51 protein-coding genes, 1 tRNA gene and 1 pseudogene (1 of these 53 running past the window's edge) are annotated in these 57,671 nt (G+C 43.2%); 24 read left to right on the top strand and 29 right to left on the bottom strand.

Annotated features, from left to right (window positions below; genetic code table 11):
• From F6K64_RS25660 to F6K64_RS25650, 3 genes are all read left to right on the top strand, one after another.
• On the top strand, positions 1-686 hold the end of the coding sequence (locus F6K64_RS25660) for a mechanosensitive ion channel domain-containing protein (protein ID WP_008187572.1). The gene continues 790 nt to the left of window position 1, outside the view; only the last 686 of its 1,476 coding nucleotides appear in the window; the start codon falls outside the window, past its left edge; its stop codon occupies positions 684-686.
• Positions 687-700: 14 nt separating this feature from the next.
• Positions 701-1,711, top strand: coding sequence for a hypothetical protein (locus F6K64_RS25655; RefSeq protein WP_008187569.1), 1,011 nt, complete (start codon positions 701-703; stop codon positions 1,709-1,711).
• Positions 1,712-1,888: 177 nt separating this feature from the next.
• Entirely contained in the window at positions 1,889-2,095 is a 207-nt protein-coding gene (locus F6K64_RS25650; RefSeq protein WP_008187567.1) for a hypothetical protein, read from the top strand.
• Between the two features lie 69 nt (positions 2,096-2,164).
• Here F6K64_RS25650 and F6K64_RS25645 read toward each other — a convergent pair whose 3' ends face one another.
• The 12 genes and pseudogenes from F6K64_RS25645 to F6K64_RS25590 all read right to left on the bottom strand — a co-directional run bounded on the left by F6K64_RS25645 (position 2,165) and on the right by F6K64_RS25590 (position 18,480).
• On the bottom strand, positions 2,165-3,682 hold the full coding sequence (locus tag F6K64_RS25645) for a response regulator (protein WP_008187565.1): 1,518 nt from the start codon (positions 3,680-3,682) through the stop codon (positions 2,165-2,167).
• Positions 3,683-3,828: 146 nt separating this feature from the next.
• The gene (locus tag F6K64_RS25640) at positions 3,829-5,301 is read right to left on the bottom strand and encodes an IS200/IS605 family element transposase accessory protein TnpB (RefSeq protein ID WP_044494133.1); all 1,473 of its coding nucleotides are present in this window, start codon (positions 5,299-5,301) and stop codon (positions 3,829-3,831) included.
• Between the two features lie 28 nt (positions 5,302-5,329).
• Positions 5,330-5,926, bottom strand: coding sequence for an IS607 family transposase (locus F6K64_RS25635; protein ID WP_008187560.1), 597 nt, complete (start codon positions 5,924-5,926; stop codon positions 5,330-5,332).
• Positions 5,927-6,199: 273 nt separating this feature from the next.
• Complete coding sequence (locus tag F6K64_RS25630) at positions 6,200-7,210, bottom strand: chemotaxis response regulator protein-glutamate methylesterase (RefSeq protein ID WP_008187558.1); 1,011 nt, start codon at positions 7,208-7,210, stop codon at positions 6,200-6,202.
• 83 nt (positions 7,211-7,293) lie between these two features.
• On the bottom strand, positions 7,294-9,879 hold the full coding sequence (locus F6K64_RS25625; RefSeq protein WP_287266734.1) for a hybrid sensor histidine kinase/response regulator: 2,586 nt from the start codon (positions 9,877-9,879) through the stop codon (positions 7,294-7,296).
• A gap of 74 nt (positions 9,880-9,953) precedes the next feature.
• Positions 9,954-10,094, bottom strand: a complete 141-nt coding sequence (locus F6K64_RS25620) for a hypothetical protein (RefSeq protein WP_008187554.1) — start codon at positions 10,092-10,094, stop codon at positions 9,954-9,956.
• Positions 10,095-10,156: 62 nt separating this feature from the next.
• Entirely contained in the window at positions 10,157-10,909 is a 753-nt protein-coding gene (locus F6K64_RS25615; protein ID WP_008187552.1) for a chemotaxis protein CheW, read from the bottom strand.
• 473 nt (positions 10,910-11,382) lie between these two features.
• A complete protein-coding gene (locus F6K64_RS25610) occupies positions 11,383-12,999 on the bottom strand; it encodes a methyl-accepting chemotaxis protein (protein WP_287266731.1) in 1,617 nt (538 codons plus the stop codon).
• Between the two features lie 252 nt (positions 13,000-13,251).
• Positions 13,252-14,925: a methyl-accepting chemotaxis protein gene (locus tag F6K64_RS25605; RefSeq protein WP_287266730.1), complete on the bottom strand. Its 1,674-nt coding sequence runs from the start codon at positions 14,923-14,925 to the stop codon at positions 13,252-13,254.
• Positions 14,926-14,951: 26 nt separating this feature from the next.
• A complete protein-coding gene (locus tag F6K64_RS25600; protein ID WP_287266728.1) occupies positions 14,952-16,295 on the bottom strand; it encodes a CheR family methyltransferase in 1,344 nt (447 codons plus the stop codon).
• A gap of 246 nt (positions 16,296-16,541) precedes the next feature.
• Positions 16,542-17,811, bottom strand: a pseudogene (gene iscB, locus F6K64_RS25595) (RNA-guided endonuclease IscB).
• Positions 17,812-18,006: 195 nt separating this feature from the next.
• Positions 18,007-18,480 carry a chemotaxis protein CheW gene (locus F6K64_RS25590; protein ID WP_044494127.1) on the bottom strand — a complete coding sequence of 158 codons (474 nt, stop codon included), beginning with the start codon at positions 18,478-18,480 and terminating at the stop codon, positions 18,007-18,009.
• An 836-nt stretch (positions 18,481-19,316) separates the two neighbouring features.
• Between F6K64_RS25590 and F6K64_RS25585 the strand changes: the two genes are divergently transcribed.
• Positions 19,317-20,807, top strand: a complete 1,491-nt coding sequence (locus tag F6K64_RS25585) for a mechanosensitive ion channel domain-containing protein (protein WP_287266723.1) — start codon at positions 19,317-19,319, stop codon at positions 20,805-20,807.
• A gap of 188 nt (positions 20,808-20,995) precedes the next feature.
• On the opposite strand, the gene F6K64_RS25580 is transcribed toward F6K64_RS25585, so the two are convergent.
• Complete coding sequence (locus F6K64_RS25580) at positions 20,996-21,295, bottom strand: adenylate cyclase (protein ID WP_008187535.1); 300 nt, start codon at positions 21,293-21,295, stop codon at positions 20,996-20,998.
• A 95-nt stretch (positions 21,296-21,390) separates the two neighbouring features.
• Between F6K64_RS25580 and F6K64_RS25575 the strand changes: the two genes are divergently transcribed.
• On the top strand, positions 21,391-21,603 hold the full coding sequence (locus tag F6K64_RS25575; protein WP_008187534.1) for a hypothetical protein: 213 nt from the start codon (positions 21,391-21,393) through the stop codon (positions 21,601-21,603).
• A gap of 214 nt (positions 21,604-21,817) precedes the next feature.
• Positions 21,818-22,630, top strand: coding sequence for a hypothetical protein (locus F6K64_RS25570; protein WP_287266722.1), 813 nt, complete (start codon positions 21,818-21,820; stop codon positions 22,628-22,630).
• Here F6K64_RS25570 and F6K64_RS25565 read toward each other — a convergent pair.
• From F6K64_RS25565 to F6K64_RS25555, 3 genes are all read right to left on the bottom strand, one after another.
• Positions 22,609-22,731, bottom strand: a complete 123-nt coding sequence (locus F6K64_RS25565) for a hypothetical protein (protein WP_287266721.1) — start codon at positions 22,729-22,731, stop codon at positions 22,609-22,611. The genes F6K64_RS25570 and F6K64_RS25565 overlap by 22 nt on opposite strands.
• Positions 22,732-22,843: 112 nt before the next feature.
• On the bottom strand, positions 22,844-23,812 hold the full coding sequence (locus tag F6K64_RS25560) for a carbohydrate kinase family protein (RefSeq protein ID WP_287266720.1): 969 nt from the start codon (positions 23,810-23,812) through the stop codon (positions 22,844-22,846).
• A 521-nt stretch (positions 23,813-24,333) separates the two neighbouring features.
• Positions 24,334-26,055: a calcium-binding protein gene (locus F6K64_RS25555; protein WP_287266718.1), complete on the bottom strand. Its 1,722-nt coding sequence runs from the start codon at positions 26,053-26,055 to the stop codon at positions 24,334-24,336.
• 1,131 nt (positions 26,056-27,186) lie between these two features.
• Here F6K64_RS25555 and F6K64_RS25550 point away from each other — a divergent pair.
• A complete protein-coding gene (locus F6K64_RS25550) occupies positions 27,187-27,423 on the top strand; it encodes a hypothetical protein (protein WP_287266716.1) in 237 nt (78 codons plus the stop codon).
• Between the two features lie 82 nt (positions 27,424-27,505).
• Here F6K64_RS25550 and F6K64_RS25545 read toward each other — a convergent pair whose 3' ends face one another.
• Positions 27,506-27,775, bottom strand: a complete 270-nt coding sequence (locus tag F6K64_RS25545) for a hypothetical protein (RefSeq protein WP_287266714.1) — start codon at positions 27,773-27,775, stop codon at positions 27,506-27,508.
• A gap of 584 nt (positions 27,776-28,359) precedes the next feature.
• Between F6K64_RS25545 and F6K64_RS25540 the strand changes: the two genes are divergently transcribed.
• From F6K64_RS25540 to F6K64_RS25530, 3 genes are all read left to right on the top strand, one after another.
• On the top strand, positions 28,360-28,527 hold the full coding sequence (locus F6K64_RS25540) for a tetratricopeptide repeat protein (protein WP_083374122.1): 168 nt from the start codon (positions 28,360-28,362) through the stop codon (positions 28,525-28,527).
• A gap of 424 nt (positions 28,528-28,951) precedes the next feature.
• The gene (locus tag F6K64_RS25535) at positions 28,952-29,551 is read left to right on the top strand and encodes a hypothetical protein (protein ID WP_008187516.1); all 600 of its coding nucleotides are present in this window, start codon (positions 28,952-28,954) and stop codon (positions 29,549-29,551) included.
• 206 nt (positions 29,552-29,757) lie between these two features.
• Complete coding sequence (locus F6K64_RS25530; protein ID WP_287253438.1) at positions 29,758-30,216, top strand: tyrosine-type recombinase/integrase; 459 nt, start codon at positions 29,758-29,760, stop codon at positions 30,214-30,216.
• Positions 30,217-30,345: 129 nt separating this feature from the next.
• On the opposite strand, the gene F6K64_RS25525 is transcribed toward F6K64_RS25530, so the two are convergent.
• Positions 30,346-31,257, bottom strand: a complete 912-nt coding sequence (locus F6K64_RS25525) for an Rpn family recombination-promoting nuclease/putative transposase (RefSeq protein WP_008187514.1) — start codon at positions 31,255-31,257, stop codon at positions 30,346-30,348.
• Positions 31,258-31,912: 655 nt separating this feature from the next.
• On the opposite strand from F6K64_RS25525, the gene F6K64_RS25520 reads away from it, so the two are divergent.
• Together F6K64_RS25520 and F6K64_RS25515 are read left to right on the top strand one after the other, a co-directional pair.
• Positions 31,913-32,209, top strand: a complete 297-nt coding sequence (locus tag F6K64_RS25520; protein ID WP_008187512.1) for a hypothetical protein — start codon at positions 31,913-31,915, stop codon at positions 32,207-32,209.
• A 390-nt stretch (positions 32,210-32,599) separates the two neighbouring features.
• A complete protein-coding gene (locus F6K64_RS25515; RefSeq protein WP_267872068.1) occupies positions 32,600-32,734 on the top strand; it encodes a hypothetical protein in 135 nt (44 codons plus the stop codon).
• 2 nt (positions 32,735-32,736) lie between these two features.
• Here the strand turns inward: F6K64_RS25515 and F6K64_RS25510 are convergent, their stop codons facing one another.
• The 3 genes from F6K64_RS25510 to sufC are packed head-to-tail and all read right to left on the bottom strand — an operon-like array spanning position 32,737 to position 36,135.
• Entirely contained in the window at positions 32,737-33,999 is a 1,263-nt protein-coding gene (locus F6K64_RS25510) for a SufS family cysteine desulfurase (RefSeq protein WP_287266713.1), read from the bottom strand.
• A 1-nt stretch (position 34,000) separates the two neighbouring features.
• A complete protein-coding gene (gene sufD, locus F6K64_RS25505) occupies positions 34,001-35,347 on the bottom strand; it encodes a Fe-S cluster assembly protein SufD (protein WP_287266712.1) in 1,347 nt (448 codons plus the stop codon).
• Positions 35,347-36,135: a Fe-S cluster assembly ATPase SufC gene (gene sufC / locus F6K64_RS25500; protein ID WP_070392943.1), complete on the bottom strand. Its 789-nt coding sequence runs from the start codon at positions 36,133-36,135 to the stop codon at positions 35,347-35,349. Before sufC ends, sufD begins: the two co-directional genes overlap by 1 nt.
• Positions 36,136-36,541: 406 nt before the next feature.
• Here sufC and F6K64_RS25495 point away from each other — a divergent pair, with 406 nt between their 5' ends.
• Complete coding sequence (locus F6K64_RS25495; RefSeq protein ID WP_154659865.1) at positions 36,542-36,703, top strand: hypothetical protein; 162 nt, start codon at positions 36,542-36,544, stop codon at positions 36,701-36,703.
• A gap of 39 nt (positions 36,704-36,742) precedes the next feature.
• Here the strand turns inward: F6K64_RS25495 and sufB are convergent, their stop codons facing one another.
• Complete coding sequence (gene sufB / locus F6K64_RS25490) at positions 36,743-38,182, bottom strand: Fe-S cluster assembly protein SufB (protein WP_008187504.1); 1,440 nt, start codon at positions 38,180-38,182, stop codon at positions 36,743-36,745.
• 391 nt (positions 38,183-38,573) lie between these two features.
• Between sufB and sufR the strand changes: the two genes are divergently transcribed.
• Positions 38,574-39,239 carry an iron-sulfur cluster biosynthesis transcriptional regulator SufR gene (sufR, locus tag F6K64_RS25485; protein WP_287263317.1) on the top strand — a complete coding sequence of 222 codons (666 nt, stop codon included), beginning with the start codon at positions 38,574-38,576 and terminating at the stop codon, positions 39,237-39,239.
• Positions 39,240-39,360: 121 nt separating this feature from the next.
• Here the strand turns inward: sufR and F6K64_RS25480 are convergent, their stop codons facing one another.
• The gene (locus F6K64_RS25480) at positions 39,361-39,705 is read right to left on the bottom strand and encodes a hypothetical protein (protein ID WP_287266710.1); all 345 of its coding nucleotides are present in this window, start codon (positions 39,703-39,705) and stop codon (positions 39,361-39,363) included.
• On the opposite strand from F6K64_RS25480, the gene F6K64_RS39090 reads away from it, so the two are divergent.
• Positions 39,614-39,802, top strand: a complete 189-nt coding sequence (locus F6K64_RS39090; RefSeq protein ID WP_502708071.1) for an NDH complex assembly factor CRR9 — start codon at positions 39,614-39,616, stop codon at positions 39,800-39,802. The genes F6K64_RS25480 and F6K64_RS39090 overlap by 92 nt on opposite strands.
• Positions 39,803-41,014: 1,212 nt before the next feature.
• Positions 41,015-41,944: a hypothetical protein gene (locus tag F6K64_RS25475; RefSeq protein WP_008187481.1), complete on the top strand. Its 930-nt coding sequence runs from the start codon at positions 41,015-41,017 to the stop codon at positions 41,942-41,944.
• A 318-nt stretch (positions 41,945-42,262) separates the two neighbouring features.
• Here F6K64_RS25475 and F6K64_RS25470 read toward each other — a convergent pair whose 3' ends face one another.
• On the bottom strand, positions 42,263-44,836 hold the full coding sequence (locus F6K64_RS25470; protein ID WP_287266709.1) for a HEAT repeat domain-containing protein: 2,574 nt from the start codon (positions 44,834-44,836) through the stop codon (positions 42,263-42,265).
• Positions 44,837-46,078: 1,242 nt separating this feature from the next.
• On the opposite strand from F6K64_RS25470, the gene F6K64_RS25465 reads away from it, so the two are divergent.
• The 6 genes from F6K64_RS25465 (at position 46,079) to F6K64_RS25440 (ending at position 51,771) form a co-directional block, all read left to right on the top strand.
• Entirely contained in the window at positions 46,079-46,261 is a 183-nt protein-coding gene (locus F6K64_RS25465; RefSeq protein WP_008187474.1) for a DUF4278 domain-containing protein, read from the top strand.
• A gap of 325 nt (positions 46,262-46,586) precedes the next feature.
• Positions 46,587-47,012 (top strand): arginine synthesis PII-interacting regulator PirA, encoded by a 426-nt coding sequence (pirA, locus tag F6K64_RS25460; RefSeq protein WP_008187470.1) that lies wholly within the window; start codon positions 46,587-46,589, stop codon positions 47,010-47,012.
• 314 nt (positions 47,013-47,326) lie between these two features.
• Entirely contained in the window at positions 47,327-49,936 is a 2,610-nt protein-coding gene (gene acnB, locus F6K64_RS25455) for a bifunctional aconitate hydratase 2/2-methylisocitrate dehydratase (protein WP_008187468.1), read from the top strand.
• Between the two features lie 522 nt (positions 49,937-50,458).
• Positions 50,459-50,971 carry a hypothetical protein gene (locus tag F6K64_RS25450; RefSeq protein WP_008187463.1) on the top strand — a complete coding sequence of 171 codons (513 nt, stop codon included), beginning with the start codon at positions 50,459-50,461 and terminating at the stop codon, positions 50,969-50,971.
• 128 nt (positions 50,972-51,099) lie between these two features.
• A complete protein-coding gene (locus F6K64_RS25445; protein WP_008187462.1) occupies positions 51,100-51,426 on the top strand; it encodes a DUF433 domain-containing protein in 327 nt (108 codons plus the stop codon).
• 3 nt (positions 51,427-51,429) lie between these two features.
• Entirely contained in the window at positions 51,430-51,771 is a 342-nt protein-coding gene (locus F6K64_RS25440; RefSeq protein WP_008187460.1) for a DUF5615 family PIN-like protein, read from the top strand.
• Between the two features lie 113 nt (positions 51,772-51,884).
• Here the strand turns inward: F6K64_RS25440 and F6K64_RS25435 are convergent.
• A tRNA-Phe gene (locus tag F6K64_RS25435) sits at positions 51,885-51,957 on the bottom strand.
• Positions 51,958-52,003: 46 nt separating this feature from the next.
• Between F6K64_RS25435 and F6K64_RS25430 the strand changes: the two genes are divergently transcribed.
• Complete coding sequence (locus tag F6K64_RS25430; RefSeq protein WP_287254236.1) at positions 52,004-52,147, top strand: hypothetical protein; 144 nt, start codon at positions 52,004-52,006, stop codon at positions 52,145-52,147.
• Positions 52,148-52,173: 26 nt separating this feature from the next.
• Positions 52,174-53,826, top strand: coding sequence for an ABC1 kinase family protein (locus tag F6K64_RS25425; protein WP_287254234.1), 1,653 nt, complete (start codon positions 52,174-52,176; stop codon positions 53,824-53,826).
• 462 nt (positions 53,827-54,288) lie between these two features.
• Here the strand turns inward: F6K64_RS25425 and F6K64_RS25420 are convergent, their stop codons facing one another.
• From F6K64_RS25420 to F6K64_RS25405, 4 genes are all read right to left on the bottom strand, one after another.
• Positions 54,289-54,492, bottom strand: coding sequence for a hypothetical protein (locus F6K64_RS25420; RefSeq protein ID WP_229414381.1), 204 nt, complete (start codon positions 54,490-54,492; stop codon positions 54,289-54,291).
• Between the two features lie 442 nt (positions 54,493-54,934).
• Positions 54,935-55,087: a hypothetical protein gene (locus tag F6K64_RS25415; RefSeq protein WP_008181513.1), complete on the bottom strand. Its 153-nt coding sequence runs from the start codon at positions 55,085-55,087 to the stop codon at positions 54,935-54,937.
• Between the two features lie 39 nt (positions 55,088-55,126).
• Positions 55,127-56,389 (bottom strand): RNA-guided endonuclease InsQ/TnpB family protein, encoded by a 1,263-nt coding sequence (locus F6K64_RS25410; RefSeq protein ID WP_008181511.1) that lies wholly within the window; start codon positions 56,387-56,389, stop codon positions 55,127-55,129.
• Positions 56,390-56,467: 78 nt separating this feature from the next.
• Entirely contained in the window at positions 56,468-56,944 is a 477-nt protein-coding gene (locus F6K64_RS25405) for an esterase/lipase family protein (protein WP_287254230.1), read from the bottom strand.
• Between the last annotated feature and the right edge of the window lie 727 nt (positions 56,945-57,671).

Here is a 57,671-nt window from a genome sequence, read left to right as displayed (position 1 = left end):
TGATTGATACGGAATTGCGATCGCGCCAAATCGAACCCGGCCGCCCTGAGCTAAGCTTGCGTATGCACAATCCAGAAACCTTAGTGTCCCTGTTTCGACAATTACAAACCCCCGGGGTGACTAATGGCTCCTCCTCAATCCACAACCAATCAGCTCCAGACAAACCCAAACCCAAGTCTGAATCCCCTTATACCTGGAAGCTGGCGGATCTATTGCGGCAAGTAAGTTATTTTAAAAACTGTAGCGATATGGAACTGCGACATATCATTGAGGAGGGCTATCGGAAAACTCTCCCAGCTGACCAAACCATCTGTCGGGAAAACGATCCAGGGGACTCATTTTATATTATCCTATCTGGAACAGTGGAAGTGTTCGTGGAATCCATTGGAAAACGAGTCGCTACCCGTAAGTCTGGGGAGTTTATCGGGGAGATGTCTCTGCTGATGGGTACTCCCCGTACTGCTACTCTTCGTACCCTAGAAGAGACAATGCTGTTTGTGGTGGATCGAGACAATTTACAAAGTCTATTGGCTAAGCACGAAGCATTAGCTGACCGAATTTCTGAAGAATTATCCAAACGTCAAGAGACATTGGAACGCTTAGGAATAACCGTCAGTTCCACAGAGCAAGACGAAACTCCTTTCGCCGCAGTTCGCAAACGTATTAAATCAATTTTTGGTATTTAAAACCGATAGTTATCATGAATCAACGTAATCAGGATAATCAGTATCTATCACACCCCTCAATTGATGAGTCAGATCAGCTTCCTAGCTCCTTTGTGGAAGCAGTCACTAGGGTGAAAACCTTTGCTCTGTTGGAAATGGAAAAAGAAACGGAGCGAAAACAGCTTTACTATCATACTTGTGACCATGTTAATGGAGTTCAGCGTAGAGCTGATCGGATTTTCCAAGCCATCAGACCCGATTGGGAAGCCGGTCTGGACAATGATATAGCACCAGACTATCTGAGCAGAATCAAACAGTTAATCGATCTGTGCGCCATTGCTCACGATATGGTGCAAGAGTTTCTCCCTCAAATCCAACCCTATACCTCTAGACGGCGAGAAAGTGGTGTGAGCGAAGCCGCTACAATTACTAAGCTTTTGGATTACATCAAAAATCAGAATGAATGGATAAGTAAGCAAACTCCTAACCATCTGGCCTTGTTTACCGATTCAGATTTACAAATCATTACAGAAGCGATTAACGCTACCATTTGTTGGTATGATACTTCAGACAATACAATTTACCAACCTGACCTCTACTCTTATGATAAAAACCTATCTCTGGTAGCTCGGATTATTGCTTTGGCTGATTTAGGCACTTTGGGAATGGAAGGGATTGAAGCATTTAACGAGGAAGGCAGTCTGCTATTTCTAGAAGAAAATCCTGATATTATCCCCATAATTTTGAATCAAGATATTCCTGATTCCGAAGCTATCGATAAACAAACTATTTATGAAAATCTTAGACAACGGCTGCTGAAAAGGACTCGCTTTCAAGTCAATTTTGCTAAGGGACGAATGGCTAGATTGGCTCGTGAACTTAAAGGGTTTACCGCCGAAGCAATTGCAGTTTTAACCCATGATGTTTTTAAGTATTTGAATCCAGCCATAATTAAAGCTATTGAATTCTCAACTCCTACCGCTAATGACACCAATTTTGAGGAATTGATTGAGTTTTTCCAGCTCGATAAGTATCTGAAAAATTAGGTGATATCAGCTTAAAATCAAGAGCAAAAATGCAATCAATGATAGTGTTGCCGAATCACCTAAAAACTCCTAAAATCGATTAAACATGATGGGAGCAGGTCAAATTTCCCGAACAAATGAACTACTTGACAAAACAACAAAAATCCTGTTAGGGAGCCGGTCTTAGTTGCCGAACAGATGAACTATGTACCATTAGAGCAAGCAATTACCCATGAGGGGGCTATAGATAATGTACAAATATTAGGCATAAGTGACATGCTCCCCCTATTACCCATTACCTATTACCCATTACCTATTACCCATCACCCATTACCCATTACCCATTACCCATTACCCATTACCTATTACCTATTACCTATTACCTATTACCTATCTCCAAACTAAAAAACCTACCCTTGTCAGCTACTCCCTACTCCCTACTCCCTACTCCCTACTCCCATTAATCCAGATAGCTTACTTCTTGGTAAACCGCCAAACTCCATCCCAATCCTGTGGCACCCCTTGGGCCATCAACTGATTAATTCGCTCCATATATAAGGCAGCGGTCTTATCCAAAGGATTCACCATTAACACGTGATTAAAATATTCTAAAGCCTTGTCAAATCCTTGAGTGCGATAACACTCTAAACCTTGTTCAAATTCCAGTTGCGTTTTTAACTTCAATTCCCTAACTGCCTCCGTCTCACCATCCAGCACTTCATAGATGGCAAGGGGTTCATTTCTACCTTTAACAATTGCTCGATCTAGAAACCGAATTTGATAGTGATTTGGATTGCTCAATTTCTCTAAGGTTTGCTGGGAAATTAAGAAAGAAACCCCATAGAACTTGGTCAAGCCTTCCAAACGAGCGGTCAAGTTAACATTATCAGAAAAAGCATCCCCCTGCATTCGGAATGTCTCTCCAACCATCCCCACCATCATGTGACCATAGTGGATACCAATCCCTACTTGAATCGGTAAATAACCGTTGGCTTCACGCTTTTGATTGTATTGGTGGACTTTTTTGAGCTTGGCAATTCCAGCACAGACAGCATTATCAGCGCCATCAGGGAAAATTGCCATCATGCCATCCCCAAGAAATTTGACAATAAAGCCATCGTGATTGCGAATTTCAGGACTAACACGCTTAAGATAGGCATTGACGAAGTCAAAGTTTTCCTTTGGTGTCATACTCTCAGAAATGGTAGTAAAGGAGCGAATATCACTGAACATCACCGCCATTTCTTTACTAACGTGGTCGCCTAATTGGACATGAATCACATTGTCTTTGTGCAGAAAATTCAGATATTCAAATGGGAAAAACCGAGCAAAGGAATTTTTTAGGGTTTCCAGAGTTTCATTGGCTTGAGTCAATTCTTGCTCACGGGCTTTTACCGTTTGAACCATTTGCCGGAAAACCCGTGCTAGTCGTCCTAACTCGTCGCTCCGAGCAGCTACTTCCTCCAGATTTTCAGGCTCAAAGGTATCATTTTCCACAGCGGCGGCTGCTACTGTTACCTTTTCTACCTGTTTTATATACTTTGACTGGCGCAGATTTTCAGCTTTAAGCTGCTCTTCAGCTTCGGTTCGTTTCAGGAAGTTAAGATAGGCTTTGGAATGGTAACGAATCCGAGCAATTAGTTCTACCCGATCTGGCAGTTTTACTAAGTAATCATTTGCTCCAAATCCAAAGGCTTTGGCTTTAATTACTGGTTCTTCTTTACTTGAGAGTACAATCAGGGGAATAGGTCTAGTCGGCGAATCCTTAGAGCGCAGAAAACGCACTAACAACAAGCCATCCATCTCCGGCATGACCAAGTCTTGTAGAATGACCGTTGGTTGGTACTCCTTAGCTACTTTTAAGGTTTGAGTTGGATCCTGACAATAGCGGAAGATAATATCCTTTTCCGGAGCCAACATGCGGCGGATGGCTTCGCCGATCATGGGCTGATCATCGATAAGTAGGACTTTAATCGGCTCTTGGGTCACCATTTTATTTGTAATGTCCTTGTCCAGCTTTGGGATACTCTTAAACCGGGATTATTAGGACAAGTCCCTACAAATCGGTTAAGGTAAATTTTATTGTTGCCCAAGTGAGGAGTGGTCAAGCAGCAATCGGAGTTAAGCCTCCCACTCATCTATTTGGGCGCTCCTGAAATCCCGTTCAGGAGTTCCTTAAAAGCCCGAGTCTTACTATGCTTAGAGTCAAGCCATCCAAGCTCAACTGCATCAGCAAGACTCAGTCCCATACCTTTTAAGAAACGCGCGGTACGGCGCAACAATACTGCCTGAACCTCGGCTCTAGAAGAGTACCGAGAAATTTCGAAGTCTATACCCCGATCCAAGATGTTCTTAGCAGCATTGCAGTCAGCCGGCAACACGACCCCATTAAATATGGGTTCGCTGTCCCCACTCCTTTTCCCTAATAGGGTTCCAGTTATGGAGTCAACTGGCGACGTGTAGCTCGGCTGGACTTCTGTTACAAAGGAGCCAGTCCAATCAGCCCATTTTTGTAAAGAGTCTCGCATTTGACCTTTCATCCAGCTATTAAGCTTGCGAGACATGGCCTTGGACTGGCGCTTATTTTTAATTGGTTGTGTTAAATCTTCTGCAAAAACCTTTAATGCCTTTCCTCCAAATAAAGACTTAGAGGCTTGACCAATAACTGATAATATTTCAGTTTGGTCTTTTCTATAACGGCGGTTCTCTGTTTTCCTAGAAAGGTTGTTTTTTAAAATCCTAGCTGACTTAGCCGGGTCTATCTTTTCTAGTTTCCTGTGAATTGCCCAAAGTTTTCCTCTGTTCCGATTCTTAGCGCATATCCGATCTGACTTCTTGGACGCTAACTTACCCAACCCTTTGCCATGAGCTTTCCCTTCTGAATCAAAGAAAGCTTCTGTGTATCCCTTATCTACGCCAACAGAGCGGCGGTCAACTGGGATACACACTTTCCCATGGTCAACTAGGAAGTGAACTTCAAAGCGCTGCACTAATTGGTTGTATATCAGTCTGATTTGCCCTTTTATTTTTCGGTTAGACCTAACTAATATCCTGTTTCTTTTTCCTCTCCTGAGTCCAGCTATTTCTAATTGGTAGGTGTTTCGCGATATACGCTTACACTTATAGCCTCCTTGCTGATAAACTATCTGATTTTTGACCCAAGAATGTCCTCGCTGAAACTCAATCCTTACAAGCCTGTGGAGTAGTGGACTATCTAAAAGAGCTAAGGTCTTCAGCTGCGTGGCATACTCTTTTCTTGTCTTTTGGTTATCTTTTCCAGGAAACTTTTTGTAAATTTTTTTGATTACTGCATCAGCACAAGCTGCCTGTTGAGCCCTAACAGCTTTCGCTACATCACTAACAGTCCATTCCATTAGTTTTGAAGGTAATCCCAGAGACTCAGGAGTTCTGAAAGTTCTAACTTCTGGGTAAGCTTTTTTCCAGTCTAAGCCCCAGTGCTTTATGCTGCCTAGTTTGTGGTAAGACTCAGACCTGACGATTCCTAGCTTTTTCATCGTAGACAACAGCTCAATCTCAACCGACTTTGCCATCCCGACAACCGGGACGACTTGAGTTGAGATCTTTTTGTTGATACCTACTTTTGCTGTCATTGCTTGATCTTTGCTATTTGTGTCTATCTTATAGCTTTTTGTCTGTATTGTCCAGTTTGGTGACAGTAGATTTAATTTCTTTTTCATAGCGACGAAGAAAGTAAAGCTTAGAACTAAAGCAGTGCATTATCGACATAAAATCATCCATCAACTCTTGCTGGGGGGTCTTGTAAGTGTTATTGAGCACCACTATTTGACAGTTATGTAAATGGCAAAACCACTCGACAAAATCGAACCCAAATCTGCACAGTCTGTCTTTGTGAGCCACGACAATAGTTTTGATTTCAGAGTTCGCTACTTTTTCCATTAGCCCAATAAATTTCCGGCGTTTGAAGTTCAATCCGGATCCATATTCTGAATAGCATCGGCAATTTGGGTAGTTCCTGCCCAAATACTCAATCTGGGAATTTAGATCCTCCGATTGAGACTTGGTTGAAACCCTGGCATAAAGGACTACAGGGCGAGTGTCAACGCAAACTATTAGTCGATCTATGGAACTAGCTAGATAGCGGCGGTGACCTCCAGGAGACCTAATGCATTGGATTTTTCCTGCATCTGCCCATCTAGCTAGGGTTTTGGGATTATAACCATATCGTTTTTGAGCTTCGGTTGGAGTAAGATACATATTTGTCCGTATTGTACCGTTACATCCTAATATATCCCGATCTGATTGGGCTTGGTTAAGCGGCTATCAATCAGATCAGGTACAGCATCGATAAATAACTTGGGGTTAGCTAATTTGTTTAGCAGTTTATCAAATTTTGTTCAATACTCTGGGCAAACTGGGAAAACTATGTCATGCCAATTGTGATTAATAGTCAGTTATTGTTAAGAATTATTATAAGAGATCAATGTTGTGCAATAAAAATGATATTGGAATTGAGCTATAGGAATTTACCTAAGGCTTAAAAGCGAATCCTTTGATTAGGGCAGGTGCGATCGCGTCTAGGGGCAAAATTTCCACCGCCGCCTTCAACTCTGCTGCTGCTTTCGGCATCCCATAAACCACGCAACTGCTTTTATCTTGGGCAATAGTATGCCAACCTTTAGAGCGCAACAGTTTTAGCCCTTCAGCTCCATCTCTACCCATGCCAGTTAACAACACAGCCGTGCCCTTGCGCTTCCAGTACTCGGCTAAACTTTTGAAAAAAACATCCACGGAGGGGCGGTAGGGATAATTACTGGGTTTGCTGGTGTAGGTTAACCTCAAATTCGATGTTAAACACAGGTGGTCTTTGGTTCCAGCAATCAATACTTTCCCTACTTCTGGACGGCTACGGTCAGACGCTAGCTGGACTACCAAGGGTGTCTGATTATTCAACCACTGCACTAATCCTGAAGCAAACTGCAGATCCACATGCTGGACAATCACAATTGCTGCACTGAAACTTGCTGGTATGCTGGAGAGAATCGTTGCTAGAGCCTTTGGTCCTCCAGTCGAAGCACCAATTGCGATTAACGGCGGAAGATGGAGTTGGGAATTTCGGGCTGGGGATTTTGAATTTGGGGTGGATTTTCCGATCAGTTTACCAATGGTAGCAATTTTAGTAAGTAGTTCCTGGGCAGCATCTGGGTTACCGCGAGTGCCCAAAACTGGCAGACTGACAGCATCTAAGGCTCCATATCCAAGGGCTTCAAATACTTTCGATGAATTCTGCTGGATGCTAGCGGTTACCACTAAAATCGCACAGGGACAATGTTTCATGATCTGGCGAGTTGCCTCAACCCCATCTATTACTGGCATGGTCAAATTCATCAAAATTAAGTCTGGGAGGTCTTTGGTACATTTGGCAATAGCTTCGGCACCATCACTAGCCACCCAAGCTACTTGATAGTCTTGAACCCCCATCAAGACACGCCGCAGGGTTTCTACTGCCATCATTGAATCATTAACAATTGCTATTTTCATGTCATAAAAATGCTGATTACTTTTTTATAAGGGAGTCGGGAGTCGGGAGTCGGGAGTAATCACTAATCACTAATCACTAATCACTAATCTCCAATTAAGTCAATCACCGCATTCAACAACGAATCATCATGGAAACTACTCTTGGTTAGATAATAATCTGCGCCAGCTTCCAAACCTTGAATACGGTCTTGTTCCCGGTCTTTATAGGAAATAATAATCACAGGGATTGATTTTAATTTATCATGGCTTTTAATATGGCTGACTAGCTCAATGCCGTTCATGCGGGGCATATCAATATCACTAATAACTAAATCATAAGGGTTGGTACGAACAGCGTTCCAACCATCCATGCCATTAACAGCTATTTCCACCTCATAACCTTGGTTTTCCAGTAACTTACGTTCCATTTGCCGCACGGTAATGGAATCATCAACTACTAGAATTCGTTTCCGCTGTTGGATATCAGTATCATCAGTATCAGCACTGACTTGGTTCAACTGGCGGCTATTGAGTAGATTATCAATGGAGCGCACTAAATCTGACACATCCACAATTAGAATCGGCGAACCGTCTCCCATCAAAGCAGCAGCATTGATATCCTGAACTTTGCCCAGCCTCGGATCTAATGGTCGAACCACCAAATCCCGTTCACCTAAAAATTTATCAACTACTAATCCAAAACGATTCGATTGGTCACTGATGATCACGACTGGTAGGGTTTCAGATTTGATATAAGAGTCATCTAACTCCAAGACTTGGTGGGCAGCTACCAGTCCAATGTTTTCATCATTAAGGGTAAAATATTGCCGGTTTTCTACTACAGAAATTTCTTTTTTATCTACCATGAAAATTTGGTCAATTCGTGCTAGCGGAAACGCATAAGGTTCACCATATATATCCACTAATAGGGTACGAATAACTGATAGAGTCAGAGGCAATTGGAAGTGGAAACTCGTTCCTTGTCCTAGCTTAGAGGTAGCTCGCAGGGTGCCACCTACCTCTTGTGCCATACTCTTGGCAATATCTAAACCAACCCCACGACCAGAAATTTCGGTTACCTGCTTAGCAGTAGAAAATCCCGGCAAAAATAGAAACTCCATCAGCTCATGTTCAGCTAGCTGGCTTGCCATCTCTGGGGTGATCATTTTTTTGCGGACAATTTTTTCCCGCAATTTCTCTGGATCTATGCCTTTGCCATCGTCAGCAACAGTAATCGATAACATCCCACCACGATGAACAGCTTCCAGTCGCACTGTGCCTTGGGCTGGTTTCCCCATTGCTACACGCTCTTGGGGAGGTTCAATACCATGGTCTACAGAGTTACGCAAAATATGAGTCAGTGGTGCTTCTAGTTTCTGTAAAATATCTCGATCTACTGCCGTAGATTTGCCAGTAATGTCTAATTTAACTTTTTTATTCAGCTTTCTGGCTATATCCCTAATCATGCGAGGAAAACTCTGTACCCCATCAGCAAAAGGACGCATATGAGACGCAATCACTTCTCGGTAAAGACGATCCGAAAGATTAGCAGTGCGACGAGCATACAGTTCCAGTTCACTCATGCGATCGCCTAAAATTTCTCGACATTCCTGTTCCTTTTGTCGAGCGACTTTCAGATATTCCTCCCCCACTTGATTGACCTGGGATATTGCTAAAGCATCCTGTAATTTTTCCAGGATCTTCGATAATTCCATTTGATGTTTCTTGAGGGTCATCAAGGAATCAGCAAAGGGTTGTAGCCAATTCGCCTCCACTAGGGATTCACCAGCTAAACCCATTAAGCTATTTAAGTTTTCAGCACTGACTCGCACAACTCTCTCTTTAGCTTCCGGCTTTTTGGCACTATCCAAAGCCATCGATGGTTGCTCAGTTAAATCATTTTTTGGGGTAGATGAGGATTGATTGTCTTTGGCAGCCACTGGGGTTTGAGGCTTGTGGCTAACAGTCTGCTCCAAGGGTTGACTTTCAATCTCTATCGTGGTCTTGTCAGACTCCTGACTAGGTACTTGAGGGGGAGAATCGGTTTGAGCCTGGTGAGTTACTACCTGATCAATATTTTGTTGATCTAGATGGTGCTGATCAACAGTTTGCTGATCAACAGTTTGCTGATGAGTCTCTATGGCTGTATTCGTAGTATCGAGAGTGGAAACTTCGGAAGGATCATCTATAGCGCTTAGTTTTTCCGACTTCTGTGGCCCGGAGGTACTAGGGGCAGGAGATGGAGATGGCTGTTGTGGGGAGGAGGGTGCAGATTCTGGTGCGAGAATTTTAGCGATCGCAATACTCTGACCTTCAATGGCTTGCCCATGTTCAGACAACCATTGGTCTAAATTCACTTCATCAACTTGGCTGATTTGTTGGAGGAAATCGACACCTTGCAGCAAGACATCAATGTGATCTGCCTTGAGGGTAATGGTTTTATTCATAGCTGCCACAAAGCAATCCTCCATAGTATGAGCGATGTTAACGGCAGCATCAATTTGGACAATCCGGGCAGCACCTTTAATGGAATGGGCTGCACGCATTAGGGATTCCAGTTCTTGGCTGGAGGAAGGATTACTTTCCAGAGCCAATAAATTGTCATTTAATATCGTTGCTTGGCTTTCCACCTCCATGCGGAATAAATCCAACATGGAGAAATTGCTCATATCTTGTCCGCTGTCTGTCATAGGATTTTAGAGTTTAGAGTTTGGATTTATGATATTTTTTAAGCATTCAGCGGTCAGCGGTCAGCGGTCAGCCGTCAGTTTATTTTATTCAAAAGCTGTTCGCACCTCAAGTAGCGTGGCCATAGACCCAAAGCTGATAGCTGATAGCTGATAGCTGATAGCTGATAGCTGATAGCTGATAGCTCATAGCTGATAGCTGATAGCTGATAGCTCATAGCTGATAGCTGACGCCTGAATACCTACATAGATAGCACTTGACCCCCATCACCCCATTGGATTACATAATCTTCCGATTGAGGGTGTAAAACAATAACTCATCGTCCAAGTAATTCACCTTTTTATCCTGCCAGATAATTATCCATTTTGTATAAGTATCTGTAGCTTTAGAAATAACCGCTGGTGCATCGAGTAATTCATTAGTATGAAACCGTTGAACACTAAAAATTTCATCAACGGGAAAGACCCATCGGTTGCTCTCAATTTCCACAACCACCATCCGTTGATACATGACAGGACTCACATTCGTTTTGGATTTTCGAGTTAGGGGCTGTTGGATTTTGGATTGCTCGGAACCTGAGTTAGCAGGATTATCTTCCAAACCCAGGAGATTGCTGAGGGAAACGCACATTAGGATTTCCCCACGAATATTCACGATTCCCAGTAATATCTCGTTGCTGCGGTGGGGGATGGTGTGGATAACACAAGGCTGGGTTACTTCTTTGAATAACTTTGCCGACAATGCCAACCATTCTACTCCTAGCCTAAAGATAATTACCGATATGGTTTCCCCTAGTTGTGTCAGAGCACTTTCACCTTGTGGGACAGATTGGGAAACCAGTAAGTTAGTCCATTCATTAATGTAACCTGGAGGCGGTTCACGTTCAAGCAAGCCGCGCCCTGCTAAAGAATAAACCGGACAGTTGCGGCAATGAATGAAGGTTTTTAGTTCTGGGCAGGAGCGATCGCCTGTCACTCCGATTTGGTTCCAACAATCGTTAAAACTTGGTTTATTACTTGTATAAATTGACATTATGTTTGTTTTTAGTATAGTTTATAAACAAAAATTATTATGCTAGTTTAAGCATCTAAAATTAATAATTAAAAAATTGGATATTATCTAACTCTAATTGAGTAATTTCCTTAGTTAATGAACAGTTGAGCAACGCTATATTTACGATAGTCTTCTAGGAAGATACAGTATTTCCAATACTATCCCTCCAATTCCAATTTCATCCTTCATTCTTGATTGGCTAGGTAATGTCAACCTCTTGGTGCGAATTCCCTAGCGCTCCCACGAAAGCGCGGGGTCGCACCGCTATTGACCGTTAGTTTAGGATATTGAGGTAGAAAATCACGGGATAGTTATCGTTGAAGGTTTTGAGTTTGACATAGTAAGTTCGGCAGAGCCAGTTTTCCGTGATTAAAAAGCTGAAGGCACCTCAAGTAGCGTGGCCATTCGCGTAGCGTGGCCTTTTGGCCAAGGCCAAGGCTGACGGCTTACTTCTAAACTTGGAACGCCGAAACTTCTGTTTGTAATCCTTGGGCAGTATTATCTAATCGTTCCAGAGCATGATTCGTATCTCTTAGAGAATCAGCCGTTTGTTGTGATGCTTCACTTAATTGAACCATCGCCTCGCTGATTTGTTGAGCACTTTTCGATTGGTTTTCCACACGTTGGTTTACCATCTCAAACTGGGGGGTCAGGCTCTGCACTTGCTCAATCACTTTAGCAATTTGTTCACTAATCTTGCCGACATTTTCGACACTAGTACTGACATCTTTGCTAAATTTATCCATTTCCATCACCCCAGTTGACACCGCCGCTTGCATCTCTTTTACCATGGTCTCAATTTCTAGGGTAGCTACTGCCGTTTGGTCAGCTAGCCGCCGAATTTCCCGAGCCACAACCGCAAAACCCGCCCCATACTCTCCCGCTTTCTCCGCTTCAATGGCAGCGTTGAGGGATAGTAAATTAGTCTGATCGGCCACTTTAGTAATAGTGGTGACAACGCTACTGATATTATTGGCTTTTTCATTCATCACCCCCAGTTTGGCAGAAATAGAACTAGTAGCATTGGCTAAGTGACGCATGGTACTTTCCATACGCATCAGGTCTTGTTGACCATAGCTAGCAGCATCAGCAGTAATTTGAGACAGCTGAGCGACTTGCTCCATAGTTTTCACTAATTCCCCAGAGGTATTGGCAATTTCTTGAGCTGTGGTTGTCACCTCGTTGGTGGAGGCTAATTGTTCGGTCATGGTTGCTTCTAATTGCTTACCAGAGGCAGCAATTTGGGTAGTGGAGCTAGTCATTTGGATCCCAGACTGTTGCACCTTATAGATTAATGAATTGAGGTTTTCAGTCATGGTCTGCAAGGCACCAAGTACTTGTCCAATCTCATCTTGATCTTTAGAGACTTCAATTGCCTGGGTTAAATCCCCAGCAGACAGCCTTTCGGTTGCTCCTAGCAATCTAGTTATCTTGCTTCGTAGCGGCAAAGTAACCCATATACCCATAAGGATAGTCAGTATTATCGATAATGTAGTGCCAACCAAAACCACATTCATTAGCCAGCGCTGTTGTTCCTGGAATTGTCTGACCCCTTCCGTCATGAGAGCTTCTGCCCGTTGGATCATCTGCACCCTGTTCTTATCAACATTTTCAGCATTAATTGACTTAACTAAAGCAGTCGCATCAGGCATATTGGCTGAATCTACGAGTCGGAAAACCTGTTGAGATAATTGATGTATTTTCTCCCCTTCTGCAATGTAATTCTCCAAAAGTTGTCGTTGTAGAGTGTCTTGAGTTTGCTCCTTGAGCGCTGAACTATATTGACGGAAACTTTGATAGCCCTCTTGATAGGATTGCTTATAACGTACCTCTGCAGGAGAAATAACATAGGCTCGGACACTGCGCACCATTTTCGTAAGCCCATGAGCAATCAGGTTGACTTCTATGGGGCAGCCTCTTTGTCCTAGGATTGAAGAAGTGGTCGCAATTTGAGATTCAAATTCAAACGTTCTCATCGCGCTTGAATAAACAATTGCTCCTAATCCAATCATACAAATAATCGGAATTGAAGAGCCTAAAAAAATTCGGTGATTAATTTTTGTAAACATCTCGATATACTCTATAATTTATACTGGTTGACTTGGAAATTATAAAATCTAAATTATTTTCGTCCATCGTAAAAAAATCATATGAATTATATCATGTTCCTTACATTGCCCATACTAAAAAATATATCAAGTCCGGTTAATTACTTATAAACTAGTTTCAATGATATATAGTTTAAACCTATAATTTAGGATTGCCATGACGGAGCAAATATAATTGTAGGGTCTCGCTTCCGATCCTACTACTCGGCTTTTCTAAACTTGGAAAACCGAAACTTCTGTTTGTAATCCTTGGGCAGTATCATCCAATCGTTCCAGAGCATTATTCGTATCTCTTAGAGAGTCAGCCGTTTGTTGTGATGCTTCGCTTAATTGAACCATCGCCTCGCTGATTTGTTGAGCACTTTCCGATTGGTTTTCCACACGTTTATTTGCCATCTCAAACTGGGGAGTCAGGCTCTGCACTTGCTCAATTACTTTAGCAATTTGTTCACTAATCTTGCCGACATTTTCTACACTAGTACTGACATCTTTGCTAAATTTATCCATTTCCATCACCCCAGTTGACACCGCTGATTGCATCTCTTTTACCATGGTCTCAATTTCTAGAGTAGCCACTGCCGTTTGGTCAGCTAGCCGCCGAATTTCCCTAGCCACAACCGCAAAACCCGCCCCATACTCTCCTGCTTTCTCCGCTTCAATGGCAGCGTTGAGGGATAGTAAATTAGTCTGATCCGCTACTTTAGTAATAGTGGTTACAACGCTACTGATATTATTGGCTTTTTCATTCATCACCCCCAGTTTGGCAGAAATAGAACTAGTAGCATTGGCTAAGTGACGCATGGTACTTTCCATACGCATCAGGTCTTGTTGACCATGGCTAGCGCTATCAGCAGTAATTTGAGACAGCTGAGCGACTTGCTCCATAGTTTTAACTAATTCCCCAGAGGTATTGGCAATTTCTTGAGCTGTGCTTGTCACCTCGTTGGTGGAGGCTAATTGTTCGGTCATGGTTGCTTCTAATTGCTTACCAGAGGCAGCAATTTGGGTGGTGGAGCTAGTCATTTGGATACCAGACTGTTGCACCTTATAGATCAATGAATTGAGGTTTTCAGTCATCTTTTTGAGAGATGCCAGTAATTGTCCAATCTCATCCGTTGAGGTAATTTCCACCTTGGTACTCAGATTACCAGCCGAAACTTCTTCTGCTATATCTACTGCTTTGTTTAACGAATTAACGATATCCCGGGTGACAAAAATTCCAAAACCTAGAGTAGCCCCAATGATAAAAATGAAAGCAATCAGTACGATGTTGATGGTACGTTGTTGGTCTTCTTTAGCAATATTGGCTGAGTTTTGAGATAATGTAATGGCTTGCCGCAATAGACTCCTCATTTCTGCTTTAAGTTCTTCTGCGGACTTTTGCATCCGTTCTGCAGCAAATTCCGCTTGATCGGGTTGATTTTTAACAATTAAACTGAACGCTTCCTCAGATTTATTGCCATAACTATCATGCATTATTTTATATAAATCTAATTCAGATTTTAAATCTGACCAGTATTCTTTTTGCTGATTACTTAAGGCTTTTTGGATTTCACGTTTGAGGATGTTATCAACTTTTCTAAGAGCGTCGTCTACTAATCCATCCCTTCGCTTGAACTCCCCTCTGGCTTCACTAAAGGTGTTTCTAGCAGTGGCGCTTTCTGTATATCGGTAATTAAATCGAAACGCCCGTTCAAAATTAACCCCCTGAGCAAGTTGACTTTCTTGCATTTCCGTCATGTGCTGGATTAGGGGGAGATCCTCTTCAGCTATCTTACCGATTTCATTCGCTAACTTTGACAGTCCTATCCAGCTAATTCCCCCCCCTAAAAGTATGGTCAAACCAGAGAAGATTAGTAGACCTAGTAGTTTAGTTGCAATTTTCATTTAATTCCAGATAGCCCCCGTTGCTATTAACTCTTCAGGTTTTGTAGTCGTTTAATTCGCTGTCGGATTACTGTAGCTTTAGCCAGCTCCCCACGATTTTCTTGAAGTAAAGCCAGATGAAAGAGTGCTTCGTAGGAATTCGGTTTCAGGTAAACCGCTTTCTGGAAGCATTGCTCAGCCTGCTCGTCATTGCCCAAGCCCTGATGGACTTCTCCGAGTAATACATAAGCCTCAGCACTAGTCAAATTTTGACTTAGGTAAGTTTGGCACAGTGTAGCCGCTTGCTCCAAACTTCCTTGATTGGCTAATCTCCTGGCTTTTTCAAGCAAGGATTCTTGTCCCTTTTCAAGCTCCCTTTGTAAACAGGACTGTTTGATTGCTTTAGACTGTCGATTAACCAGGGCAGAAGGGGAAGATGATGTTGTTTGGTCTTCCTGGTTTTGCCCCTTGTGCTTTTCCTGTATTGGATACAGAGAATGGATCAGCGTCACTGGGGACTTATGAGTCGGGAGTGACGATGAGGTTTCCCAATTTCTCCTGCGCCCCTGTTGAGAGTCCCTGGTCTGGCCTTCTCCAAGATGTTTCACCTTCTGATAGGCAAAAGCAAAGGGATAGCGAACGGACACAAATCGATTGGTAGTTATTACTCCTGTTTCAGCAGACCCCACAAACAGCAAACCTTTAGGCATTAATAAGCGATCTAAGAGTTCTATAGCACGGAAGCGGGCAGATTTATCTAAATAAATCAATAAATTGCGGCAGAATATAATGTCATAGTTGCTCTGAGGCTTGCCCAAGGGCTCTAGGATGTTACCATGCTTGAAATTAACCGTATTCCGCACCAACTGACATAATTCATAAACATCTGCTGTTTGCTTAAAATAGCGTTTTCGTTGCTGTAGCTGGTTGCCCCGAAAGGAATTCCTGCTGTAGAGAGCACGTCGAGCTTTGCGCAATGCTTCCTTGTTGATATCAATGGCATCGACCCGAAACTGATTAGGAGTCAAACCCGCATCCAGCAAGGTCATAGCAATGGAGTAAGGTTCTTCTCCAGTAGAACAGGGTATACTTAACACCCGCAGGATGGGGTGGTTGGGTTTGGGCAACCACTCAGATATGACGTAACGACTCAGAAACGCAAAGGGTTTTCTGTCCCGGAAAAACCAAGTCTCTAGGACAACGACCGTTTCAATCAGTGCTTCGAGTTCTTGAGGTGAGGTTTGCAGTTGCTGCAGATACGTTTGCTGATCCGGTAAGCCACAAGCCAATCTTCTGGTTTCTATCGCTCTAGCAATCTGTCTAGACCCAATAGTACTGCCATCCAAACCGATTTTCTTTCTCAGCAAAGCCTCGATAGTCGCCTGAATCATTACTATTAGTTCTTAGTTGTTAGTTAGTTGGTAGTTTTTGATTTTCTGCTCCAGTCATGCCTAGGACTATTATTTCCTGGTAAAATCCGGCATGTACTAGCAAAACCTGTAAGGGAGTAGCCAAAAAATAAAATACCAGATTTTAGCTTGTAGGGTGGGCAAAAACATTTTGGTTCAAATGAGTCTTATAGATAAGATAACTTTGCCCACCCTACTTTAATTGGTATTTTTTTTACATGCAAGTCCCTAAGTGTATCCATCTTTTCGGTGTATTGCTGATATATCTTGAGATTTGCAACTTTTGTAGCCCTTGGTTCCTAGCGGGGTGAATCCAAAGCTTCCTTTGCTTCTAGGGGTAACTTTGCCTATTCCTAGTTTTTTATGCTTGGCTATGTCCCCAGTAACAAGCGCCTTTGATTGGTTTCAATGGGTTGTGTCTGATGGGGTAACCGTATTTGTTAAGTGCTGCTTTCTGTCTTCCTCCGGGTCCCTTGCAAGTGACTAACAGGGGTTGAGAGGTTCTCAAGACCAAGGTCTCAATATCCCCAACACAAGCGGCATCAATCCAGTGCTGCTTAGGCAGTCCTAGTTTCGTCCGGTTGTATTTGGTTTGCGCTCCCGTTCCTGTGACCACAAGCTTGATTGATCGAAGTACCTTCACTAACTTGTTGCGAGTCGTATTCACCGCTGCTGCATCCGGTAATGGTTGCTTGGCTTTAGTTTTGATTTTCTGAAGTAAATTTGGTTTCTTTTTCAGAAAATCTTCTATAGATTTATTACCTTTCCGTTGATTACATTTTTCACAGGCTAAGCAGAGATTACTTACTCGTTCGCGTAGCGTCGGCTTTGCCGAATTACTTCCCCCTTTAGATTTTGGGTGAATATGTTCAATTTGTAACGGGATGGACTGCTTGCCACAATAGGTGCATTCTCTTCCCCATTTCTCTAGCAAGTACTCTCTAACTTCATAGCCAGCTAGCTCTCCTTGCTGGTACTGAATGCCATTAATTTCAGGGTTTGGCATTTTTTGAGTGTCAAACTTAACTCTTTCGACCCAAATCTCATTGACCGGGCAAAATTTTATCAATCGTTTTACCCAAGTATGAATAGTCAAAATCCTGTGTTCTAAACTAGGTGGGAGCCAGCCGTCTTTTCGTCTACGGTTAAGGAATCTTGGTTTTCTGTAACGGGTGTGACGATTACGTCTTCCGCGCCTTACAGCCTTTCTATACTCTAGTTTTTTCTTGATCAATTCTCCTCTGTGCTCTAATTCCATTCCCCAGATCACCTGATTGTTTTGGACTAAGGCAAATCCAGTTGTATTGCTACCAGGATCAATTTTAATGTGACATGGTAATACCACTGGATTATAGATCGCAGTTTTTAATATGATCGTGAAGGGATACATCCTAAAAACCGCCGCCTTACCTTTGTCTAGTAACCGACGAGCCTTCTTTGGGGAAATCGGGTTTAGTGGTCGTTTGTTTGTGTCAATAACAAGTACGTAATTTTGCATTGTTAAATGCCTCAAAACTGGTAATGTTTTCCTTGACAAGGTTGTAATGGCTTGTTGGGCTAACTACACATTTGCCTTTGTTTTAATAGTTAGCGATAGAGCCGGGAGCTGGAGGTCACTCCCGGGTATCATGACCAAAACAACGTAGGAACAAATCGCACCTTAGTCTGCATCCTAGCTGACAGTTCCCGGAGATTACCGGGAATTGCCTAGGCTTTGGCTAGGAGGTAATAAGTATATCTGTTGGGACTCCGATAACAAATACTCTAGCCGGATTCGTTGGATCATGCCTTTTTCATCCATAATCATTTCTCCTAAATAAGGAGCGTCATTCATTTGAACTCCGGCATCGACCAACTCAGTATCTGGTTTCTTTAAGGTTTCTGTGATTCGTTCTGACATCAAACCGAAGCAGTAATGAGTATTATTCTTAGCAACGTAATTGACCATTATAATCCGCGTGCTTAAGTGGGAGCGGCTGGGAGTACCTTGAATTAAATGGCACAGATCGATGACTGGCACAATTGCACCTCGGTAGTTAAACAAACCAGCCACATAGTCAGGAGCTTGGTGTATTTTTCGGAGGCTGACTCTGGGAATTACCTCCACGACCTGAGAACTATCCAGGGCATAAAGGTCATTTCCTACATAAAAAATCAACATTAACATCGGTTAATTGGTGGGAATTTATATAACGATCTTGCTAAGAGTATTGTTTTTAAGTGATAGGGGATAGTCTTTTCTTCTTTATTTAACATCATTGAGCCTCTAAATTTCTGAGTGCTCAAACCCCTAATTAGCTTTTCTGAACTAGATTATGAAGTAAATGTGAAATAATGGTCAAAATGTGAAAATAATCTGCTATTTCTGAAAAAGTTATGAAAAAGTTATGAAAAAAATGTGAACTAAACCAGCCTAATACTTCCCCATCTACCTTAGTATCGCTCCTAGGTAGAGTGTCTATACTTGTGTCCAAAATATGATCTAGGCGCAAAGAAAGCATTTGTACTGGGATATGTCCCTCAAATTAGCGAGTTTTTCTACCCATGCTTCCGTTGGACTTGGAGCAAGCAGATCGACCCTAGCCTTCTACACGCAATTACCCTCAGAATTCAAGACCTTCACTCTTAGTTCACGCTTCTAGGGGCTATAACTATTGCGTTGCAATGGTTTCAGGAGTTCGCCATCGTTTGCCCCCTCTTACCTGAAATCCATATCTGTCAAGGGATTTGAGCACTTAAGATTTACTTTATAAATTAGCTCTTACTCACATCTTGCACCATTCTCAATCAGCTTGGTTCATGTAGGGTGGGCAGTGCACCAGACAGATAATGAAGCTTGCAAAGCGCGTTGGTAGGCACTGCCCACCCTAAGATTAATCACTTTATAAATTAGCTCTTAAGTGCTTTAATTATATTAAACTTAACAGCTGATAGCTGATAGCTGATAGCTGATAGCTGATAGCTGATAGCTGACAATTTGATTGACTAATAAATAACTGAATTATGAAGTTGGTTTTTGAATGGCTGAGCAAAGTCTGGAACATCGTCTTAAAGGTGTTTACCACCAAGCTGTTTCAGCTGGGCACCCAAGAGTTGTCTCTGATTATGATAGTCCAACTCATAGTGATGGCTATCGTTACCTTATATATATCTCGTAAACTTCAGGACGTGATTAAGCGTCGGGTGCTAACTCGCTTCGGGTTAGATCGTGGGACTCGCGAAGCATTGTCCTCCCTGATCGGCTATGTTCTAACTGTCTTAGGATTTTTGATTGTTCTGCAAACGGCTGGGATTAACCTCAGTTCCCTGACTGTTTTTGCAGGGGCAATGGGTATTGGTTTAGGCTTCGGACTTCAGAATTTAACCGCCAACTTTATCAGTGGTCTGGCGATTCTGTTTGAAAAACCAATTAAGGTGGGAGACTATGTCAAAGTTGATGACCTGTCAGGAACTGTAGAAAAAATCTCGATTCGCTCCACCACTATCCGCACCAATGATGGGGTGTTTGTTATTGTTCCAAATACTAGTTTCCTGGAAAACAATGTGGTTAACTGGAGTTATGAAGACCCCAGAGCTCGGCTCAGAATTCCTGTTGACGTTCCCGATGAAAGCGATCCAGTCATCGTGACAGAAGTACTGTTAGAAGCGGCTCGCAAAGAACCAGAAGTTTTACCATCTCCTGCTCCTGAAGTATATTTTAAAGGGTTTGGAGACGGCATGGATTTTGAACTCTTAGTATGGATCGACAATCCCCCAAATATGGAATCAATTCAGAGTAGTTTGTATTATCTGATAGAAGAGCAACTTCGTGAGCAGGGAATCGAGCACGCCGAGCCTCAGAGAGACCTGTATATCCGAAATCTGAAGGACTTAGAATTTCTGCTACAAAAACCTCAACAAACTGGTGCTGGTAACGGCTCATATTCTCAGGAAGAATCCCTTTCTAACAAAGCTGTACCCGCTGCCAAAAAAAACAAAGTAAAAGCAAACTCTAGAGGAAAATTGACCCTGCGAGATCTCTTGCGGAAGGTGAGTTACTTTGAAAAGTGTAGCGATAGCGATCTACGACATATAATTCAGCAAGGATATCGTCAAATGCTCAAAGCAGGGGATATAATCTGTGAAGAAAACGACCCAGGGGATTCATTTTATATTATTCTATCTGGCTTAGTTGAAGTTTTTGTGGAATCGATCGGAAAACGGGTTGCCACCCGCAAGCCAGGGGAATTTATTGGAGAGATGTCTTTGCTTCTGGGTACCCCCCGTACGGCTACCCTTCGCGCCCTAGAAGACACGATTCTGTTTGTGGTAGACCGGGAAAATTTAAAGAGTCTTTTAGCAAAGCACAAAGATTTAGCTGACCAAATTTCCGAAGAATTATTCACACGTAAGGAGACCCTAGAGCAATTAGGAATAAAGGTAGGTGGAACACAGGAAAAACAGACTGGTACCAATCAGATTCGCCAACGCCTTCAATCGCTCTTTGGGATTTGACAGGGTTGTTGGAATTGATTTTACAGCTGGGTTTCCAAGTTTGGGTGCATCTAGCTTTTGCAGAAAAAATTATATAGCGCTTTTTATCCTCATGAGGTACACATATTTTTTTACCTCTTCCCTGTTCCCTGTTCCCTGTTCCCTGTTCCCTCTTCCGAAGTCCCTGCTCCGAACGCGCCCCGCGTGGCCTACGGCCTCAGTCCCTGCTCCCTAAAACCAAAAAAATTGTACCTTACTAGATTAAAAACCGCTATAACACCCTTGAGGTAAGCATTAACAAAGTCGAAGTTTTCCTTGGGGTTCATGGTTTCTGAAAGGGTAGTGAAAGAGCGAATATCTGAGAACATGATCGCCATTTCTTTACTGACGTGATTCCCCAGCTCTACATCAAGAATAGTTTCTTTTTTAAGAAAGTTAAGATATTCAAAGGGAACAAATCGGCTATAGGACGTATTGGTTTTTTCTAATTGCTGGTGAGCTTCTCGCAAGAGTTTATGTTGTTTTTATAATTCCCGATAGGACTGTTTAGGTTGGTGGTGAAATTTTCATTCAAACTCCGACCCTCAGTCTGGATAATGGGGCAGTGATCACTGCTAAAAGTCAGAGTGATGCTTCAGCTGGTGAAATTAGCTTAGATGTGGACACCCTAGCATTAACCAATGGTGCTCAGATTTTTACCTCTAGCTTCAAGGGTGGTGATGCCGGTAGTATAGCAGAAGTCAAAAGTCAGAAGTCATTTGTCAGAAGTCAAACTCTTGCGCTTACAAAGGGTGTGAGACTAATGTCGATGTCCTAACTGCCCTGGCGACTGCTATATTACTATCAATGCTTCTGAAAACATCACTCTCTCTGGTATTGACCCTACCTACAACAAGCGATTAGCGAGAGTTGGACGAAACAGGATTGACCCAGATGGGCCAGCTAGTGCGATCGCATCTCAGGCAACCCAAACAGGCAAAGCGGGTTCCCTTAACCTGAATACCAAGACATTTAGCGCTAGCGATCGCGCATTGGTAACGGTCAGCAGTACAGGTACCGGTGTTGCTGGAACTTTGGACATCTCTGCTGATACCATCCAACTCGACAATGGTTTCCTCAATGCTAAAACCTCTGCTGGAGACCAAGGGAATATTACCCTCTCTAATGCGAAACTCATTGTATTACGGAACAACAGTGAGATAACGACTAATGCCAGGGATACTGCTACTGGTGGCAATATTACTATTACTACTGACTTTTTACTGACATCAAAGGGTAGTAAAATCAGTGCCAATGCCATTTTAGGCCGTGGGGGAAATATCACGATTTCGGCCATTGGAATTTTTAGCGATCGCAGTAGTAAGATTACCGCTTCCTCCCAACTTGGTATTGATGGCAGTGTTACTCTAAATACTCCAGAAGTAAACCCCGCCCAAGCCTTAGACAAGCTACCTGTAGATGTAGTGGATACCAGCAATCAAATCATCACCGATTGTGCAGCAAACAGCGGGAATAGTTTTTTAGTTACCGGAAAAGGAGGAATCCCCGCTAACCCAGCTGGGGTGTTGCGGGGTCAAGTGGTGGTACCGGATTTGCGGCTAATGGTTGATCAAAGCAGTACACAATTAAGCAATAGGAGAAGAAGCCGGAGTTGGAGGAGAAGGAAATTAGGGTATAACAGCCCAGATCAGGAACAACCAATGACTAAAAAGAAATCACCTATCATTGAAGCCCAAGGATGGATAATTAATCACAAGGGCATTGTGGAGTTGGTTCCTTATCCTGCCCAAGGTAACTATAGTAGTTGGAATAGTAGTTGGAATTATCCATGTTTTAGGAAGTAGGGAGTCGGGAGTCGGGAGTCGGGAGTCGGGAGTCGGGAGTCGGGAGTCGGGAGTCGGGTGAAGAGTGTGGCAAGTGTGGAGAGGGTAACTTCAGTGTACAAAAACTAACTATAGCGAGCTTTTATCATAGCTATGAGGTACACATAATTTTTTACCTATTGCCTATTGCCTATTGCCTATTGCCTCTCCTCACCAAAACTTTTTCAGCAAGCCCTAACTAGAGAGAAATGCTTCCACCTCAGCTAATGTAGGTTGAGCTGCGATCGCACCAGGCTTGAGAGTGGTCAGTGCGCCTACTGCACTGGCATAGGTAACCACATCTTTGGCAACGGTTGGATCACTCAGACTAGACCGGTCACGGTGGCAAAGTTGATAAATAATGCCACCAGTAAAGCCATCTCCGGCACCGGTTGTATCCTGCACTGCTACAGAAAATGCTGGTAACTTCCCTTCGTTTCCTCCCAGATAGTAGGCGCAGCCTCGTTCCCCGGCTGTGACTAATACCCCTTTGACCTTATCCAGCCGTTGTGCGATCGCTTTTGGATCAGCAGTGCCAAACAAAAACTCTCCCTCCTCATCAGTCAGTTTCAGGAAGTCCGCTTGCTGGATCATGTCTTGAATAATTTCAATGGCAGTATTGGCATCATTCCAAAAGACCGGTCGCCAGTTCACATCTATAAATATAGAGACCTGGTGTTGTTGTGCTAACTTAAGGGCTTGGTTAATTGCTGCCTTACTGTCGGGATAGGCTAATTCCAGAGTCCCCAATACCAGAAATTTCGCTTGCTTAAATAGTTCAGTAGGCAAGTGATCGGCTTGAAGTCGTGTATCAGCGAATTCTGTGGTATCGATATCACCAAATCCAGCAAAACTGCGATCGCCTGAGGCATCTCGCACTACATAGACGATCCGTGTGGGAGCTGTACCATGACGCTGTACTCCCGTACCATCGACACCAATGTCCTTTAACAACTCTACCAGTGTGTCTCCTGGCTGATCTTGACCAATACAACCGATAAAAGCAGTGGGTATACCCAGCTTTACTAAAGCACAAGCAGTATTGGCTGGTGCGCCACCGGGATAGTCTGTCCAAGACTCCACCTGTTCTAGGGGTTTTCCTGGCTGATTAGACAAACGGTCAAACAACATTTCACCAGCACAGATCACCTGGGGACTTGTCATGAGGCTATTCCTTACCTACCAAACGTATTGAACGGTGATTCGGGGAGTCTCGCCCATCTTCTAACAAGGAAGTGGCGCGCAAGTATTTCACCCAAACTGACATCAAATTATACTGTAGGTTTATTATTATCTTCCGAGTAATTAATATAATAGGTATTATTGGTATTAGAAATTTTACGGAATTACGACTATCTCTTAACCTTCTACATTGAGTTGACTGAGTGGTCAACACTGACCACCTACCTACTGGTAGCTAATGACTTTTTGTCGTTGTTTATTTTCGACGGCGACGCTAAAATAAACAACGGCAAAAAGCAAGGTTATGCAAAAATAAAATCACTGAGGGGGTGACATGAGCCCCAAAAAGCTTACTCTATAAGGCTTTGATGCCAATGGGCTCATGGAAGATACAGTCGGAAATTAACCCTCAATTCATTTCCTGGAAGCCCAAACCCTTATAACTACGTCCAAAGTCAGCCCAAAACAGAATGTATATTTTTGTGAATTATCGGCTGAAATTACTACCCAGTAAGGATTTCAGCTTGCATGTCACCCCCCCAGATAAAATCAACATCTGGACTGACATCACCAGATGCAGTGTTTTCCACATAACCAACTAAACCATTTTGGTAGTAAATACCCAAACCAGACCCAAATCCAGACCCAAATACGGATACTGAGTAGTCATCTCTATTGCCAAACACCTGGATTTTATCCCCCTCAGTCCGGTTGAAATCAGTGATTGTGGCATAGCCCGCTCCTTCGTAGAAAGTACCATAAAGATTACCAAGCACAAATATATCTTTACCTAGACCACCTGTTAAGGTGTCGTACTCTCGACTACTGTAGCCATAGCCGTTGATAAAATCATCTCCTGCTTCACCATTTAGATAATCATTTCCAGTACCACCGTAGAGTGTATCATTACCGTCATAACCTAGTAAAGTATCATTACCCGTACCGCCATCAAGAATATCATCTCCTGCTTCACCATTTAGGTAGTCATCTCCTGCTTCACCATTTAGATAATCATTTCCAGTACCACCGTAGAGTTCATCATTACCGTCATGACCTAGTAAAGTATCATTACCCGTACCGCCATCAAGAATATCATCTCCTGCTTCACCATTTAGGTAGTCATCTCCTGCTTCACCATTTAGGTAGTCATCTCCTGCTTCACCGTATATTTTGTTAGGATGATTTGAGTCTAATTGATCTAAGTTTAAACGAGATGTGACTAGGGTATCCAGGGACAACGTTGAGACTTCTTGCACAAAGTGTGCATATATAGGCAAGTATATTTTGTCAAGCTTGTCATTACTTTCTCTAATGAGGAAGTAATCCTCTATGATTGAGGCTTGTTGCTCAAGGTTAAAGCTATTTAAAGCAAGACCTAAATCCTTACGTCTTTGTAACTCTTTCGCCTCGTCTTCATAACCAGAGGGATTGTTGCCAGACGCATAGCCGTTATAATTATATCCTTCTTTGCTGTTTTGGACTGTCAATGCGTCTGTCATGTATGTTAGACCTTGTTTCTCGTACTGCCAAACATGGGTAAGTTCATGCATGAGGATAGCATTTTCTATAGATCCCCATGTGTTAATAGTATATAAAGTTACATAAGCTCTATTATTATTGATTTTACTACTCAAACTCCTATCATCAATTCGCACCAAGCTGTAGTTAATAGAGTCACCAAAGACGCTTTTAGCAACTTCAATTTCCCTGTCAGTTAGTGAGCGTGTATTAAATTTGAGAAAGTCAGCCCCTGTCTCAATTAATTCTGGAATAGGAGTTATTCCTAATCTATTTAAGGTATTATCTACTAGCCAACCGTCCAAACGGTAAAAGTTTTGCCATAATTCTTTGCTGATTAGGCTATTTGGAATTCTTCCAAAATCAGACGGTAGATCGGTAATATATCTAGCTCCGCGTAAAACTACCCCCTCTGTCTTATTTCCCAGCTGATCAGTGAACCAATCAATCTTGTTACCTACAGAAGGATTCAGACCTATTTTGTCAGAACTCCACTCTAGAGCATCTCCGAGATGATCAAATCCGGATTCTAATACGTTACCTGTTTTATCAGCACTCCACTCTAGAGCATCTCCAAGTTTGTCAGAACTCCACTCTAAAGCATCTCCAACATAATCAATTCCGGTTCCAACTAAGTTACCTGTTTTCTGAACAATTTTTTTTGTAATATTCTTTAAGCCACTCACTGCTTTTTTTAAAAAACCCATTTATCATTCTCCTTTTTTAATAACTTTTATATTTGAGAGCGGAGAGGGATAACATTAGATAAGCAGGTACACAAAATTAATTGCACATTTTACAAAGGTCAAAGTCTTGCGGGGGAAAGGTTACAGGGATTGGGAATAGGCAATTAATTCTGCGTAGGTGCTAAAACTCATAAATTAACCCTTCTTTGATTTTCGGGAAGCTCAAATCCTTATAAACTGTTGTGCATTTAAATTGTACAACCACAAGAAACTAAAAGAGTTTCAGGTCTTTTTCCTGATTTAATAAAAGGTCATTTAAATGGGCGACAGCTTAGCTACGTCCAAGATCAGTCCAAAACACAATGTATCTTTTTGTAATATATAGGCTGAACGTATTACCCAGTAAGGATTTTAGTTTGCATGTCACTCCTCTCGGATTTGATAGATAAACCTGAGGGGGTGACATTATCCCTGAAAAGTTTACTAGATAAGGCTTTGAGGCCAGTTGTCTTAGGAAAGATAAACTGGCAAATTGACCCTACGAATGATGTAATGGCAAGCTCAAACCCTTATAACTACGTCCAAGGTCAGACCAAAACAGCATGTATCTTTTTGTTACATATCGGCTGAACGCAATACCCAGCAAGGATTTTAGCTTGCATGTCACCCCCTCAGTAGATAAACCTAAAAAGTATTATCAATGATTGATTATAAACAAGATTAAACCTCTTGTAGAAGCCATTCGTAATATATTTGCCAAATTGGCAATTTTTGATTTAACACATGCGGCTCTTCCGTTCTTCCGTTTTTTTTCAAACTTACTGAACTCGCCTGTCCCTCTACCTTCAACATAGTGGCGGGCGCATCTGAGGGCTTACTCGTCCTTCCATTACATTAACCCTCAGCATATAAGCGGCAATATTTTAGACCCTACCATCTATATGACCCTTGGCATAGTGGAGACACTACGCGACCGCCAAAGGTCACGCTGCGCTCCTGAAGTGTTCGCTTCCGCGTGGCCAAAAGCTTCAGCTTCTGCCAAAGGCGATGAAGTGTTCGCTTCCGCGTGGCCATCGGCCTCAGCTTCCGCGCCAAAGGCGATCGCTAAGTGGATGATTACTCTAGTTCAATACAGAGTCTGAAGATTACTTGATGTCTCAAACCGGCTCTGCTGAAACCATCGGAGAAGATGAGTCTTACGCCCGGTGTTTTTTTGCACTCAAAAGCCTTCAAAGATATATGGGGCAAGGGTTTTACGCCCGGCACTTTCGAGGTTTTCAACCCCGAACAGCTGAAGGGTCAGACTCGTATCAAGGGAATCCCTCCGGTCATAGTTGGCCTTTACTGGAACAGCAGAAAGTACTTTTTGGGGAAGTTAAGAAGTATTGAAGTTGAAACCCTTATGGCTCGTTGGATTTAGATCAGACTTAAGCTGTCCGAAGATTTGCAGCTAGTTCACCAAAGGCAATAGTTACAGGGGTTTCAGCTGAGCTGAATGTGCTGCCAGCTGGCGGGGGGAGCCCAGATTACCTGGAAGTCTTGTACCGTCAGGCTTCCAGGTAATCAACAGGAAAACTTCCGACCAAATCCCAAACGTGTACGCTTCCATGGATGCAGCAATTTCAGGGAGAATCTGGTAAGCACGATGGCTGTGATGTACCAAATCCGTTCCGCATGGAGGGAAACCAGCAGCATCGATGATTTCCAAGCCATGGAACACACAAAAACACTTCCCGCCCATGCCAACACAAGATTTGTGTGTTTTTAAGTTTTTATGATTACCCATCAAAAAGTTAACTTAGTTCCCTTTGGCCTGTGTTAGTAATAATAACTAGGTCAATTCGTAGGCGTAATTCCTCGGAATTTGTAGTGCCGGTAATCCCCATTTAAGGCATTAAAATCGTTTTTATTTATCTTTTTCTAGCTGATAGAAAAGATAACAAAAAATGAAATAAGTGGTTTTGTTTGTGACCAATAAGTCTTGTGTTTGTCCTAGCGCCGTTATCGGGATGGCAGTAACTGGAATGTGACTTCTGACAATGGGCGTTAGCAGTATTACGAATTGCGCCTACAAATTGACCTAGTTCTTATTGCTGGAATGTGATACAAAGGACTAAGTTGACTTTTTTAAGCGAGTAATCGTAAAAACTCAAAAATACACAAGACTTATGTTGGTAATGGGTAGGTACACAGAATTGTATGCCGCTTACAATAGGAACTAAGTCGGTGACTCGCAGGATTTATGTCACCAGTTGGTAGGTACACAGAATGGTGTACCGCTTTCCATGAGAACTAGGTAGACATGTCGCTACCAGCCTCAACAACCTGGCTTTACTGTACCTTGACCAGGGGCGGTACCAAGAGGCCGAACCCCTCTACCAACAAGCCTTAAAAATAGCCGAGCAGGTATTAGGTAAAATTCATCCCAATACTCTCCTGATCAACCGCAATCTCACAACCCTACAACTTACAGTTCTACAAAAATACGATTAGCCCACTTTCCGCTTTCCGCGTTCGCGTAGCGTGACCTGCATGTCAATCGCGTAGCATCTCCAAGGCGAGAATCATGCACCATCCAAATCCCAATTCACTGCCTCTACTATGGTTAGATTTAGCATAAGTTATCACTATCAGCTGGTCTTTATGCTAAAGTGAGCGATCGCGCCTATAAGCCTACAAACCAAAAGCGTTGCCTAGAGGGGCTTTAACAGTGCGGGGGCGGAACAAAATGATACACGTATTAGTAGATTCACAATTGGCCGACGAAATCCCTGAAGCTACTGATAATAAAGGTTTATAGCGGTTGTCGTCCGGCTACAACTAGGGTAGAATGAATACGATAAGCGACCGCAGCTGTTTTTGTGCGAAAGGGCTGCGATCGCTGAAAAAGTGAACCGAAATGTAACAAGATCGTAACATGGTCAAAAGATTTGTGAAACATGCCCTAGTTCCAGTGGGCAAGAAAACTCTTGATGGATTTCGAGCTACTGATAACTGGCTATATGTACTTTCCCAAACTCAGGCGGCTGAAACCATTGGGGAAAATGAAAGGAACTTCCGCGAATTCTTGAAATCAAAATGGTTCAAAGATATATGGGGAGAGGAATTCACGCCCGCGATTTTTGAAATAGATCCCTCTAGTCGATGGAGGGGACAAAGTCGCATTAATGGAATTCCGTTGGATATCAATGTCTTGTACTGGACGTACCGGACATCCAAAGGAAACAAAGAAGCATTGAAGTTAACCTCTGCTTTGGCAGGTGACTCTTTGAAGGATCGGTTTCGACTGGCCTTCGGTGATCAAGTAATCACGATAGCTGAGCGAAATAAAGAAATGACTCAGTATGTAGAACGACTGGAAGCAGTTGAAGCCGAGAACAAGCGGCTCAAGACGGACTTGCAGTGGTTGAGTGAAGATTATGCCCAGGATGACCACAAAGATGTAGAAATCAAACGACTGCGGCGAATCCTGCGTCTTAACTGCATCGACCCTGAGGCTCCCGAAAATTATATTTAAAATCGATTAGCCTCAAGACAACCCATCACACTCCATTACCTCTTCCCGTACGCCCATGCGGGATTTTTTGTGCAGATTTTTTCACTTTGTGATTTTAGATCCCGTTACCAAGACGCTATCCCTAGCCAAATCGCACCCACATTGTATTGACTCGGGTACACCCAAACTGTTCAATAAATAGGCATGGCTGTATTGAGGCGTGGGGTATGAAAATCGACCGCCATGGCCAGGCAAAGATTTTAAGCGCAGAGGAAATCCAACTGTTGTTTAATGAAGGGGCAACCCTTAACCCGCCACGAGACCGGGCGCTGTTTGCTGTGATGCTTTACACCGCCTGTCGGGTCAACGAAGCCGTGACCTTAAGAATAAGGGATGTCTTAGATCGCTTTGGTTCCGTGCGCCCCGTGGTTCTATTCAGGAAAGGGAATACAAAGGGTAAGCTTGCCACCCGAACCATCCCGGTACTAGAAGATCTGCGGAAACACTTAACGAACTACCACCCTCCGAAATGGGCAAACTATCTATTCCCTGGGAGGCATGGCAAAGGACATATCACCCCAGATGCCGCCAGCTGGATCCTTAATGAATTAAGTATTTTGCTTGTAACAAACAGGTCTTATGCTCGCCCTAGCGCCGTTACCGGGATGGCAGTAACTGGAAAGTGAGTGATTGTCTCGTTAATCTTTACTTTTGTGGCTTCTGACAAGGAAAATTACCAGTATTTCAGTTCGCCTATCTAAGCAACAATTTTTCGCAAAAACCCAGGAATTTGTAGCTCTTGAAGCAATTTAAACCTACAACCGATCAATCTCATCCATACTCAACCCCGTATATTGGGCAATATCCTGAGCGGATAACCCTGCCGCCTTCATCTGCTTAGCAATCTGCTGTTTTTCTTCCTGTCTACCTTGTTGTCTACCTTGTTGTCTACCTTGTTTTATACCTTGTTTTATACCTTGTTCTATACCTTGTTCCAGAGTTTCATCAATTAAGGTTTGGGTAACATTGTACATATCCCGGTAGACCTTCAGGCTATCCTGATACAGCGCTTGCTCCCTAGATGAGAAATTGGCAATCTCTGCCACATCAAATAGCTGGGCAAACACATCGTCTTGCAACGGTAATGGGGGTTCATTCAACTGGGCTAGGTGTTTAAATAGAAATAACCACTTGTCAAAATGGGATTCCAACTCATCAAGAGACTTGGTAAATTTCGGTAGCTCAACATAAATAAATTTGAGCTTATCGTAGAACACTTCACAGTGCTGATTTTTCAACTCCACCACATGTAGCAGTTCCGAATCGTGCTTGTGGTCATCAAATACAAAATCTAGGATGCCAACCGTATAAACTGCTGTAAGCTCATAGTTCCAAAATCCCTGTTGTGCCTGTTCTTGGATCGGGAAAGTAGAATAATAGACACTTCTATCCTTAAACAAATTTTGCTTGGCCTTCTGCATTTCTACGATGAACCGTTCACCAGTCTCGCTCTGACAATAAATATCAAAAATAGCCCTTCGATCCACTAAGGTATTGCCCAAAAACTCGGGATTTTTAAAGGTGACATCCTTCAGCTGATGATGGGGAGGCAACAGAGTATTCAAGAAGTCGATTAGCAGTGCCTTATTTGGCTCAGTGCCAAAGACACGTTTAAACCCGAAATCTGTGAGCAGGTCAATGTATTTATCTGGCAGCGGGAAAACCATATTAAAATGCTTTGATAGGGAGTCGGGAGTCGGGAGTCGGGAGTCGGGAGTCGGGAGTCGGGAGTCGTGAGTCGGGAACTTCTGATTAGAAATTATAACAATTCCTACAGGGATTGCTATACTATATACCAAACGCATCTAAATTATAGAAGCCTTACTCAGAAGCGATGCAGTGCGGTCTTTGGGGTTTCCCCCATGAGCAACTGCATCAAGACAGAGATTTGACAATTAATAAGCATAAATACTTATCGTATTAATCTCATATCCAGTAGGCATTTCAAAATAAGATGCATTTACTGTGGTGAGTTTTAGGAGGTCAAAATGCCATTACCGATCGCAGCCATAGTAGTTGCAGTAGCAACACCAATTCTTATTAATAAGGGTTTGGAAATCAAGGAAAAAATTGAATAAAAAGTTAGTGATGAGGAACTTGATAAAATTGAACCAATATTATCGAAATTAGGATTAACCAGGGAAGAAATATTAGCTCTAGATACTGAAAAAAAAATATCTAACCAAGTAAAAGCTCGACTTGATAGACTAGATAAAAGGATACAAGATGAAATAATTCAAGAATTACAAGATTGCTTAGATCAAGATGAATATTTTGAGATTGATTATAAATATTAAATTTTAAAATAAATAAGTAACTAAAATGTTTAATAAACAATGGAATACAGAGTATGAGGGAAATATAATATCAGTTTTAAACACTTGGGGAATAATAAATTTTAGTCTAAAAACAAGTGAGGCAAAACTTTATATAAATGGTGAAAAACAAGATGAATGTAACCATATGCTAGTTATGGGAAAAGAACCAATCATGCAAGGAAAAATTGATCTAGGAAATGGTATGTATAAAATAGTCAAAGTATATATGAAATCTGGCTTATTTTCAGTACAAACTAAAATTTGTATAGATGATATTCAAATTGGTGGTGATAGGTTTTAAATAACTTTATGGAAATCCCTATAAATTCTAACTATAGATTTCCATAACATTGCCTAAAAGGGTACAAACTAGGCAATGTTGTGATTTGTATTTGCAGCATGGGCTTTAATACAAGAAGTCGCTAAGGGATGTGATTTTACCATCAAATGTTATGATCTTTGTTTGCGATCGCTATATATACTTAAGAAGCTTAAAAATTAAACAGGGTAGGCATTGCCCACCCTATTTATAGCGCTTCTCATAGCTATGAGGTACACATAATTTGGCGTTGCTGATTCTCAGTATGGTTTCGCCCCCCTAGCCCCCCAATTCTGGGGGGAAAAACTCTCAAAGTCCCCCAAGCGAGCAATCCCTCGCTTGGGGGACCAACGGGGGCTTTAATAAAACTAGATGATCGCGCATTCATTCCTTAATTCAGCAACGCCCATAATTTTTCCCCGATTCCCGATTCCCGATTCCCGATTCCCGATTCCCGATTCCCGATTCCCTAAAACCCAAAAATTTGTACCTGACCCAAATTGCTAGATTCACTCCATAGCACTTCTGAAAAACTCAATTGTTTCTTTCAACGCCACAATAAATCGATCAATCTCTTCAAAAGTATTATAAAAATACAAACTGGCTCGTGCTGTACCAGTTACTCCTAAACGATGGTGCAAGGGTTGAGTACAATGATGTCCAGAACGAATTGCTACACCGTCTTGATCCAACAGGGTAGATACATCACTAGCATCCAATCCTTTAACATTAAATGTTGCTAAGGCTGCCCTACCTTTACCATCTATTGTTGGTTGGGGACCATACATGATTAGATCGGGAATTTCCTGCAACTGCTTAAACAAATAAGCGGTTAATTCTTCTTCATAGCTATGGATAGTATCCATACCCAAGCCAGTCAAATAGTCTACTGCGGCACCAAGTGCGATCGCTTGAGCAATGGCTGGTGTCCCTGCTTCAAATTTATGGGGTAAATCCCCATAGGTGGAGTGATCCAGAAATACTTCGGCAATCATTTCACCACCACCTAAAAATGGAGGCATGGCTTGGAGTAAGTCTAGTTTTCCATACAGAAAGCCAATCCCGGTGGAAGCACACATTTTATGACCCGATGCCACTAGCCAATCACAATTCATCGCTTGGACATCAATGGGCATATGGGGGATACTTTGGCAAGCATCAATCATTACCCTAGCGCCATAGTCGTGTGCGATCGCAATAATTTCGTCTACGGGATTAATACATCCCAAGGTATTGGAAACATGAACCACACTTACCAGTTTGGTTTTCTCAGAAATTAGCTGTCGGAACTGTTGTAAATCAAACTCCTGAGTCTCGGTCAATCCCACATACTTTAGTACGGCTCCAGTTTTCTGAGCAATAATTTGCCAAGGCACCAGATTGCTGTGGTGTTCCATAACCGAGAGAATAATTTCATCTCCCTGGCGCAGATTTTCCAAACCCCAGCTGTAAGCCACTAAGTTAATCGCTTCCGAAGCATTGCGGGTAAAGACAATCTCTTGTCGTGACTGGGCATTTACAAAACTAGCTACCTTATCCCGTGCCCCCTCATAACCGTCTGTCGCTCTAGTGCTAAGGGTATGGACACCTCGGTGAACATTAGCATTGTCCATTTCGTAGTAGTGGCGCAGTGCATCCAGTACCGCTACCGGTTTCTGGGCAGTAGCCCCATTATCAAAGTAAATCAGCGGTTTACCGTTAACCTCCTGGTGCAAAATAGGGAAGTCAGCCCGGACTTGATCAGCAATGGTTTTTTCTTGAGTTAAGGTCATGTTACTGTTGAACGTTATTCCGTTCCCGTTTTGAACTTATGACTGTTTCCGAAAGTCTTTGCCTAAGAGAAGCTAGGGGAATTTGATTGAGTATTTCTGCTACAAACGCATCAATCAACAGGTTACGGGCATCGGTTTCCTTTAGTCCACGACTTTGCAAATAGAAGACTTCATCCGCTTCCAGCTGACTGACTGTAGCACCGTGGGAACATTTGACATTATCAGCTGTAATCTCCAACTGAGGCTTGGTATCAACTCTAGCCTTGGGCGATAGCAACAAATTGCGATTCAACTGAGCTGCATTGGTCAACTGGGCTGCTTGAGGAACAGAAACCTTACCATTAAACACTGCATGAGCACTACCATCTATAATGCACTTTTGCAGCTGATTACTGATCCCATTGGGATGATTCAACATCACCGCACTATGAGTATCTGCCAACTGTTGCTCACTAATCGCGGTTAAGCCATTTAGAATCGTTTCGGTCCCCTCACCCATCTGAAACACCTCCAGAGTATGGCGAGACAACTTCCCCCCAAAGGCTATGCCATGGCAACTATAAAAACTATTCCGAGCTTGTGCGATCGCACTCTTGCCGACATGGAAAGCCTGATTACTTTCCCCATCAACCCGGATATGAGTCACCCTGGCATTCTCCCCAACCCATACCTCGGTCACGGAATTCGTCAAATAAACACCCTGAGCGCTCGCCTCTTGGCCATGGCAATACTCTTCAACTAAACTCAGCTGACTACCAGGCTCCGCCACCACCAAACAACGGGGCTGAAAAAGCCTAGGCACCCCATCAGCCATGGAAACAAACAGCAGATGAATGGGAAGCGTTACCTCAGCATTCCTTGGCAACCAGATCACCGCCACATCAGTCAAACCAGCGGTATTGAGCAGCGTAAACACATCGGTTACGCCCTGGTGCTTGCCCAAATAATCAGCAATTCGACTCTGATACTCTGATGGCAACTCAGCCAAATTCCCTAAAAACACCCCTTCAGGCAATCCAGCCACAGAGGATAGCTCAGGGGCATAAATTCCATTGACAAATACTAATCGGCTGTTCATCGCCTCTGGCAAAACTACCGGACTAATATCCAAGGTGCTTGTATCAAAAGCTAAAGCAGCCTCAAAGGTCTCCTGCAACAGTGGCGACAAATCCGTAAACCGCCATTCCTCATCTTTAGTGGTAGGAATTGCTAACTCCTGAGCAATCCCCCTAGCGTGGTTACTTAGCTCTTGTAACCAATCCATCTCAACCGGATTATCCTGGCGACATTGCTCTAGCAGTGCCGACAAATAAGAAACCTCCCGTTTTACAGAAACTTCCATAGTCATCAGACACTCACCTCAGCAGTCTCGTCTTCCAGCACCCAGTCATAGCCACGGGATTCCAACTCTAGAGCCAACTCCTTACTACCAGTCCTGAGGATACGACCATCTGCCATTACATGAACAAAATCCGGCTCAATATAATTCAGTAAACGTTGGTAGTGAGTAATCAATATCATGGCATTCTCAGCACTTGCCAATTGATTCACCCCATTGGCCACAATCTTGAGAGCATCAATATCCAAGCCAGAATCTGTTTCATCCAAAATCCCCAGTTTCGGTTCTAGAAGTGCCATTTGCAGAATCTCATTCCGCTTCTTTTCTCCTCCAGAGAAGCCTTCATTGAGACTACGCTCTAGAAAGCTGGGATTCATTTTAACAATTTCCAGCTTTTCTTCAACTAAATCCTCAAAATCAAATGTATCAATTTCTTCCAATCCCTTGTGCTTGCGACGGGAATTGTAAGCCACCCGCAAGAAATCTAAATTACTGACACCAGGAATTTCCAATGGATACTGAAACGCCAGAAATACCCCAGCCAAAGAGCGTTCCTCCGGCTCCATTTCTAAGAGATTTTGCCCTAAAAAACTTACCTCGCCTCCCGTTACATCATAGGCTGGATGACCTGCTAATACCTTAGACAAAGTACTCTTACCAGAACCATTTGGCCCCATAATCGCATGGATTTCTCCAGCTTTCACTTCCAGATTCAATCCCTTCAGAATCTGGTTACCATCCACATCTGCCGTCAAATCCCGAACAGACAATATTATTTCACTAGTTTCACTAATCATTTCTACTTGAAATTAAATGCTTTATCCCAGAAGTATTGTTAACAGGTTTAATGTTTAAGGTTAGCAGGTTTAATGTTGAATGTTGAATGTTATTAGGTTTAATGTTGAATGTTATTAGAGGTTGTCTGAGAAGTCTCATTTGCTACATCCAAGCCCCCGTTGGTCCCCCGAGCGAGCAATCCCTCGCTCGGGGGACTTTTAGAAGCAAATTGACTCTTGTTCCCCCCAAAGTTGGGGGGTCAGGGGGGCAAAATTCAGTATCAAAAAACTTTTCAGATATCCTCTTAGGTTTAATGTTTAAGGTCATCAGGTTTAAGGTTTAAGGTTATCAGGTTTAAGGTTGAATGTTAGCTGGTGTAATAAATATTAGACCAGGTGGTGCGTTACGGGACGGACTTTCCCAACAGTGGCTACCGATAAAATGAGGGCGAGCCCGTCCCTAACACACCCTACGCAACTAACTTTCAACAAACTAACCTTCAACCTTCAACCTTCAACCTTCAACCTCCCAACCTTCAACCTGCTAACAACCTCCCAACCTTCAACCTCCCAACCTTCAACCTGCTAACAACCTGCTAAATACCTGCTAACCACCTGCTAACCTTACTTATCCCACTGTACCTTCGAGCTTCAGGCTTAAAAGTTTATCTGCTTCAGCAGCAAATTCCATGGGAAGTTCATTGAAAACATCTTTACAGAAGCCACTCACCATCATGGAGATAGCATCTTCTTCTGAAATCCCTCGTTGAGCGAAGAAAAATAGCTGGTCTTCACCTATTTTGGAAGTCGAGGCTTCGTGTTCCACTTTGCCCATGTTGTTCTGGACTTGAATGTAGGGAAAGGTATTCGCCTCCGCTGTATCCCCAATCAACATGGAATCACACTGGGAATAGTTCCGTGCGCCCTTGGCCTTCGGACCAATTTTCACTAGACCCCGATAGCTATTTTTAGACTTACCAGCAGAAATCCCTTTAGAAATGATGGTGCTGCGAGTATTTTTACCGATATGCACCATCTTGGTACCTGTGTCCGCTTGTTGGAGATTGTTGGTTAGAGCAACAGAGTAGAATTCACCAATGGAATTGTCACCCACTAGAACACAACTGGGATACTTCCAAGTAATCGCGGAACCAGTTTCTACCTGAGTCCAGGAAATCTTTGAATTTACTCCTTTGCACAATCCCCGCTTGGTAACAAAGTTGTAAATTCCACCTTTACCATTTTTATCCCCAGCGAACCAGTTTTGCACCGTGGAGTATTTAATCTCAGCATTGTCCAGGGCAACCAGTTCCACCACAGCTGCGTGCAGCTGGTTACTATCGTACATCGGTGCAGTGCAGCCTTCTAGGTAACTAACATTGCTGCCTTCTTCCGCCACAATTAGGGTACGCTCGAACTGTCCAGTATCTCCATTATTAATCCGGAAATAGGTGGACAGTTCCATCGGGCATTTGACTCCTTTGGGAATATAGACAAAGGAACCATCACTGAAAACAGCTGAATTGAGAGCAGCAAAGTAATTATCTGCCACAGGAACAACACTACCCAGGTATTTCCGCACTAACTCCGGGTGTTCTTGCAAAGCTTCCGAAATCGAGCAGAAAATTACCCCCGACTCAGCCAGCTTCTCTTTGAAGGTAGTGGCGATCGAGACACTATCAAAGATGGCATCCACTGCTACATTAGCCAGCCGCTTTTGCTCAGATAGGGAAATGCCTAATTTATCAAAGGTTTCCAGTAAAGCTGGGTCAACTTCGTCCAGGCTATTGAGTTTTTCCTTCGTCTGTTTGGGTGCTGAGTAGTAGATAATCTTTTGGTAGTCAATGGGAGGATAGGTAACATGGGGCCAGGTTGGCTCTGTCATTTTCTGCCATTGTCGATACGCCTTCAGGCGAAACTCCAGCATGAACTCAGGTTCGTTTTTCTTAGCCGAAATCAGACGGATAATATCCTCATTGAGTCCACGAGGAATGGTATCCGCTTCAATATCTGTGACAAAGCCGTACTTATAGGGCTGGTTGACTAATGTCTTGACAGTGGCAGTCATCGATTTAGTGCTCTCTTATCATTAAGGATTCAACAGAGTTACAAACACAGTGATAGTTTGTTCGCCTTTGACTTTCCCGTAGAGTAGGTTGGCAGGTTGGAAGGTTAGAGGTTGTAGACTGCGGGTAGCGACTGCATCAAGACAGCGGCTTGCTTTTATCGCCGGTTACAACTATGATATACAGCTTCCTCATGCCCACGGGATATTATCTGGTGACTGGGTGGATTAAAACAACGTTTTTGTTGTTTAACTCTATTGTAGGTTATATTAACAACAAACATGTTGTTAAAGTCAAGAGAATTTAGATTTAATAGAAATAACGGTACCGACAAGCACCAAAGGGAAGCCTGAGTGCCCTTCCCCTGTTACCCAATCCCCAACTCCTAAGCCCATGATGCCTACTCAGCAAACTTCCACCAAGCGAGACATCTTACAATATCTCCTCAAACAGGATCGAGCAAGAGCCCAGGAGTTAGCCACAGCCATAGGGGTTAGCCCCCAAGCTATTCGACGTCATCTCAAAGAATTGGAGGCAGAAGGGCTAATTGAGTACAAATCTGTTCAAATTGGCATGGGGCGTCCTCAACATATCTATCACCTCTCTCACAAAGGACGCGATCGCTTTCCCCATCATTACGGAGAGTTTTCCGTTTCCCTGCTCGATACCATGACAGAAACCTTGGGTCGTGAACAGACTAGCACGATTCTACAAAAGCAATGGCAACGTAAAGCTCAAGAATACCGGGAGTGTATAGGAAATGGTACAGTGCGAGAGCGAGTAGGCAAGTTAGTAGAACTGCGTAGACTAGAAGGTTATATGGCAGAGTGGCACACCCTAGAATCAGGTAATTTAAATAATGGCGTTAGCGAGCAGTATATTTTAACCGAATACAATTGTGCTATTTCCAACGTTGCCGAATCTTACCCCAGTGTGTGTGGTCATGAACTGGAAATGTTTGCCGCCGTATTGCCAGATTGTACAGTGGAGCGTACTCACTGGCTCAATAATGGAGAGCATCAGTGCGGCTATTTAATCAAAGGGCCAGCAAATAACTAACATGCCAGTAACTAAGGCTGTAAGCATTCAGCTATCAGCTGTCAGCCGTTAACCACAGGCCCCAAGTTAATACCACCTCAAGTAGCTTGCATGGTAAAGGCTTATAGCGTGGCACAGGCTTCTAGCCTGTTACATACTCCATTAGCTGATAGCTGATAGCTGATAGCTGATAGCTGATAGCTGATAGCTGATAGCTGATAGCTGATAGCTGATAGCTGATAGCTGATAGCTGATAGCTGATAGCTGATAGCTGATAGCTGATAGCTGATAGCTTACAAATTATGTAGTAAACCTTGAAAACCCTTATGGCTGATTCCCAGCAATCCTCAATCCAATTCTTAACTCCGGAAGAATCCGCTGATGTAGACCAAGCATTGCTCTCTTCCCCAGAGAAATTTTTAACTCGTTTAACTATTTCCTCCCTCAGACTGTTGAAGCATATTTCACAAGATACTGGGGTGCCCATGGAAGAGTTGACCCATCAGCAGATCATCGATTGGTTTGAGAAGGACAGTAAGATTCGGCGAGAACAAGGGGTAGAAGCCGCTTTTTTGAAATGGTAAGCCAATAAACAGGTAATATTGTCCCCTTCACTAATTATTACTTGCAGTTGGTAAGTGATAGTTGGTAGTTGGTAAGTAAGCATTCAGCTCTCAGCATTCAGCCGTCAGCGGTCAGGTGTCAGCAGACGTAACATAGATTAAACCAATGCTTACCTGTTTTCTTAAAAAGTACCTCAAGTAGCGTGGGCATAAGCTATCAGCTAATGCGCTTCGCGCAGCGTGCGCGTAGCGCATTAGCTGATAGCTTACCTTGGTAGTTGGTAATTGGTAGTTAACGATTCTCCATCACCAACTATCCAGGGATTATGTTGGATGTGATTCACTGGACTTGATATAATCGGTTAATTATTGACAGTTTACTGCATAGTACTGTTAACAAACAAACCTCAACAAAACCTAATCAAAAATCAGCAATTTAGAGCTTATTTATAAAATAAATATTAATTTTTTTTGGGGTGCGTTAATAAATCGTAACGCACTTATTTAATCTAGTGCTTTTGGGGCTAATTTTAGTTTTGTCACTAGTCAAAACTTACCAATAGTGTAGCTATCAAGCGCCCTACAGCCATTTAATCCTTTACTTTATAAATGACGGTTTAGAGGATTTTGGGTAAAATTATTGATCAAGATCACATAGATGCGTTGTCCTAAATCACAGTCTTGCGTGATCTAAACCGATGAAATGGATATAAGTTACCGCTAGCATTCTTAGGTCAGCTGTTAATACTCAAGGAAATGGTGCATCATGAATACTCAACAAATTCGCTTCGCAGCCATCACGATTTTAGATATTGCCCTATTGTTCACAGTCCCCATCATTATCCAATTATTCTCAAAAATTCCTTAAGTCCAAGGAAGTATGTCTTAGGAATGATCAATGATGTATCGGCACATAATATAGCGTTTCCAAATGAGATGTAAACCTAAGAGGTGTTTTTTGATTTTTAAATAAAACTCTGGATCTCTTTATCCTATTGCCTTTTGCCTATTGTAGGCAAGCAAATTACTGCCATACCTGTGTTTACAACTCATATAAAAACGCTATCAGCACATAGTTTTGCATTAATCGTTTTTCGAGTACAAGCCCCTAACACCTAGCATGGGGTAATTCATTATTAATCATTCATCTTCATCATTCCCTGATCACTGTCGGGATCAGTGGCATTCCTAGTTCAGTTAATTTTAGATATAAAATAAATCTGAAAATGATCAATGAAAGTAATCAATAAATTTCAAAATCTGGTCTTGACCGGAATAATAGTGAGTGTGGGGTTGTGGGCAATACCAGTATCAGCACAAGTGGAGGATGAGCAAGTCAACGATCTTGTAGAAGCACTGCGGCTTTCGGCACCACCCAATCGCCGGAATGATGGCATGTACAGCGACTGGCAAGTAAAACCTGCCATTATCCCTAGCTGGACATCTCAATGTGCAGGACAGGCAATGACACCTGCACAATTTGAAGCCGACCCGACCACAGCACGTAGTGTGGTGGCTTGTATCATCAGACGGGAACTAGAGATTGAATTTAGAGATAGTGGCAACAATGAAATGATTGCTGTTCGCCGTACCGCCTGTTGGTGGATGACAGGAAAACCCTCTGGCTGCAACAGTGGCGCAACTGCTGACTATGTCCAGAGAGTACTCGGCTTTTATCAGCAGCCCCATAGGTCAACACCAGTATTCGCACAAGTAGAGGATCAGCAAGTCAACACTCTTGATCCGCAAGTCAACCCTCTTGATCCGCAAGTCAACGCTCTTGTAGAAGCACTGCGGCTTTCGGCACCACCCAATCGCCCGAATGATGGCATGTACAGTGACTGGCAAGTTTTACCGGGGATTATCCCTAGCTGGACATCCCAATGTGCAGGACAGGCAATGACACCTGCACAATTTGAAGCCGACCCGACCACAGCACGCAGTGTGGTGGCTTGTATCATCAGACGGGAACTGGATATTGAATTGACAGATAGTGGCAACAATGAAATGATTGCTGTTCGCCGTACCGCCTGTTGGTGGATGACAGGAAAACCCTCTGGCTGCAACAGTGGCGCAACTGCTGACTATGTCCAGAGAGTACTCGGCTTTTATCAGCAGCATAGGTCCAGTCAAGCAGTAGTGCCACTAGCCTGGAAATTCTAGTCGCTGTTGACCCTTAACCTTCAGGCTTCTTAGAATTTAGAATTTAGAATGCAGAATTGAGAATTGAGAATTGAGAATTGAGAATTTAGAATTTAGAATTTAGAATTTAGAATTGAGAATTTAGAATTGAGAATTTAGAATTGAGAATTGAGAATTGAGAATTTAGAATTGAGAATTGAGAATTCTACATTCTGCCTTCTGCCTTCTACATTCTACATTCTACATTCTTCATTCTTCATTCTTCATTCTTCATTCTTCATTCTTCATTCTTCATTCTTCATTCTGCATTCTGACCAACAACCTTCAACCTTCAAGCCTTCATGCTGCTTGTCGGGACAACAACAGTTGAACAAAGTTATCACTAACTGTATGGTCTTTAGTATTCGCTGCGTATTGAATTAAGGTTTCCCGCAAGCGCCAAGCAGCATCCCAAGGCAGTAAGGTTGCCAAGAGGAAGTACACGCCGCGAAACCTAGGGTCACTGATATGCTTGTTTGGCAAATCATTTCCTTCACCTAGGAACGTCTGCACGATGAAAAAGTCCTGGATTTTGTCGTGGCGGAAATACCATTCTTTTCGATCATTGCCTGCATGGTCAACAAATAGACGGCAAAATACCATTTTGTGGCGTTCCATGCAAATCAGTTCTTCAAACCATTTGTCAGCTGGTATCGCTACCTCATCTTGCAAGCGCATCTGGTAAACTGTCTCAGCAAATGCCTCTAGGGGAAATTGTCTGAGATAGAGTTGTTCATACTCCTGAGCCATATATTGATACTGCTGTTGCTGCAAATTCAGCAAGTCTGGTTTCTGCCCATGGGCTATCATCTGAGCCACTATGGTCAGGTCCATCGGGTTGGACAGCATCCGACGCACAGTTCTCTGTTCTTCTTCTGATTGGTACTGAGGTAAAACGGTGTCAATATACTTTTCGCAGGCTTGTTTGTACTTTATACCCGAGATGGGAGCATCTGGGGGCATAATTTTATAGCGCGATAGTAAAAATTTCTCAATCTGCTTAGGTTTCAATGGTTGCAGTACATAGGTCGTAGCGCAAGAGGGGGTCTGCCACTCCATGGATTGGGTCCCTATGATAATATTGCCCTTGAAGTAACTTTCCACAAAACTGGTAATCAAGGCTCGTGTGTCTGGAGTGACTTCATTGAGTCCATCAATACAGATATCAATGGCATCACTGTAAATCAGGTCTCGCAAGAAACCAGAGTCTTGGGCGAATCCATGAAGTTTTGCTTGAATCGCTTCGATCACGCCATTAGCGCATTTCTCTGCAGGTAAATAGACGATGATTCGCTTAGATGATTTCACTAAGTGGCGTAGAAACATGGATTTCCCTAATCCTGATTCTCCTTCCAGGACAATGGGTAATTCCAGATCTGGTATTGCTTCTTGAATGGGTTGGGTTATATTTTTTCCCTTCCGCTCGACTTCCAAGTTAGGAAAGTAAGCTTGCTCATCAAAGTTTTCTAAATCCGCATCTGACAGCAAGGATTCCTGGAAGGGCGCAAATAACTTGGAGCGTAGAAAGGGAATCCAAGTTAGGGCTATGCCCACATACCCCAGTCCAAAAAACTTCCGCACCCAGGGATTCCAAAAGAAGATAGCTTGGACTTGGGGGGATTTGGGATAAAGCAGTATCAGTCCCAACCAAAATAGCATATGAGTTAGCCAGATAATCACCCCTTCCCTAAAAATTTTCTGATAACTACGAGAGTCCTGTTCTTCCTGGAGATCATAAAGACCACCACGAACGCTTTCTATCCATCTATCCTGGAAAATTTTCTCCGTGTCTTGCTCTAGCCTTTGGATAACTGTTTCAAATTCCAGTATCGATTGTTCCAATTGCACTTTGGTGAGCTGCTTCTTCTGTTTACCAAGCTTAGAAGCAATTTCGACAAGGGCAGAGGCGGCGGAATCGTGAACATCGATCGATTCATCTGTCAACAAGACTTCTATTAGGTTAGGCACAGCCTGAATCCCTTCCGTTCCCATCTTTCCTAAAGCAGAGGCAGCATAATAACGAACATAGACTGAGCTATCCTTAAGCAACTCAATTAATAGAGGCAAAGCATCCTTAGCTGGCTCTCCAATTTCCCCTAGTACCTCGGTAGCGCGAATCCGGATCAGGATAGATTTATCCTTCCTGAGTCGCTCAATCAGCTGGGGAGCAACATCTTTGGTTTTCTCGGCAATCTGCTCTAGGGCATTGACGCTAGTTATGCGAACCAACAAGGATGTTTCATCCTTTAGGGCTTCAATCAGGTAAGGTACAGCTGACTTGGCTGCCTCTTTTTTATTCCCTAGGGCATAAGCAGCGTTAGCACGAACCTCAGCAGATTTATCATTCCTCAAGGCTTCAATTAGGTGAGGTACAGCCTTATTGGCTTTCTTGCCTAAGTTGCCTAGAGCATAAGCACCATTGGCACGAACTTCAGCAGATTTATCCTTAAGTGCATCAATCAGATCAGGGATAGCTTCATAAGATGCTTCTCCCATCAATCCCAGAGCAGAAGCAGCTTTGGAACGAACTGTCGCCGAGTCATCGTTCCTTAGGGCTTTAATCAACCCAGGGACAGCTTGATACGCTTCCTCTCCCATACTCCACAGAGCAACAGCAGCTCCCTCCCGAACTGCAGCAGATTTATCTGTCTTCAGGGCTTCAATCAGTAAATAGACAGATTTTGAACCACATTGGACTATTGCTTGTTTAGCGGTTGTATTGTCTATATCGTCGAATTTGGCGATATTAGTCTTAATCTCTGCTTGAGTACACCCTTGAGCTAAGGCAGGACTACAGGGCAGCAGTAGCAATGAGCAGCCCAGTAAAAACACCTTGAGCACTGAGGAAGTGGGTTGTTTGATGCACCTAATCATAGAAGTTCTCCAAGGTTTCGTGAGTATAGATACAAGCAATCTCTTCACAAATCCAGTTTTATCTCTCTGAGGGGCTATAAAAGTACCCTTGGGGGTACTCTTGAGGATTCCCCACTCCCTGATATAGCGCTACGCTTAGCGTCAGAAGTTAGAAGTCAGAAGTCAAAGGTGCGCTTTCCGTAGGCGAATTAAATTCGCCACGGGTCGCACCTAAAAGTAAGCTATGACTTACGTTTCGGAGTTTAGGAGCGATGCAGCGCGGTCTTGGGGAGGCAGCGCGGTCTTGGGGAGGCAGCGCGGTCTTGGGGGTCCCCCGGAGACGAAACCTTAGACAGTTGAGCCTTTATGGTTGGTAGGTTATGCAAAAAAGGGTTAAAACTTATTGATTAAGGCTCAACTGTCTTACGGTAACTTCAAACCATGAGCGACTGCCGTGGTTCCCCCCATGAGCGACTGCCGTGGTTTCCCCCATGAGCGACTGCATCAAGACAATGTCCTAACAGTAGCGCGTAGTGCTATATCCAGTCCGGTCGCCTAGGTATTAAGTCTTAGGTATTAAGTTTTAGGTAAGCTATCAGCTATCAGCCATCAGCTATCAGCTATCAGCTATCAGCTATCAGCTATCAGCTATCAGCTAAAGGCTGACTGCTGTTCGCGTAGCGTGCCCGTAGCGCATATGTTTACAGTTTTAAATATTAAGTTTTAGGACGATTAAGTTTTAGAAATATTAAGTTTTAGGTATTAATTCTTAGGTATTAATTCTTAGGTATTAATTCTTGAGTATTAGGGACAAGAGGCGTAGTTGAAGGCTTCTTTGCTTTCGGAAGACTTAGCAAACTTTGTCAAAATCCCCTTAGTCTAGATGTTTAGAGCCTCATGCCTAAAATCTAGAGCCTAGAGCCTAGAGTGTATAACCTTAACCATCGGAAAGGATCTGATTTGTTTTTTTTTCTTAACATTTGACTTTTGTCGAAAAAAGTGTCAAAATAGATACAGAAATAAAAATTGGAATTGAATAAGCATTGAGGTCTCTGTCGGATCAGTGGCTCTCCACTCAGATATCCTGAAGTAGATAAGCCGTAGAGAACCCAAGAAAGTGATACCTAGGGCAAGCTTGCCTAACCCTTAGACAGAATTCCTCACCTGGCCAACCAACTTATTAAACAATTCCTGGCCAAGCAACTTATTAAGCAATTCCATTAAGTAATTCGATTAAGCAATCCAATCGGAGGTATTCGAGCAATGAAACTTTCTTACCGAGGTGTCAGTTATCAAAGTGAACCATCTACCCTAGAAGTATCTGAAGGTGAAATTGGTGGCACTTACCGGGGTCATAGCTGGAAAGTTCACCGAATTAAGCATAATCCTTGGCGTAAATCACCCGCTAACATGACCTATCGTGGTGTTACCTATAAAAGAGGGTAGCTATTAGTATCACTAGTTTTGTTTGAGTCAAAAAGTGCTGAGGTAAGCATTGAGCTATCAGCTATCAGCTGATGGGCTTTTCCCCAGACTTTCAATTTTAAATTTTTCACTAAAGCTGTTTGACCTGGTGGGTGGAATGGCCATCTTGGTGGAAGGGGCAAGATGCTTATTCCACAAAACTCTTCAAACCATTCCATTATTAAGCAACATCGGATTTTAAGCTAACAGCCTTCAGCTGTCAGCTGTTAGCTTACATTAAAAGCACTCAAGACTATTGAAAAAAGTGGTCTGATATTATTATTAGTCAATCGGAGGGGTAATAGATATGAAACTTAGGTATCGTGGTGTAAGTTACGACGCTGAACCCTCTTTACTAGAAGTGAGAGAGGGTGAAATTGGTGGCACTTATCGGGCTCAGAATTGGAGAGTTCACTATCCCAGACACATGCCTGAACCCCCACCAGTAAATCATCTGAAATGGCGTGGTGTTTCTTACTGCACTGGTAATCCAACTGTAACTAATTCTGATGTAACTAATTCTCAACCAGTGGCTAAATCGATTTCTACTGTGGCTGCAAAGACATCGATTGCTCGCCACCGGCTGCAAAAAGTCTTGAATGAGAGCAGAAAAGCGCATCTGGCTACTATGCGCCAAACTTTGGAACATCGTCTAGAGGTAGCTAAAGCTAACGGTGATCAGAATCTGGTCAGGCTTCTAGAAGAGGAGTCAAAGCAGATGCAACCTATCTAGTGAGTTAACACAGATACTCTCACAAGTCTGGTGACGAGTCAGTTTGGGATTATCGCCAACCCCAGCCATTGCGATATAGATTGACCAAACCTTATTCAAACTTTTTCACGTATCCACAACTCTCTAACACAAGACAGAGCGATCCACAGCGATCGCTTTTTTGATGCTTTGATTTTTCATGCTTTGATGACTTGCGACACTCTGGTAGGGCAATATTTGTAACAAATTTGACACTCCCCGGTCATTAGACGCGGGGATTCTTGAAACCTATTATTATTGGTCATACATGAAGCCCGCGCACAGGTAAATCTATCATGCTGAAATCTTATCGTGAACACCTAGCTGAACGGGGAGCTCAAGGAATTCCTCCCCTACCCCTAAGTGCTGAGCAAACATCCCAACTTTGTGAACTGCTGCAAAATCCACCAGCTGGGGAAGAAGAAGCATTAATGGCTATGTTACGCGATCGCATTCCCCCTGGAGTTGATGAAGCAGCTTATGTCAAAGCCGGGTTTTTAACTGCGATCGCAAAAGCAGAACTCACTAGTCCTCTGATTTACCCCCAGGGTGCTGTAGACCTCTTGGGTACTATGGTCGGAGGCTACAATGTCCAATCCTTGGTTGAGTTACTCCAGTCTGATCAAACCACCTTAGCAGCCGAAGCCGCTACTGCCCTAAGTAAGACATTACTTGTCTTTGATGCGTTCAATGATGTTCTAGAAATTTCCGATGTCAATCCTTACGCCAAGCAAGTCATCGATGCTTGGGCCAATGCTGCGTGGTTCATCCAGCGTCCCAAACTCCCCGAAGCAGTTACTGTAACTGTATTTAAGGTACCTGGAGAAACCAATACCGATGACTTATCCCCCGCCACTCACGCCACCACTCGCCCAGATATTCCGTTACACGCCTTGGCCATGTTGGAATCTCGGATAGAGTCGGGTTTAGAAACTATTGCTAAATTAAAAGAAAATGGGTACCCTGTGGCTTATGTTGGGGATGTTGTTGGTACTGGTTCATCCCGGAAATCGGCAATTAATTCCTTACTTTGGCATATTGGTGAAGATATCCCCTATGTTCCTAATAAACGGGCTGGGGGATATATCTTAGGTGGCAAAATTGCCCCGATCTTCTTCAACACGGCTGAAGATTCTGGTGCATTGCCCATTGAGTGCGATGTTTCAACAATGGAAACTGGGGATGTGATTACCATCCATCCCTACAAGGGTGAAATCACTAACCAAGCTGGGGAAGTTATTTCCACCTTTACCCTCAAACCCGATACCATCCTCGATGAAGTCCGTGCTGGTGGACGGATTCCGTTACTGATTGGGCGATCGCTTACGGATAAAACCCGGGAAGCCTTGGGATTAGAACCGAGTCCCCTGTTTGCCCGTCCAACCATGCCAGAAGATACAGGCAAAGGCTTCACCTTAGCCCAGAAAATGGTCGGTAAAGCCTGTGGCTTACCCGGTGTTCGTCCAGGTAGCTCTTGCGAACCGATCATGACTACAGTTGGTTCCCAAGATACCACAGGACCCATGACTAGGGATGAATTGAAAGAACTGGCTTGTCTTGGTTTCAGTGCGGACTTAGTCATGCAAAGCTTCTGCCATACTGCTGCTTATCCCAAGCCCGTTGATGTCAAAGTCCATAAAAAATTGCCCGACTTCTTTGCCTCTCGTGCTGGTGTAGCCTTGCGTCCTGGGGATGGCATTATCCACTCTTGGTTGAACCGGATGTTATTACCTGATACCGTAGGCACTGGTGGAGACTCTCACACCCGTTTCCCCCTAGGCATTTCCTTCCCCGCCGGTTCCGGATTAGTGGCCTTTGGTGCTGCTTTGGGAGTCATGCCCTTAGATATGCCCGAATCTGTGTTAGTGCGGTTCAAAGGTGAATTGCAGCCAGGGGTAACCTTGCGGGATATTGTCAATGCTATTCCCTATGTAGCTATTCAAAAAGGATTGCTGACAGTAGAGAAGACCAATAAGAAAAATGTCTTCTCGGGACGGATTATGGAAATAGAAGGATTGCCCGATTTGAAAGTTGAGCAAGCCTTTGAACTTACTGACGCTAGTGCAGAACGGTCTTGTTCTGGCTGTACCATTAAGCTCGGAGTAGAAACAGTATCTGAGTATTTGCGTTCCAATATCGCCCTACTGAAAAATATGGTAGGGCGAGGCTATCAAGATGCCCGTACGATCATGCGTCGAGTGGCCAAGATGGAAGAATGGTTGGCAAATCCCGTACTGATGGCAGCGGACAAGGATGCAGAATATGCTGAAATTATCGAGATTGACTTGAATGAAATCACTGAGCCAATTGTAGCTGCTCCCAATGACCCAGATAATGTAAAATTGTTGTCTGAAGTCGCAAGCGATCGCATCGATGAAGTATTCATTGGGTCTTGCATGACCAATATTGGACATTACCGTGCTGCAGCCAAAGTCCTAGAAGGGGAACCCCCTGTTAGCACTCGGTTGTGGATTTGTCCCCCTACCCGGATGGATGAGAAACAACTCAAAGAAGAAGGGGTTTACGGTATCTTTGGCATAGCTGGTGCCCGGACTGAAATGCCTGGATGTTCCCTGTGCATGGGAAATCAAGCTCGGGTTGCTGATAAAGCCACAGTATTCTCCACCTCTACTCGTAATTTTAATAATCGTATGGGTAAAGGTGCCCAAGTCTACTTGGGTTCTGCTGAATTAGCAGCAGCTTGTGCCTTATTAGGTCGGATTCCCAGTGCTGAAGAGTATCAGTCAATTGTAGCCGAGAAAATTAATCCCTTTGCTAGTGATTTGTATAAGTATTTGAACTTTGATAAAATCGCTGGATTTGAAGATGAAGGACGGGTGATTCCTATCGAAGAAATGCCCAAGATTGAAGATATTTTGGGCATCCCAGCGGGAACGCTCAAGTAGATTAGTTTTAGTTTAGCTTAGCTGAGTTTTCGGGTGAGCTGTTAGGTTCACCCGATTATTTCTATTACTTAAGCTATCAACATTCAGCATTCAGCATTCAGCATTCAGCATTTAGCATTCAGCATTCAGCATATGCTTAGATGGGCTTTTCTCCATACTTTCAATTTTCATTAATCTCGAACTATTAAATTCGACCGTTTGCGCATTGCGCATTGCCCACGCTAAGAGGTTGTCTGAGAAGTCTCATTTGCTACATCCAAGCCCCCGTTGGTCCCCCAATTCTGGGGGACTTTTAGAAGCAAATTGACTCTTCCCCCAAAGTTGGGGGGTCAGGGGGGCAAAATTCAGTATCAAAAAACTTTTCAGATATCCTCTAAGGGAACGCCCTACCTTAGGCGAATGAGGTTTATTTTCAGCTGACTGCTGACCGCTGACGGCTGACTGCTGACATTGAGCGCGCCTAGTAGATGGCACGTTTTTACACAGAAGAAGTTAGGCGAGGTAAAAATCCTGATAACAACAATGCTTGACTTAACTAAAATCCAATCCCTTGCTGAATCCTATTCTCCCCAAGAACTATTTGCTGCTTTGGTTTTGCAGCGACGATTCAATGAGTTTGATGGCCCAGAAGTTATTACTGACCTTTCCAAGCACAGAGATTTATGGGCAAGCTTTCTGTTTACCAAACCAGTCTTTGCACCAGATGAAAATGGCTTAAGTTTTGGTGGTCTGGTAGATACCCTGCTGGCAATGGCAAACTATCGTCCCATGCCAGATAGCAGCATTATTCATTTTGTGGCCTATCCAGCAGATACCTTATACATACTTGCAGAAAATCAAGATACTAAAGTTTCCCAACTAATAGATTTGGGTAAAAAATGGCGAGCTGACTCGGTAGAGGTAACTGATGGCACCAATGAAGAGTACAGTTACCGACTCAAACGCCGATTGAGATATCGATACGAAGGAGCATTATGGGGAGACGATATTCAACGTGATCGGGATGCGGTTGTTGTTTGCTATTGGTGGGATTGAACTGTATTTAAGCATTCAGCTATCAGCCACACAAGATTTTGCCTCGATTCCCGATTCCCGATTCCCGATTCCCGATTTCTGGTACAATTATAAATATAGCTTTCCCGCGCATCAAAGGATTGACATCCGTGGTACTTAAAGACTTAGAGCAACAACTTCTTGCCCTTAGCCCTAGTGAAAAAGTGCAGGTTATTCAGTTACTCGCTCAAAGTCTCACAAGCAATTGGCAAGGAATTGAGAAAAACCCTAGAGTTTGTGGGGGAGAAGCTTGCATTGCCAATACTCGTATTCCCGTCTGGTTACTTGTAGAAGCTCGTCGTCTTGGATACAGTGATAGTGACCTTTTAACAAGTTATCCAACAATTACAGCTGCTGATTTAGCGAATGCTTGGGTATACGCAAAAGCTCACCCCGATGAAATCGAAATAGCGATTGAGCGCAATGAGGTAGCCTAGTAGATGGCACGTTTTTACGCAGATGAGCAGTTCCCTTTTCCTGTAGTAGGATTATTACGCACTTTGGGGCATGATGTTCTGACTGTCCAAGAAGCAGGTAATGCAGATAGAGGTACACCTGATAATGAAGTACTCGCATTTGCCATTAGCCAAGAACGCTCGGTTTTGACTATCAACAGAGATGATTTTATCCGCTTGCATCGCCGAAACTCTGACCATTTCGGCATTGTTGTTTGTACCAATAATCGTAATTGGGAACAGTTTGCAGAACGGATAGATGAAGCTGTAAAAGCAGAGGAAACTTTACAAGGCAAACTAATTCGTGTGGTACGTCCTGCTAAATGAGGTGATTTCTGCTAAAAATCTTTAGCATTATCTGGTTTGTTTCAGCCTAAAGCAAGACACTAAATTGATGTATCAACAATAAAAGGCTTGCTCCCAAGTGGTTTCATATTGTATGCCAGGAGGCGGACTTGAACCGCCGACACGAGGATTTTCAGTCCTCTGCTCTACCAGCTGAGCTATCCCGGCTTGCTTTTTTTGACGCCTTATTAAGGCTAACAAATCTAGTCTGGATTTGCAAGTAGATCAGAAAATTTTTTTTTGCGATCCAGCTTCAATTTTTGTCTACTGTCCCCTGCTCCCGATTCCCGATTCCCGATTCCCGATTCCCGATTCCCGATTCCCGATTCCCCACTTTGCCGCGAAGTCTAGGATATAACCAAATCACTCAACCACCCTCAGCCAATGTTTTCCCTAACTCAAACCAGTACCCGCCAGCGAGAAATCCTAGAAGTTGTCTTCCGAAACGGTTGGGATTACATGCGAGGACTCCTAACGGGCAACAAAAATAATGACGAACCTCAACTCCCCACTCCTGCTGTCCTTCGCAACATTTTAATCGATTTAGGTCCGGTGTACGTTAAGTTAGGACAACTGCTGTCTACCCGTCCCGACCTATTACCAGGAGCCTATGTTGAAGTCCTGACTGACTTGCAAGCCAATGTACCAGCAGTAGCCTGGAGTGAAATCGAAAGCCTGCTACAGCAAGAACTAGCCAAGCCAATCTCAGAAACCTTTACTACCATCAATCCCCAAGCCATTGCTGCTGGTTCCATTGGTCAAGTCCATCGGGCTACCCTCAAAAATGGTCAAGAGGTGGCTCTGAAAGTGCAACGTCCTGGGATTGACCAGATAGTTGCCCAAGATATTGCTATCATTCGGGGCTTAGCGGAGTTAGTCTCTCTGACGGAATTTGGTAAGACTTACGATATCGTTGTCATAGCAGATGAATTTGTTACTGCCCTAGAAGCAGAACTGGATTTTACCCAAGAAGCTAACTATACCGATAAACTCCGCAGTAATCTATCCAATAGCCGCTGGTTCGATTCCCAGCAATTAGTGATACCAAAGATTTACTGGGATTTGACCAGCCAAAAGCTACTTACCATTGAGTGGCTGGAAGGGGCACCTCTGCTATCGGCGCAATTATCACAAACTCAAGAGGGCAAAGATCCCCAGACCCAGCGACGGGAAATTACCACCCTGTTATTTCGGGCTTTTTTCCAGCAGGTTTACATCGATGGCTTCTTCCATGCTGACCCCCATCCCGGAAACATATTTTATCTGAGGGATGGTCGCGTCGCTTTATTAGACTGTGGGATGATTGGACGCTTAGACCCCCGCAGCCAACAGATTTTGACGGAAATGCTCTTAGCAATTGTAGATTTAGATGGCAAGCGATGTGCTCAGTTAACCCTACAACTATCTGAAGCCGGTGAGTCGGTCAATTTATCTGGCCTGGAAAATGACTATGACCGCATGCTGCGCAAGTATTACAACCGAAGCCTCTCCAAAATCAACTTTAGTGAAGTGTTTTATGAGATACTGCAAGTCTCGCGCAATAATAAAATCCGCTTACCCGGTAATATGGGTTTATATGCCAAAACCCTAGCTAACTTGGAAGGGGTTACCCGTGGATTTTATCCTGACATTAACCTGCTCGACCAAATCAAACCCCTGATTACGGAAGTGTTTCGGCGTCAACTCCTGGGAGATGATCCCTTACAAACCCTTCTGAGAACTATTTTAGATCTCAAAAGCCTGTCATTGCGATCGCCTTCTCAAATCGAATTATTTTTAAACCGGGTTAGTTCCGAAACCCTGAAGTGGAATATTACCGTCCCAGAGCTAGACAAACTACGTTACAGTATCGATGATTCCGCTAATCGACTTTCCTTCAGTATTGTAGTCGGTTCCCTGATTATCGGTGCAGCAATTGTGGCCTCAGGAAGCCAAACTCCCCAGATGTTAGTGGTTACTAATATCCTGTTTGCTGCTGCTAGTTTTTTAGGATTGTGGCTGATTGTCAGTATTTTGCGTTCGGGACGGTTACGATGATTTGATAAGGGAGTAGGGAATCGGGAATCGGGAATCGGAACCCACCCCTAACCCCTCCCAGGAGGGGAACGGGAATCGGGAATCGGGAATCGGGAGCATTCAGCTATCAGCTTGTAGGGTGGGCAAAAACATTTTGGTTCTTTTGATTATTCTAGATTAGATTACTTTGCCCACCCTACTTTAATTGGTATTTTTTTTTACTATGGCTGACGGCTGACAGCTATCAGCTATCAGCTTGTAGGGTGGGCAAAAACATTTTGGTTCTTTTGATTATTCTAGATTAGATTACTTTGCCCACCCTACTTTAATTGCTATTTTTTTGTACACACAAGTCTTTGATCCCCCCTAACCCCCCTTAAAAAAGGGGGGAATTAGATTCAAAAGTCCCCCGAGCGAGCAATCCCTCGCTCGGGGGATTTAGGGGGATCTGAACCAGGGATTCAAGCCACTAAAATTTACCGCTTACAAATCCTGTAATTTTCCTTCGGATTTAGCTGTCATTGCCTCCTCAAGTAAGAAGTCTAACTTCCCATCGGCGATATCAGCTTCAAGCTGTTTATCCCAGAGTAACCAGTCTTTTTCAGCAAACCACTCTCTCAAGCGCACGAAATCTTCCTTAGAGAGAGCCTCAATTTCAGCTTGAATCTTTTCTACTTTTGTCATCATAAAAAAATGACTGCAATCCTAGTGATTAAATCTCTATAGTCTAGCATAAAAATTAACTTGCTCTAGGCTAGATTTTTTAGCTTGTAGGGTGGGCAAAAACAGTTTGGCTATGCGTGAGTATTGATAGATTATATTACTTTGCCCACCCTACTTTAATTGCTATTTTTTTGTACTGCTTAGAGTAGAGTAATGCCAGATTGTTGAGAGATTTGGCAACAGATGGGTGTTGTTGACCTAGGAGTTTTTTCAACATCTCCCGGACAGCCCCAATACTTTGAGCAAGCGTATCACTCGCCGATACTAACCTACTGGCATGGCCGTTTCTCCGAAGTAAAAAGAGTGCCTTTGCTCATTTCAGTTATGTTTATTCTACAACAAGATACTGGCTATTCCGGAAAGTTTGTTAGCTAACCTCAAGAGTGTTGAACCCTTGACCATTCGGTCACGCTGCGCGAACGGTTAGCTGTGGGGGATTATCCCCCGAACCCCCTTTTTTGGTGAGATTTAAGAATCGCTCTAACCAGGGTAATGCCTGGTTATAAGCCCCTTGACCTTGGTAAAACCAACCTAGACCCTGGAAAGGTTTGTTTGACATCCTCCCCCCACATAGCGCCATCTTGCTATGCTCGATGTCTTAGTGGGGGATTCCTAACTCTCGCGAATTAGGTTTTCTGCTTCGTCTCGTGCCAACTAGAGTATCGTGACCAATACTCCCCGTCGCTTCCAATCCACAGACATTTTCTAGCACGCTATGCCCTAGCGCACTTACTCCACGATTCCTAATTTCTTGGCTAGCTGCTACATCCCGTGTAGTTGTATATCCACAATCAAAGCAATGCTGAAAACGAATATCTAGAGTTTTCTTTCCTGTATGTGCGCCACAGTTAGGACAAATCTGAGAAGTCCCATCCTTATTGACTTTGGCAAAATATACGCCACGACGAAAACAGACCCACTTTAATATATTTACAAACTGACCGAATCCAGCATCGACACTGTGTTTTGAAAGCATCCCTCTTTGCCATGAGACAAAGTTGATATCTTCTAAAAATATCATGCCAGCACCATCACACAAATGATGAGCCAGCTTAAAATGCCAATCTTTACGAGTCTCAGATATTTGCTGATGTAGTCTAGCTATTTTCTGGTTTAACTTGTGCCGATTATTCGAGCCTTTTTGTTTGTTCTTTAGCCTACGTTGTAGCAATTTCAGCTTACGTTGTAGGGTTTTCAGAAATCTAGGTCGCTTAATCTCTTCGCCATCACTGGTAGCAACAAACTTGTCAAAGCCCAAATCCACACCTCGCGGATGACCGTGAGGCATGGGATTAGGAACGTCAACATTTAGTTTAAGTGATAGCATCACAAAGTAACCAGATGCCTTTTTAACTACTCTTGCTTGTTTGACTTCAAACCCAAAGGGAATAGGTCTAGATTGTCGCCATTTCACCCATCCCAGTTTGGGAATCTTAATAGCATCATTTCTGATCGGGTTTTTCCCTAACTGTGGAAAAACAAAAGAACGCATCCGATACTTATTTTTAAACCGTGGGAAACCAAAACCCCTAGCCTTCATATCATCCCAAGCTCTATCTAAGGTTCTTAATGTTTGCTGTAGAACTTGAGAGTGAACTAATTTGAGTTGAGGATAGACTTTCTTAGCTTCGGTTAACTGTTTGGCTTGCAAATGGTAGTTAGGAAATGGTTCGTTAGCAGGAATGATGTATTCATAATGAATCGAACAAGCATTTATAGACGACTTACGAGATGCACACCAATCTTTACGCTGTCTAAGGGCGAAGTTCCAAACCGATCGACATATATCTAGCGTTTGCTCGATAGTAGCAATCTGTTCGGTATTTGGTTCTAGCTTGTATTCGTAGGTCATTGTTAGCATACAAGTATTATACCTGACACAGGTTATAATGCTGTGTCAGGATTTAATGTATTTGAGGTGCGACCCGAAGGCGCTTTCCTAGGCCGGGGAACCCGGCCTAGGAAAGCGCCCAAAGACCGAACCAGAATGAGGGGTAGACAGGAAAACAATTCCCCTCGTCCCAGATGCGATCGCTTCCCATTTGCCAAAGTCCCTAGCACTGCGCAGCATCTGTTTAACCAGCAGTCCCCCCATACTGTGAGTAACGAAAATTATTGGGCGATCGCCTATCTCATAACTATCCAGTAGATCTAAACTATTAGTCGCCCGGTCTACCAGAGGCATAGAATTACCCTTCCATCTAAACGGTTGTACCTCATAAGCCAGAGACCAAATTCCCACATCTGATAAATCTTGCCCCAGCCAAGCAGGCCAAAAATTATCATCATCTCGCCGTTCTTGCGGGTGCCAAGTACTTAGCGCATCACCCCCGAGTCCATGGACAAAAATGACATCCCCACGGCGATCGGGATTCTGAGCACCATAAATTTCAATTAAATCGTTACGATCACTCACAGACTAGCTCTCCAGGAATAAAGGTCATTGAGATTATTATTGAGATGCTTCGTGACCCTGATCCTCAGCTAGGGTGCTGGCATCGGAACAATTGACACCGATGGGGTTAATCGCCATACCCTTACCACATCTTGCTATTGCATAGATTAGCTACTGATTGAGTCGAGAGAAATCCAGAAAGTGCCAATAAATTCTCTGTCTACCCCATATTCCGCCACGCCCTACTCCCTGTTCCCAGATCCGCTGTTCCCTGTTCCCTATTCCTCTATTTTTATCCGGATAAAAAAAATACTTATTTTTCCTCTGTGGGGCTTGAAAGTCGAGTGTCAGACTTTAACTATGGCGGCATCTTGAGGTACCATTCAAATAATGGTATTGTTATAGATGCTAAACTAGGTACCGGTGAAGAAGGATTTGATGCTAGAGTCCAAGCAGGGGCTCAGTTCAAATTTTAATAGTAAGGTATTAAAGATTAGTTAATTGCAAGGTTGAAAGTTGTTCGCGTAGCGTGGCCTTTTGGCCAAGGTTGCAGGTTAGCAGGTTGAAGGTTAAAGGTTGAATCTTGGATTCTAAATTCTAAATTCTAAATTCTAAATTCTAAATTCTAAATTCTAAATTCTAAATTCTAAATTCTAAATTCTAAATTCTAAATTCTAAATTCTAAATTCTAAATTCTAAATTCTAAATTCTAAATTCTAAATTCTAAATTCTAAATTCTAAATTCTAC

Source organism: Moorena sp. SIO3A2, from assembly GCF_010672265.1.
Taxonomy (GTDB): domain Bacteria; phylum Cyanobacteriota; class Cyanobacteriia; order Cyanobacteriales; family Coleofasciculaceae; genus Moorena; species Moorena producens.
This window is presented reverse-complemented; position numbering and strand designations above follow the sequence as displayed.

What these genes read in the sequence shown, in the direction of transcription:
- F6K64_RS25555 (WP_287266718.1), bottom strand. Translation starts at nt 26,055, where the DNA reads ATGGGTTTTTTAAAAAAAGCAGTGAGTGGCTTAAAGAATATTACAAAA.
- F6K64_RS25450 (WP_008187463.1), top strand. Translation starts at nt 50,459, where the DNA reads ATGCTTGACTTAACTAAAATCCAATCCCTTGCTGAATCCTATTCTCCC.
- F6K64_RS25590 (WP_044494127.1), bottom strand. Translation starts at nt 18,480, where the DNA reads ATGTTAATGTTGATTTTTTATGTAGGAAATGACCTTTATGCCCTGGAT.
- F6K64_RS25560 (WP_287266720.1), bottom strand. Translation starts at nt 23,812, where the DNA reads ATGACAAGTCCCCAGGTGATCTGTGCTGGTGAAATGTTGTTTGACCGT.
- F6K64_RS25425 (WP_287254234.1), top strand. Translation starts at nt 52,174, where the DNA reads ATGTTTTCCCTAACTCAAACCAGTACCCGCCAGCGAGAAATCCTAGAA.
- F6K64_RS25520 (WP_008187512.1), top strand. Translation starts at nt 31,913, where the DNA reads ATGTTTAATAAACAATGGAATACAGAGTATGAGGGAAATATAATATCA.
- F6K64_RS25525 (WP_008187514.1), bottom strand. Translation starts at nt 31,257, where the DNA reads ATGGTTTTCCCGCTGCCAGATAAATACATTGACCTGCTCACAGATTTC.
- F6K64_RS25645 (WP_008187565.1), bottom strand. Translation starts at nt 3,682, where the DNA reads ATGGTGACCCAAGAGCCGATTAAAGTCCTACTTATCGATGATCAGCCC.
- F6K64_RS25650 (WP_008187567.1), top strand. Translation starts at nt 1,889, where the DNA reads ATGAACTATGTACCATTAGAGCAAGCAATTACCCATGAGGGGGCTATA.
- F6K64_RS25535 (WP_008187516.1), top strand. Translation starts at nt 28,952, where the DNA reads ATGGTCAAAAGATTTGTGAAACATGCCCTAGTTCCAGTGGGCAAGAAA.
- F6K64_RS25545 (WP_287266714.1), bottom strand. Translation starts at nt 27,775, where the DNA reads ATGGGCGGGAAGTGTTTTTGTGTGTTCCATGGCTTGGAAATCATCGAT.
- F6K64_RS25440 (WP_008187460.1), top strand. Translation starts at nt 51,430, where the DNA reads ATGGCACGTTTTTACGCAGATGAGCAGTTCCCTTTTCCTGTAGTAGGA.
- F6K64_RS25480 (WP_287266710.1), bottom strand. Translation starts at nt 39,705, where the DNA reads ATGGGCACCCCAGTATCTTGTGAAATATGCTTCAACAGTCTGAGGGAG.
- sufC (WP_070392943.1), bottom strand. Translation starts at nt 36,135, where the DNA reads ATGATTAGTGAAACTAGTGAAATAATATTGTCTGTTCGGGATTTGACG.
- F6K64_RS25585 (WP_287266723.1), top strand. Translation starts at nt 19,317, where the DNA reads ATGAAGTTGGTTTTTGAATGGCTGAGCAAAGTCTGGAACATCGTCTTA.
- F6K64_RS25600 (WP_287266728.1), bottom strand. Translation starts at nt 16,295, where the DNA reads ATGATTCAGGCGACTATCGAGGCTTTGCTGAGAAAGAAAATCGGTTTG.
- F6K64_RS25530 (WP_287253438.1), top strand. Translation starts at nt 29,758, where the DNA reads ATGAAAATCGACCGCCATGGCCAGGCAAAGATTTTAAGCGCAGAGGAA.
- F6K64_RS25605 (WP_287266730.1), bottom strand. Translation starts at nt 14,925, where the DNA reads ATGAAAATTGCAACTAAACTACTAGGTCTACTAATCTTCTCTGGTTTG.
- F6K64_RS25620 (WP_008187554.1), bottom strand. Translation starts at nt 10,094, where the DNA reads ATGAGCTATCAGCTATCAGCTATCAGCTATGAGCTATCAGCTATCAGC.
- F6K64_RS25470 (WP_287266709.1), bottom strand. Translation starts at nt 44,836, where the DNA reads ATGATTAGGTGCATCAAACAACCCACTTCCTCAGTGCTCAAGGTGTTT.
- F6K64_RS25510 (WP_287266713.1), bottom strand. Translation starts at nt 33,999, where the DNA reads ATGACCTTAACTCAAGAAAAAACCATTGCTGATCAAGTCCGGGCTGAC.
- sufB (WP_008187504.1), bottom strand. Translation starts at nt 38,182, where the DNA reads ATGACTGCCACTGTCAAGACATTAGTCAACCAGCCCTATAAGTACGGC.
- F6K64_RS25415 (WP_008181513.1), bottom strand. Translation starts at nt 55,087, where the DNA reads ATGTCAAACAAACCTTTCCAGGGTCTAGGTTGGTTTTACCAAGGTCAA.
- F6K64_RS25475 (WP_008187481.1), top strand. Translation starts at nt 41,015, where the DNA reads ATGAAAGTAATCAATAAATTTCAAAATCTGGTCTTGACCGGAATAATA.
- F6K64_RS25635 (WP_008187560.1), bottom strand. Translation starts at nt 5,926, where the DNA reads ATGTATCTTACTCCAACCGAAGCTCAAAAACGATATGGTTATAATCCC.
- F6K64_RS25655 (WP_008187569.1), top strand. Translation starts at nt 701, where the DNA reads ATGAATCAACGTAATCAGGATAATCAGTATCTATCACACCCCTCAATT.
- sufD (WP_287266712.1), bottom strand. Translation starts at nt 35,347, where the DNA reads ATGACTATGGAAGTTTCTGTAAAACGGGAGGTTTCTTATTTGTCGGCA.
- acnB (WP_008187468.1), top strand. Translation starts at nt 47,327, where the DNA reads ATGCTGAAATCTTATCGTGAACACCTAGCTGAACGGGGAGCTCAAGGA.
- F6K64_RS25625 (WP_287266734.1), bottom strand. Translation starts at nt 9,879, where the DNA reads ATGACAGACAGCGGACAAGATATGAGCAATTTCTCCATGTTGGATTTA.
- F6K64_RS25610 (WP_287266731.1), bottom strand. Translation starts at nt 12,999, where the DNA reads ATGTTTACAAAAATTAATCACCGAATTTTTTTAGGCTCTTCAATTCCG.
- F6K64_RS25640 (WP_044494133.1), bottom strand. Translation starts at nt 5,301, where the DNA reads ATGACAGCAAAAGTAGGTATCAACAAAAAGATCTCAACTCAAGTCGTC.
- F6K64_RS25410 (WP_008181511.1), bottom strand. Translation starts at nt 56,389, where the DNA reads ATGCTAACAATGACCTACGAATACAAGCTAGAACCAAATACCGAACAG.
- F6K64_RS25615 (WP_008187552.1), bottom strand. Translation starts at nt 10,909, where the DNA reads ATGTCAATTTATACAAGTAATAAACCAAGTTTTAACGATTGTTGGAAC.
- sufR (WP_287263317.1), top strand. Translation starts at nt 38,574, where the DNA reads ATGATGCCTACTCAGCAAACTTCCACCAAGCGAGACATCTTACAATAT.
- F6K64_RS25550 (WP_287266716.1), top strand. Translation starts at nt 27,187, where the DNA reads ATGTCTCAAACCGGCTCTGCTGAAACCATCGGAGAAGATGAGTCTTAC.
- F6K64_RS25515 (WP_267872068.1), top strand. Translation starts at nt 32,600, where the DNA reads ATGATCGCGCATTCATTCCTTAATTCAGCAACGCCCATAATTTTTCCC.
- F6K64_RS25465 (WP_008187474.1), top strand. Translation starts at nt 46,079, where the DNA reads ATGAAACTTTCTTACCGAGGTGTCAGTTATCAAAGTGAACCATCTACC.
- F6K64_RS25420 (WP_229414381.1), bottom strand. Translation starts at nt 54,492, where the DNA reads ATGATGACAAAAGTAGAAAAGATTCAAGCTGAAATTGAGGCTCTCTCT.
- F6K64_RS25630 (WP_008187558.1), bottom strand. Translation starts at nt 7,210, where the DNA reads ATGAAAATAGCAATTGTTAATGATTCAATGATGGCAGTAGAAACCCTG.
- pirA (WP_008187470.1), top strand. Translation starts at nt 46,587, where the DNA reads ATGAAACTTAGGTATCGTGGTGTAAGTTACGACGCTGAACCCTCTTTA.